The organism is Curtobacterium sp. MCBD17_034 (assembly GCF_003234515.1).
Taxonomy (GTDB): Bacteria; Actinomycetota; Actinomycetes; order Actinomycetales; family Microbacteriaceae; genus Curtobacterium.
Map to the genome: position 1 here is coordinate 628640 of NZ_QKTN01000001.1, position 54892 is coordinate 683531.

The 54892-nt window shown below is 70.8% G+C and carries 59 protein-coding genes (2 of these 59 cut by a window edge); 33 read left to right on the forward strand and 26 right to left on the reverse strand.

What is annotated here, in order from left to right; genetic code table 11:
• Together DEI92_RS03015 and DEI92_RS03020 are read right to left on the reverse strand one after the other, a co-directional pair.
• Positions 1–627: the 5' portion of an aldo/keto reductase gene (locus tag DEI92_RS03015; RefSeq protein WP_111012268.1), read on the reverse strand. The gene continues 321 nt to the left of window position 1, outside the view; only the first 627 of its 948 coding nucleotides appear in the window; the start codon lies at positions 625–627; the stop codon falls past the left edge of the window.
• Positions 628–680: 53 nt separating this feature from the next.
• On the reverse strand, positions 681–1742 hold the full coding sequence (locus DEI92_RS03020) for a sodium:calcium antiporter (protein ID WP_111011658.1): 1062 nt from the start codon (positions 1740–1742) through the stop codon (positions 681–683).
• Positions 1743–1837: 95 nt separating this feature from the next.
• On the opposite strand from DEI92_RS03020, the gene DEI92_RS03025 reads away from it, so the two are divergent.
• The gene (locus DEI92_RS03025; protein ID WP_111012269.1) at positions 1838–2818 is read left to right on the forward strand and encodes a CPBP family intramembrane glutamic endopeptidase; all 981 of its coding nucleotides are present in this window, start codon (positions 1838–1840) and stop codon (positions 2816–2818) included.
• Positions 2819–2873: 55 nt separating this feature from the next.
• On the opposite strand, the gene DEI92_RS03030 is transcribed toward DEI92_RS03025, so the two are convergent.
• Complete coding sequence (locus DEI92_RS03030) at positions 2874–3671, reverse strand: HAD-IIA family hydrolase (RefSeq protein WP_111012270.1); 798 nt, start codon at positions 3669–3671, stop codon at positions 2874–2876.
• Positions 3672–3970: 299 nt separating this feature from the next.
• Here DEI92_RS03030 and DEI92_RS03035 point away from each other — a divergent pair, with 299 nt between their 5' ends.
• Entirely contained in the window at positions 3971–4633 is a 663-nt protein-coding gene (locus DEI92_RS03035; protein WP_111012421.1) for a TrmH family RNA methyltransferase, read from the forward strand.
• Positions 4634–4884: 251 nt separating this feature from the next.
• Positions 4885–5691, forward strand: coding sequence for an NAD(P)-dependent oxidoreductase (locus tag DEI92_RS03040; protein WP_111012271.1), 807 nt, complete (start codon positions 4885–4887; stop codon positions 5689–5691).
• Between the two features lie 45 nt (positions 5692–5736).
• On the opposite strand, the gene DEI92_RS03045 is transcribed toward DEI92_RS03040, so the two are convergent.
• From DEI92_RS03045 to DEI92_RS03055, 3 genes are read right to left on the reverse strand one after another with little or no spacing between them, the layout of a single operon-like run.
• On the reverse strand, positions 5737–7845 hold the full coding sequence (locus DEI92_RS03045) for a YhgE/Pip domain-containing protein (RefSeq protein ID WP_111012272.1): 2109 nt from the start codon (positions 7843–7845) through the stop codon (positions 5737–5739).
• Positions 7842–8591 carry a hypothetical protein gene (locus DEI92_RS16435; protein WP_146250742.1) on the reverse strand — a complete coding sequence of 250 codons (750 nt, stop codon included), beginning with the start codon at positions 8589–8591 and terminating at the stop codon, positions 7842–7844. The genes DEI92_RS03045 and DEI92_RS16435 overlap by 4 nt, the downstream gene beginning before the upstream one ends.
• On the reverse strand, positions 8588–9280 hold the full coding sequence (locus DEI92_RS03055; RefSeq protein ID WP_111012274.1) for a TetR/AcrR family transcriptional regulator: 693 nt from the start codon (positions 9278–9280) through the stop codon (positions 8588–8590). Before DEI92_RS03055 ends, DEI92_RS16435 begins: the two co-directional genes overlap by 4 nt.
• A 300-nt stretch (positions 9281–9580) precedes the next feature.
• Between DEI92_RS03055 and DEI92_RS16440 the strand changes: the two genes are divergently transcribed.
• Together DEI92_RS16440 and DEI92_RS03060 are read left to right on the forward strand one after the other, a co-directional pair.
• A complete protein-coding gene (locus DEI92_RS16440; protein WP_181434603.1) occupies positions 9581–9751 on the forward strand; it encodes a hypothetical protein in 171 nt (56 codons plus the stop codon).
• Positions 9752–9926: 175 nt separating this feature from the next.
• Positions 9927–10268, forward strand: coding sequence for a hypothetical protein (locus tag DEI92_RS03060; RefSeq protein WP_111012275.1), 342 nt, complete (start codon positions 9927–9929; stop codon positions 10266–10268).
• A 159-nt stretch (positions 10269–10427) separates the two neighbouring features.
• Here DEI92_RS03060 and DEI92_RS03065 read toward each other — a convergent pair whose 3' ends face one another.
• Entirely contained in the window at positions 10428–10601 is a 174-nt protein-coding gene (locus DEI92_RS03065; protein WP_111011321.1) for an Rv0909 family putative TA system antitoxin, read from the reverse strand.
• 126 nt (positions 10602–10727) lie between these two features.
• Here DEI92_RS03065 and DEI92_RS03070 point away from each other — a divergent pair, with 126 nt between their 5' ends.
• Positions 10728–11459, forward strand: a complete 732-nt coding sequence (locus tag DEI92_RS03070) for a triose-phosphate isomerase family protein (RefSeq protein WP_220037438.1) — start codon at positions 10728–10730, stop codon at positions 11457–11459.
• Between the two features lie 107 nt (positions 11460–11566).
• On the opposite strand, the gene DEI92_RS03075 is transcribed toward DEI92_RS03070, so the two are convergent.
• The 3 genes from DEI92_RS03075 to DEI92_RS03085 are packed head-to-tail and all read right to left on the reverse strand — an operon-like array spanning position 11567 to position 14867.
• On the reverse strand, positions 11567–12679 hold the full coding sequence (locus DEI92_RS03075; RefSeq protein ID WP_111012276.1) for a Brp/Blh family beta-carotene 15,15'-dioxygenase: 1113 nt from the start codon (positions 12677–12679) through the stop codon (positions 11567–11569).
• Positions 12676–13953 (reverse strand): lycopene cyclase family protein, encoded by a 1278-nt coding sequence (locus DEI92_RS03080; protein WP_181434604.1) that lies wholly within the window; start codon positions 13951–13953, stop codon positions 12676–12678. Before DEI92_RS03080 ends, DEI92_RS03075 begins: the two co-directional genes overlap by 4 nt.
• Positions 13950–14867, reverse strand: coding sequence for a bacteriorhodopsin (locus tag DEI92_RS03085; protein WP_111011317.1), 918 nt, complete (start codon positions 14865–14867; stop codon positions 13950–13952). Before DEI92_RS03085 ends, DEI92_RS03080 begins: the two co-directional genes overlap by 4 nt.
• Positions 14868–15043: 176 nt before the next feature.
• On the opposite strand from DEI92_RS03085, the gene DEI92_RS03090 reads away from it, so the two are divergent.
• A complete protein-coding gene (locus tag DEI92_RS03090) occupies positions 15044–16336 on the forward strand; it encodes an adenylosuccinate synthase (protein ID WP_111011316.1) in 1293 nt (430 codons plus the stop codon).
• Positions 16337–16528: 192 nt separating this feature from the next.
• Here the strand turns inward: DEI92_RS03090 and DEI92_RS03095 are convergent, their stop codons facing one another.
• On the reverse strand, positions 16529–16894 hold the full coding sequence (locus tag DEI92_RS03095) for a hypothetical protein (RefSeq protein ID WP_111012278.1): 366 nt from the start codon (positions 16892–16894) through the stop codon (positions 16529–16531).
• A 297-nt stretch (positions 16895–17191) separates the two neighbouring features.
• On the opposite strand from DEI92_RS03095, the gene DEI92_RS03100 reads away from it, so the two are divergent.
• Positions 17192–17512 (forward strand): hypothetical protein, encoded by a 321-nt coding sequence (locus DEI92_RS03100; protein ID WP_111011314.1) that lies wholly within the window; start codon positions 17192–17194, stop codon positions 17510–17512.
• 153 nt (positions 17513–17665) lie between these two features.
• Here the strand turns inward: DEI92_RS03100 and DEI92_RS03105 are convergent, their stop codons facing one another.
• Positions 17666–18334, reverse strand: a complete 669-nt coding sequence (locus DEI92_RS03105) for a TetR/AcrR family transcriptional regulator (protein WP_181434605.1) — start codon at positions 18332–18334, stop codon at positions 17666–17668.
• 286 nt (positions 18335–18620) lie between these two features.
• Between DEI92_RS03105 and DEI92_RS03110 the strand changes: the two genes are divergently transcribed.
• On the forward strand, positions 18621–18827 hold the full coding sequence (locus tag DEI92_RS03110) for a hypothetical protein (protein ID WP_111011312.1): 207 nt from the start codon (positions 18621–18623) through the stop codon (positions 18825–18827).
• Positions 18828–18896: 69 nt separating this feature from the next.
• A complete protein-coding gene (locus DEI92_RS16445; protein ID WP_111011311.1) occupies positions 18897–19094 on the forward strand; it encodes a hypothetical protein in 198 nt (65 codons plus the stop codon).
• Between the two features lie 34 nt (positions 19095–19128).
• On the opposite strand, the gene DEI92_RS03120 is transcribed toward DEI92_RS16445, so the two are convergent.
• A complete protein-coding gene (locus DEI92_RS03120) occupies positions 19129–19872 on the reverse strand; it encodes a CPBP family intramembrane glutamic endopeptidase (protein WP_181434606.1) in 744 nt (247 codons plus the stop codon).
• 143 nt (positions 19873–20015) lie between these two features.
• On the opposite strand from DEI92_RS03120, the gene DEI92_RS03125 reads away from it, so the two are divergent.
• From DEI92_RS03125 to DEI92_RS03140, 4 genes are read left to right on the forward strand one after another with little or no spacing between them, the layout of a single operon-like run.
• A complete protein-coding gene (locus tag DEI92_RS03125; RefSeq protein ID WP_111012280.1) occupies positions 20016–21449 on the forward strand; it encodes a polysaccharide biosynthesis tyrosine autokinase in 1434 nt (477 codons plus the stop codon).
• Entirely contained in the window at positions 21449–22051 is a 603-nt protein-coding gene (locus tag DEI92_RS03130) for a low molecular weight phosphatase family protein (RefSeq protein ID WP_111012281.1), read from the forward strand. Before DEI92_RS03125 ends, DEI92_RS03130 begins: the two co-directional genes overlap by 1 nt.
• Entirely contained in the window at positions 22048–23040 is a 993-nt protein-coding gene (locus DEI92_RS03135; protein ID WP_146249088.1) for a hypothetical protein, read from the forward strand. Before DEI92_RS03130 ends, DEI92_RS03135 begins: the two co-directional genes overlap by 4 nt.
• 19 nt (positions 23041–23059) lie before the next feature.
• Positions 23060–24526 carry a sugar transferase gene (locus DEI92_RS03140; RefSeq protein WP_258369989.1) on the forward strand — a complete coding sequence of 489 codons (1467 nt, stop codon included), beginning with the start codon at positions 23060–23062 and terminating at the stop codon, positions 24524–24526.
• A 31-nt stretch (positions 24527–24557) separates the two neighbouring features.
• Here the strand turns inward: DEI92_RS03140 and DEI92_RS03145 are convergent, their stop codons facing one another.
• On the reverse strand, positions 24558–25256 hold the full coding sequence (locus DEI92_RS03145; protein WP_181434607.1) for a GDSL-type esterase/lipase family protein: 699 nt from the start codon (positions 25254–25256) through the stop codon (positions 24558–24560).
• A gap of 74 nt (positions 25257–25330) precedes the next feature.
• Between DEI92_RS03145 and DEI92_RS03150 the strand changes: the two genes are divergently transcribed.
• From DEI92_RS03150 to DEI92_RS03170, 6 genes are all read left to right on the forward strand, one after another.
• The gene (locus DEI92_RS03150) at positions 25331–26731 is read left to right on the forward strand and encodes a lipopolysaccharide biosynthesis protein (RefSeq protein ID WP_111012284.1); all 1401 of its coding nucleotides are present in this window, start codon (positions 25331–25333) and stop codon (positions 26729–26731) included.
• Positions 26688–27827 (forward strand): glycosyltransferase family 4 protein, encoded by a 1140-nt coding sequence (locus DEI92_RS03155; RefSeq protein WP_181434608.1) that lies wholly within the window; start codon positions 26688–26690, stop codon positions 27825–27827. Before DEI92_RS03150 ends, DEI92_RS03155 begins: the two co-directional genes overlap by 44 nt.
• A 154-nt stretch (positions 27828–27981) precedes the next feature.
• A complete protein-coding gene (locus DEI92_RS16785; protein WP_258369996.1) occupies positions 27982–29319 on the forward strand; it encodes a hypothetical protein in 1338 nt (445 codons plus the stop codon).
• Positions 29258–30286, forward strand: coding sequence for a glycosyltransferase family 4 protein (locus DEI92_RS03160; RefSeq protein WP_258370052.1), 1029 nt, complete (start codon positions 29258–29260; stop codon positions 30284–30286). The genes DEI92_RS16785 and DEI92_RS03160 overlap by 62 nt, the downstream gene beginning before the upstream one ends.
• Positions 30277–31350 (forward strand): glycosyltransferase, encoded by a 1074-nt coding sequence (locus DEI92_RS03165; protein ID WP_111012424.1) that lies wholly within the window; start codon positions 30277–30279, stop codon positions 31348–31350. The genes DEI92_RS03160 and DEI92_RS03165 overlap by 10 nt, the downstream gene beginning before the upstream one ends.
• Positions 31347–33407: a glycosyltransferase gene (locus tag DEI92_RS03170; protein ID WP_181434610.1), complete on the forward strand. Its 2061-nt coding sequence runs from the start codon at positions 31347–31349 to the stop codon at positions 33405–33407. Before DEI92_RS03165 ends, DEI92_RS03170 begins: the two co-directional genes overlap by 4 nt.
• A 9-nt stretch (positions 33408–33416) precedes the next feature.
• Here the strand turns inward: DEI92_RS03170 and DEI92_RS03175 are convergent, their stop codons facing one another.
• Positions 33417–34517, reverse strand: coding sequence for a glycosyltransferase (locus DEI92_RS03175; RefSeq protein WP_111012288.1), 1101 nt, complete (start codon positions 34515–34517; stop codon positions 33417–33419).
• 95 nt (positions 34518–34612) lie between these two features.
• On the opposite strand from DEI92_RS03175, the gene DEI92_RS03180 reads away from it, so the two are divergent.
• A complete protein-coding gene (locus DEI92_RS03180) occupies positions 34613–36424 on the forward strand; it encodes a DUF4012 domain-containing protein (RefSeq protein ID WP_111012289.1) in 1812 nt (603 codons plus the stop codon).
• Between the two features lie 74 nt (positions 36425–36498).
• Entirely contained in the window at positions 36499–37050 is a 552-nt protein-coding gene (locus DEI92_RS03185) for a sortase (protein WP_111011291.1), read from the forward strand.
• 108 nt (positions 37051–37158) lie between these two features.
• Here DEI92_RS03185 and DEI92_RS03190 read toward each other — a convergent pair whose 3' ends face one another.
• Entirely contained in the window at positions 37159–38055 is an 897-nt protein-coding gene (locus DEI92_RS03190) for a VanZ family protein (RefSeq protein ID WP_111012290.1), read from the reverse strand.
• A gap of 117 nt (positions 38056–38172) precedes the next feature.
• On the opposite strand from DEI92_RS03190, the gene DEI92_RS16450 reads away from it, so the two are divergent.
• Positions 38173–38322 (forward strand): hypothetical protein, encoded by a 150-nt coding sequence (locus DEI92_RS16450; RefSeq protein ID WP_181434611.1) that lies wholly within the window; start codon positions 38173–38175, stop codon positions 38320–38322.
• A gap of 7 nt (positions 38323–38329) precedes the next feature.
• On the opposite strand, the gene DEI92_RS03195 is transcribed toward DEI92_RS16450, so the two are convergent.
• Positions 38330–39061, reverse strand: a complete 732-nt coding sequence (locus DEI92_RS03195; RefSeq protein ID WP_111012291.1) for an SOS response-associated peptidase — start codon at positions 39059–39061, stop codon at positions 38330–38332.
• A 174-nt stretch (positions 39062–39235) separates the two neighbouring features.
• Here DEI92_RS03195 and DEI92_RS03200 point away from each other — a divergent pair, with 174 nt between their 5' ends.
• The gene (locus tag DEI92_RS03200; RefSeq protein WP_181434612.1) at positions 39236–39793 is read left to right on the forward strand and encodes a DUF3040 domain-containing protein; all 558 of its coding nucleotides are present in this window, start codon (positions 39236–39238) and stop codon (positions 39791–39793) included.
• A 69-nt stretch (positions 39794–39862) separates the two neighbouring features.
• Here the strand turns inward: DEI92_RS03200 and DEI92_RS03205 are convergent, their stop codons facing one another.
• The gene (locus DEI92_RS03205; protein ID WP_181434613.1) at positions 39863–40471 is read right to left on the reverse strand and encodes a maleylpyruvate isomerase family mycothiol-dependent enzyme; all 609 of its coding nucleotides are present in this window, start codon (positions 40469–40471) and stop codon (positions 39863–39865) included.
• Positions 40472–40556: 85 nt separating this feature from the next.
• Between DEI92_RS03205 and DEI92_RS03210 the strand changes: the two genes are divergently transcribed.
• Positions 40557–40982, forward strand: a complete 426-nt coding sequence (locus DEI92_RS03210) for an organic hydroperoxide resistance protein (RefSeq protein WP_111011329.1) — start codon at positions 40557–40559, stop codon at positions 40980–40982.
• 329 nt (positions 40983–41311) lie between these two features.
• Positions 41312–43108 (forward strand): IPT/TIG domain-containing protein, encoded by a 1797-nt coding sequence (locus DEI92_RS03215; RefSeq protein WP_181434614.1) that lies wholly within the window; start codon positions 41312–41314, stop codon positions 43106–43108.
• A gap of 72 nt (positions 43109–43180) precedes the next feature.
• On the opposite strand, the gene DEI92_RS03220 is transcribed toward DEI92_RS03215, so the two are convergent.
• Together DEI92_RS03220 and DEI92_RS03225 are read right to left on the reverse strand one after the other, a co-directional pair.
• Positions 43181–43534 carry a hypothetical protein gene (locus tag DEI92_RS03220; protein ID WP_111048133.1) on the reverse strand — a complete coding sequence of 118 codons (354 nt, stop codon included), beginning with the start codon at positions 43532–43534 and terminating at the stop codon, positions 43181–43183.
• Between the two features lie 80 nt (positions 43535–43614).
• Entirely contained in the window at positions 43615–44187 is a 573-nt protein-coding gene (locus DEI92_RS03225) for a GNAT family N-acetyltransferase (protein WP_111012296.1), read from the reverse strand.
• A gap of 143 nt (positions 44188–44330) precedes the next feature.
• Between DEI92_RS03225 and DEI92_RS03230 the strand changes: the two genes are divergently transcribed.
• The gene (locus DEI92_RS03230) at positions 44331–44711 is read left to right on the forward strand and encodes a YchJ family protein (RefSeq protein ID WP_111012297.1); all 381 of its coding nucleotides are present in this window, start codon (positions 44331–44333) and stop codon (positions 44709–44711) included.
• Between the two features lie 92 nt (positions 44712–44803).
• Here the strand turns inward: DEI92_RS03230 and DEI92_RS03235 are convergent, their stop codons facing one another.
• Entirely contained in the window at positions 44804–45514 is a 711-nt protein-coding gene (locus DEI92_RS03235) for an MBL fold metallo-hydrolase (protein WP_111012298.1), read from the reverse strand.
• A gap of 54 nt (positions 45515–45568) precedes the next feature.
• Between DEI92_RS03235 and DEI92_RS03240 the strand changes: the two genes are divergently transcribed.
• Positions 45569–46111, forward strand: a complete 543-nt coding sequence (locus tag DEI92_RS03240) for a TetR/AcrR family transcriptional regulator (RefSeq protein WP_111012425.1) — start codon at positions 45569–45571, stop codon at positions 46109–46111.
• An 86-nt stretch (positions 46112–46197) separates the two neighbouring features.
• Here DEI92_RS03240 and DEI92_RS03245 read toward each other — a convergent pair whose 3' ends face one another.
• Entirely contained in the window at positions 46198–47226 is a 1029-nt protein-coding gene (locus tag DEI92_RS03245; protein WP_111012299.1) for an NAD(P)/FAD-dependent oxidoreductase, read from the reverse strand.
• 83 nt (positions 47227–47309) lie between these two features.
• Between DEI92_RS03245 and DEI92_RS03250 the strand changes: the two genes are divergently transcribed.
• From DEI92_RS03250 to DEI92_RS03260, 3 genes are all read left to right on the forward strand, one after another.
• A complete protein-coding gene (locus DEI92_RS03250; RefSeq protein WP_111012300.1) occupies positions 47310–47894 on the forward strand; it encodes a helix-turn-helix domain-containing protein in 585 nt (194 codons plus the stop codon).
• 211 nt (positions 47895–48105) lie between these two features.
• Positions 48106–48594 (forward strand): FBP domain-containing protein, encoded by a 489-nt coding sequence (locus tag DEI92_RS03255; RefSeq protein ID WP_111012301.1) that lies wholly within the window; start codon positions 48106–48108, stop codon positions 48592–48594.
• A 217-nt stretch (positions 48595–48811) separates the two neighbouring features.
• Positions 48812–49762, forward strand: a complete 951-nt coding sequence (locus tag DEI92_RS03260) for a metal ABC transporter solute-binding protein, Zn/Mn family (protein ID WP_111012302.1) — start codon at positions 48812–48814, stop codon at positions 49760–49762.
• On the opposite strand, the gene DEI92_RS03265 is transcribed toward DEI92_RS03260, so the two are convergent.
• Together DEI92_RS03265 and DEI92_RS03270 are read right to left on the reverse strand one after the other, a co-directional pair.
• The gene (locus DEI92_RS03265; protein WP_111012303.1) at positions 49740–50624 is read right to left on the reverse strand and encodes a shikimate dehydrogenase; all 885 of its coding nucleotides are present in this window, start codon (positions 50622–50624) and stop codon (positions 49740–49742) included. The two genes, DEI92_RS03260 and DEI92_RS03265, sit on opposite strands and share 23 nt — an antisense overlap.
• Positions 50625–50666: 42 nt before the next feature.
• Complete coding sequence (locus tag DEI92_RS03270; protein WP_111012304.1) at positions 50667–51539, reverse strand: helix-turn-helix transcriptional regulator; 873 nt, start codon at positions 51537–51539, stop codon at positions 50667–50669.
• Positions 51540–51640: 101 nt separating this feature from the next.
• Here DEI92_RS03270 and DEI92_RS03275 point away from each other — a divergent pair, with 101 nt between their 5' ends.
• Positions 51641–52336, forward strand: a complete 696-nt coding sequence (locus tag DEI92_RS03275; protein WP_111012305.1) for an SDR family NAD(P)-dependent oxidoreductase — start codon at positions 51641–51643, stop codon at positions 52334–52336.
• Positions 52337–52465: 129 nt separating this feature from the next.
• Here the strand turns inward: DEI92_RS03275 and DEI92_RS03280 are convergent, their stop codons facing one another.
• The gene (locus DEI92_RS03280) at positions 52466–53044 is read right to left on the reverse strand and encodes a TetR/AcrR family transcriptional regulator (RefSeq protein WP_181434615.1); all 579 of its coding nucleotides are present in this window, start codon (positions 53042–53044) and stop codon (positions 52466–52468) included.
• An 85-nt stretch (positions 53045–53129) separates the two neighbouring features.
• Positions 53130–53894 (reverse strand): enoyl-CoA hydratase/isomerase family protein, encoded by a 765-nt coding sequence (locus DEI92_RS03285; RefSeq protein ID WP_111012307.1) that lies wholly within the window; start codon positions 53892–53894, stop codon positions 53130–53132.
• Positions 53895–54027: 133 nt separating this feature from the next.
• Between DEI92_RS03285 and DEI92_RS03290 the strand changes: the two genes are divergently transcribed.
• A protein-coding gene (locus DEI92_RS03290) for an iron-siderophore ABC transporter substrate-binding protein (protein WP_111011269.1) crosses the window boundary here: on the forward strand, positions 54028–54892 show its 5' portion. It continues 149 nt past the right edge of the window; the window shows 865 of its 1014 coding nt (coding positions 1–865); the start codon lies at positions 54028–54030; its stop codon lies beyond the right edge, outside the window.

A 54892-nucleotide genomic window follows, 5' to 3' on the forward strand; every position in this document is an offset into this window, starting at 1 on the left:
CGCGAAGTACGGCACGACGCCCAGGTGGGTCTCGTGCACGAACGGTGCGAGCTCGGCTTCGTACGGCTGCCGCTTGACGAGGTTGTAGTGCGGCTGGATCGCGACCGGCTCGGCGAGGCCGTTCTCCTGTGCGATCCGGATCCACTCGCGGGCGCGGTCGACGGAGTAGTTCGAGATCGCGGTGTAGCGGACGATGCCGTCCTTGACGAGCTGGTCGAACGCACGGACGGTCTCCTCGAGCGGGGTGTCCTGGTCGTCGAAGTGCGCGTAGTAGAGGTCGATGCGGTCGGTGCCGAGGCGCTGCAGCGAGGCACGGGCGGCCGCGGCGACGGTGTCCGCTGCGAGGCCCTGGTACTCCGGGTGCTGCGAGCCCTTCGTCGCGATCACGACGTCGTCGCGCTTGCCCGTCGCCGCGAGCCACGATCCGATGACGGTCTCGGACTCACCACCCGAGTTGCCCGGGGCCCACGCCGAGTAGACGTCGGCGGTGTCGATGAAGTTCCCGCCGCCGTCGACGTACGCGCTGAGGACGTCGTGCGAGGTCTGCTCGTCCGCGGTCCAACCGAAGACGTTGCCGCCGAGGGCGAGGGGGAAGACGTGGAGGTCACTGGTGCCGATGCGGGTCATGCCGCGAGGCTATGCCTCGGGCCTCCGAGTCGCTCCGGGACCGGTACGGATCCTCAGCCGACGGAGATCGCGATGAGTCCGCCCACCCCGATCAGGTACAGCACGAGCACGACGAACGAGTCGATCCCCATGCCGATGATCCGCTTCTGTGGCCGGAACACGAGCCCGACCGCGTAGACGAGGGTGAGCAGCGCGGCGATCGCCGTCAGGTAGATGTCGCTCGCGTTCGCCTGCGGCAGCACCGCCTTGCCGCTGATCACGGTCGCGACGAGGAACAGCACCGGCAGGAACGCGTTCCCGCCGAAGATGTCGCTGATCGCCAGGTTGTCGTCGCCCTGCCTGACGGCCTGGAGGCCCGTGGAGATCTCCGGCAGGCTCGTCGCCAGGGCCAGGACGGTCGCGCCGAACAGCACGCCCGACAGGCCGATCTGCCCCGAGGCCGCATCGCCCGCCTGCTCCACCGCGACACCGGCGACGAGCGTCGCCGCGGCCGACACCGCGAAGATGACCGCGGCCTTCGCGGTGCCCATCGGCGGCGGCTTCGGCTTGGAGCGGCGGTGCCCGGTCGCGTGCGGCGAGCTGTCGGGGGCCGTGCCGTTGTCGTGCCACGGCAGGCTCTTGCTCGCCCGCTGGACGAGGAGCAGGCCGACGACCCAGATCGCGGCGATGAGGACCACGTCCGGGGTCAGCCGGGCGAACAGCAGGTTCGACGGCAGCTGGCTCCCCGCGATGACGACCGCGAGCACGGCGACGACGACGATCGCCTCGAGCACGAGTCCGAGCGACGCCGCGCGGTAGGTGATCGGCTTGACGCCCTTCCCGCGCTTGCCGAACGCGTCGATGATCATGATGACGACGGTCTGCAGCGCGATGCCGCCGAGGATGTTCCCGGCCGCGACCTCGATCGAGCCGGAGAACGCGGCGCTCACCGTGATCGCGATCTCGGGCAGGTTCGTCGCGAGGGCGAGCACGATGAGGCCCCCGAGCGCGCTCCCGAGGTGCAGCCGGTCGTCGAGCACGTCGGTGGTCTTCGACAGCTGGATGCCCGCCACCCAGATGACGGCGGACCCCGCCACGAACACGAGCACGAGCAGCCAGAACGGGAGGGACGCCATGGTCCCATCGAACCCTCCGGGAGCCGACGCGGTTCCGGAGCGGCGATGTACGCTCCCTGCAGGGCGCGCCCGGACGCCCGGAGCGGGGGAGCGGCGTGCGCGAACGGTCGACGGAGCGCAGGCGTCCGCGCGTCCCCCCGTCCCTCCTGGTCGGCATCGCGCCGGTCGTGGTGTTCGCGACGATCGAGGTCATCCGTGCCCGGCCTGGTGACGACTACGAGCGGGTCGGCCTGACGATCCCGAGCGTCGTCACCGCCCTGCTCGTGCCCGAGGCGATCGCCGCCGTCGCGCTCGCCCTCGTCGTGACGGGGCTCGGTTGGTGGCGCATCGGCACGATCGACCTGCGTCGCGGAGCCCCCGGATGGGCGGCCGTCGCGCCGATCGTCATCCTCCTCATCGAGGCCGGGAGGCTCGCCACCGTCGCCTGGAACGGCCGCCCCCTCGCCTACTTCTTGTTGCTCGGACTGGCGACGCTGCTCGTCGGGTTCTTCGAGGAGACCATGGCCCGCGGCGTCCTGCTCGTCGGACTCCGTCGTCGCCTGCCGGAACTCTGGGTGTGGATGGTGTCCTCGGCGGTGTTCGGCTGCCTGCACCTGCTCAACGCCCTCGCCGGACAGGGCCTCGGGACCACGATCGAACAGGTGGTGTTCGCGGCCGCGTTCGGGTCCGTGCTGTACATCGCGCGGCGGCTCACCCGGACCCTGCTCGTGCCGATGCTGTTGCACGCGGTCTGGGACTTCGGCGTGATCGGTGCCGGAGCCGCGGGAACGAGTGTGCCGCTGCCCGTCGTCGGGTTCCTCGGGCTGCTGACCTTCGGGATCCTCGTGTTCGGCGTCGTCGCTGCCGCGTTCGTCGCGCTGCACACCGATCGGCCCCGGCGCCTCGCGCAGCGCTGGAAGCACGTTCCACCACGCTCGGCGTTCGAGGTCACGGCGGCCGTCTCACCGCACGCCGCCGATGGGCCGCCGCCGTCGTCGGGTCCGGTGTCCGAGGGGCCGCCGCCGTCGGGTCCGGCGTCCGAGGGGCCGCCGCCGTCGGGTCCGGCGTCCGACGCCGAGCCCGTGGCCCTGGGCTAGCTGTGACGGCCCTCCCCCGGGGCAGGGACGCGGAGGGAACCAACCCGAGCAGCCCCTACATCTCCACTTCGTACGGGGTCTGCGTCACGAGCTCGTGCACGCCCGACAGGATCTCGTTGGGACGGAACGGGTACCGCTCGACCTCGGACATGTCGCTGATGCCGCTCATCACCAGGATGGTGTGCAGCCCGGCCTCGATGCCCGCCACGATGTCGGTGTCCATCCGGTCGCCGATCATCCCCGTGTTCTCGGAGTGCGCCCCGATGCGGTTCATCGCCGAGCGGAACATCATCGGGTTCGGCTTGCCGACCACGTAGGGCTCCTTGCCCGTGGCCTTCGAGATCATCGCAGCGATCGCCCCGGTGGCGGGCAGGACACCCTCGGCGCTCGGACCGGTGGCGTCCGGGTTCGTGACGATGAACCGGGCGCCGTCGCGGATGAGTCGCACGGCCTTCGTGATGGCCTCAAACGAGTAGTTCCGGGTCTCGCCGACGACGACGTAGTCGGGCGCGGTCTCGGTCATGATGAACCCGGCCTCGTGCAGGGCGGTCGTCATGCCGGCCTCGCCGATCACGAACGCGGAACCGCCGGGCATCTGCGACGCGCAGAAGTCGGCCGTCGCCAGCGCCGAGGTCCAGATGCGGTCCTCCGGCACACTCAGACCGGACCGTCGGAGGCGCGCGCTGAGGTCACGCGGCGTGAAGATCGAGTTGTTCGTCAGCACGAGGAACGGCGTCCCGGTGTCGAGCCACTGCTGCACGAGTTCGGGCGCCCCGGGGAGCGCGTGGTTCTCGTGCACGAGCACGCCGTCCATGTCGGTGAGCCACGCCTCGACCTCGTCGCGCGATCCCATGCGTCCCTCTCGTCGGAGTCCGGTCCCGCCGCCCAGCGGGCCGCTTCACCATACCGTCGCAGCCTCAACCACCCGTCGGGCTCACGGCTGCCTGTGGGCGGAGTGCCAGCCCGGCCACCTGGTGAGGGATCGAGCACGCGGACCCGAGCCGCACCTCCCGGCCGCCCGCTCGATACGGGAACGCGCACGGGGACCGGACCCGTGCCTCCCGGCCGCCGTATCCTCGACTGGTGACCGACGACGCCCCGGCACCCGACGTCCCCGTCCGGCCGGGAGGCCCCGCTGCCGTCCCCGACGCAGTGCCGGCGCCCGTCCTCCCGCCGTCGCACGAGCACACCACCCACGGGGTCGGGCCCCACCCCCGACCGTGGCCCGACGACCCACGGCTCGACCCCGAGCTGCTGCAGCACGGTGACACCCGCAACGTCGTCGACGCCTACCGGTACTGGCGGATGGAGGCGATCGTCGCCGACCTCGACACCCGTCGGCACGGGTTCGACGTGGCGATCGAGAACTGGCAGCACGACCTCAACATCGGGTCGATCGTGCGGAGTGCGAACGCGTTCCTCGCCGGCACGGTGCACATCATCGGACGGCGGCGCTGGAACCGACGCGGGGCGATGGTGACCGACCGGTACCAGCACGTGGTGCACCATCCCGACGTGGCGACGTTCCTCGCGGCGATGCGGGACGAGGGGCGACCGGTCGTCGCGATCGACAACCTGCCCGGCGCCGAGTCGATCGAGACCGCGGCCGTGCCCGAGCGGTGCGTGTTCCTGTTCGGGCAGGAGGGGCCGGGGCTCTCGCCCGAGGCCCTCGCCGGCGCGGACCGGTCCCTCGAGATCACGCAGTTCGGGTCGACCCGGAGCATCAACGCCTCGGCCGCGGCGGCGATCGTCATGCACGCGTGGATCGTGCAGCACGGGGTGTTGCCCGGCAGCGAGCGTCGACCGGCGGGCTGACCCGCGGCGCGGGGTTGCACCGCGCGAATGCACGTCGCACCGCTGAATGCCCCGGTTCAATGTCCCGTACCCGGTTCAACGCCCGTACCCGGTTCAACGTCCCGTACCCGGTTCAACGCCCCGTCCGCGGTTCGACACCGGGGGAGGGTGCAGCGGCGGCGGCGGCGTCGGCGTCGGCGACAGCGCACCCGGCGACGACCGGCGCGTGCTCGCCTGGGCCGTGGTGGGCCTCCCGGCCGTAGTGTCGACGCATGGCGACGCTGCTCATCACCGGGGCCGCGGGACGCATCGGGTCGGCGCTGCGCCCGAGGCTCCTGGCGGCCGGACACTCCCTCGTGCTGTTCGACGCGCGCGAGCCCGACCCACCGGTGGGCGACGGGGAGCGCTTCGTGCCGGGGGAACTCGACGACCGCGCCGCGCTCGAGACCGCGATGATCGGCGTCGACACGGTCGTGCACCTCGCGGGCATCCCGACCGAGGCCACCTGGGACGACATCGTCGCGACGAACATGACCGGGACCAAGGACGTGCTCGAGGTCGCCGCGGCGAACGGGGTGCTCCGCGTGCTGCTCGCGAGCTCGATCCACGCCGTCGGGTTCGTCGCCGAGGAGCACGACGCCCCGAGCAGTGTCCCCGGCGACCGGCTGCCCCGCCCGGACTCGTACTACGGGGTGTCGAAGGCCGTGATGGAACTCCTCGGGAGCCTGTTCGTCGACCGTTTCGAGATGTCGATCGTCTCGGCCCGGATCGCGGCGTTCGCGCCCGAGCGTCCGCACTCCCGACGGGCGCGGTGGGTGTGGACGTCTGCGGACGACCTCGCGCGCCTCGTCGAGGTCACCGTCGGGTTGACCGAGCCGGGGCACCACGTGGTGTGGGCGACCTCCCGGAACAGCGGCTCGCAGGTCGACCTGACGGCGGGGGAGCGGATCGGGTTCCGCCCGCTCGACGACGCGGCCGCGGTGCTGTCGGACGAGGAGTTCGCCGCGATGCCCGACGAGGAGATGCGGTGGCTCGGGGGCAGCATGGCGACGCAGCCCCTGGGCGAGCCGACCACCTGACCCGAGGCCCCCTGACCCGAGGCCCCCGTCGCTCGGAGCCCCGGCCTACCCGATCAGGCTCGGCCGCAGGTCCCGCAGCGTCCGGAACCGACTCTGCCGCCCGGCCACGAGCGCGGTGACCACCAGTGCCCCGAGCAGCCAGCAGGCGAGCACGCCCGAGTCCGACCACGCAGCGGACACCGAGCCGCCGTACATGAGCTGCCGGATCGCGTCGACCGAGTAGCTCATCGGCAGGGCGAAGTGCAGTGCGGCGAGCGGCGCGGGCAGCGTCTGCCACGGGAAGGTCCCGCCCGCGGTGACGAGTTGGATGAGCATGAGCACGAGCCCGAGGAACTGCCCGACGGACCCGAGCAGCACGTTGAGCATCATGATGATCGCGGCGAAGGTGACCGACGCGAGGACCATCACGGCGATCGTGCCCGCGACGTGCTCCACGCCGAACCCCAGCGCGAACCGCACGATCGCGAACAGCGCGAGCATCTGCACGAGGCCGAGCAGCGCCGGGGTGAGCCAGGCGCCGAGCGTGATCGGCAGGGGCTTCCGGACGGCGGTGATCGCGCGGCGGGAGATCGGCCGCAGGATCAGGAACAGCGCGTACATGCCGATCCACGCCGCGAGCGAGATGAAGAACGGGGCGAGCCCCGCGCCGTACGTCCCGGCGTTGGCGATGTCCTGGTCGGCGACGCGCACCGGGTCCGAGATGACCGACGCCTGCGCGTCCCGGGTCGAGGCGTTCGATGCGGGGATGTCGTTCCGACCGGACTTGAGCGACGTGTGCAGCTCGACTGCTCCGGCGTGCAGGGTGTCGAGCCCGGACGCCAGGGACGTCGCGCCGGCATCGGCCGTGGCTGCCCCGGCGGCGAGGGACGACGCGCCCGAGGACAGGGTCGTGGCGCCCTTCGCCAGGGCCGATGCCCCGGAGGACACGGCCGCGGCGCCGCTGGAGACCTGGGCGGCACCGGAGGACAGCGTGCCGGCGCCGTCGTCGAGCCGGGCGATGCCGTTCGTCAGCGTGGGGGTCGCGGTGGCGAGCGAGGCCGCGCCGGACGACACCTGGGCGGACCCGGAGGCGAGCTGGTCGAGCTGGGTGCGGAGCGTGGCGCTCTGCTGCTGCAGGCCGGTGATCTGCTGCTGGAGCGTGGAGTTCTGCAGCGCGGCGGCGATCGCGGCCTGCTGCGCGGGTGTCAGGGCGGCGTCGGCGGGCAGGGCGGCCTGGATCTGCGTCAGCAGGGTGGTGGGCGACAGCGCGGCCACGCCGTTCAACACGGGGTCGAACGTGGCGGCGAGCTGCTGGTTGCCGGCGGCGACCCGTGCGGCACCGGTCGCGAGCTGCTGCGTCGACGACGGCAGCGAGGCCGTCTGGGACCGGAGCTGGTCGAGCCCGGCGTCCAAGGACACGGCGCCCGACGCGACCGAGGCCGAGCCGGAGGCCACCTGCGACGCGCCCGAGGCGAGCGCGGCGGTCTGCGCCGGCAGGTCGGCGGTGCCCGACGCGAGCTGCGACGCCCCGGAGGAGAGCTTCCCCGTCCCCGCCGCGAGCTGCTGGGCGCCCGACTCGGCCGTCCCGAGACCGGACGCCAGTGACCCGCTGCCCCGGACGGCCGGCAGCAGGTTCGTCCGGATGTCCGCGAGCCCGACGAGCAGGGTCTTGGCGGCCCGCTTGCCGACCTGCTCGGAGACCGAGGTGCGCATGGTCTTGCCGGCCTGCTCCGCGATCGTCGACGCGAGGTAGGAGTTGGCGTCGCTCGTCGTCATGACGAGCTCGGCGCGCTGCGGGTCGCTGTCCGAGGCGCTCGCGAGGTCCTGGGAGAACGCCGCGGGGATCGTGACCACGAAGTCGTAGCGGCCGGACTTGATGCCGGAGGTGGCGGCCGACGCCGACGTGACGGTCCAGTCGAACGAGGCGTCGCGGACGGTCTGCTTCGCCACCTGCTCGCCGTAGTCGACGTGGTGGCCGTCGACGGTCGCCCCGGTGTCGTTGACGACGAGCGCGGCGGGGACGTGGTCGAGCTTGGCGTACGGGTTCTGGTTCGCCCACAGGTACAGCCCGCCGTACAGCAGCGGCACGATCATGAGCGCGATGAACGCGACGCGGGCGAGGGGGGTCGCGGTGAGGCGGCCGAGTTCGGCGCGGACGAGTGCGGGTGTGGTCACGAGCGGGTGCTCCCCTGGGTGGACGCTGCGGGTGCGGGTGCGGGTGCGGGTGCGGGTGCGGGTGCGGGTGCGGGTGCGGCTGGCGATGCGGCCGGGAGGGACGGTGCGCGTCCGTCGTGCGCCGTGCCTCCCGCTCGTGGCTGGCTCCGCTGCATGATGGCGGTGATGGTCTCGACGGCCGCCGCCGAGGCGATGACGAGGACGGCGATGCCGCGGTCGGCGACGTTCTGGAGGACCGCGAACCAGTCCGCCACGGACCCGCCGTGGCGCTCGGGGGTGGTCACGACGAGCCCCTCGACGCCGTCGCGCAGCAGTGCGAGCTCGACGAGCAGGCGGATGCGCGGCGCGGTCGGGACGCGTTCGATCGGGGTGTCGGCCCACTCGGTCAGGTCGAGTTCGTCGAGCACGGTCGTGACAGCGTCGCGGCCGGTGTGGCGTCCGGCGAAGGCGAGTTCCTCGCGGACGATGCGGCGCACGGTCATGACGGCGAAGGGCTCGGCGACGGTCGGTGTGTCGACGAGGGCGACCGTCCGGCGGACGCGGGCCGGGTCCTCGACACCGTCGACGAGCAGGCGGCCGGCGTCGGGCTGCATCCGGCCGCCGGCGACGAGTGACGCCACGACGGGGGTCTGCTCGGTCTCGACGGCGACGAGCCCGGGGCGACCGGGTTCGGCGACGGCGGACACCGGGGGCAGTGGGGCGCCGGGCCCGCTGCCGATCGCGAGGGCGTCGAGTTCGAGGATCATGCGGGCGGCTCCGGGGTGACGGGTCTGGATGCGGGTGCGGGTGCGGGTGCGGCTGCGGCTGCGACGGTGGGTGTCCGCGGCGGGACGGTCTCGAGGACATGGAGGGAGGACCTCCAGTCCAGCCCTGCCATGCCGAGTGCGGACACGACGACCATGCGGTGCCCGTCGGCGGGACTCGTGCCGGCGCGTGTGGCCTCGTCGAGCACGGCGATGCAGGCGCCCTCGACCAGGCGCGCGAGCGACTCGACGGGCACGTCGTCGCGGAAGAGCCCGGCCCGGACGCCGTCGGCGCAGGCGTCGAGCACGGCGGCGCGGAGCGGGGCGAACACCGACGCGATGCGGTCGACCGAGGGCCCGTGCAGGGCGATCCGGGCCAGGGAGCGGACGTCGGCCACCTCGGCCCAGAGCGCGGCGGCGATGGTCGCGATGCGGACGTGGGGCAGGAGCGGTGCGAGCTCGGCCGCCGCGGGCATCGTGCCGAGGATCCGGCGCGCGCCGCCCGTGACGACCTCGTCGACCAGGTCCTCACGGGTGGGGAAGTGTCCGTAGACCGCGCGGCGCGACAGGCCCGCCGCCGCGGCGATGGTCTCGATCGAACCGTCGGGGTCGGCCTGGAGGACCGTGCGGGCGGCGTCGACGAGTGCGGCCCGGTTCTCGGCTGCGTCGCGTCGCGGACTCCTCGAGGGCATGGGATCAGCCTACGAACGTGCACAGCCCTGTGCAACATCGAGGTGGTGGATCGCGATCGGCTGGGCGGCCCGGCTCGGAGTTCGTTCTGCGGCCCTCCGGAGGCGATGGCCCGCGTCTAGGGGATGCTCCGACACAAAGGATGCGCAAGGTGGACAAGTAGTTAGGCGGCCTAGTGTTTCGATGCCATGCTCGACCCATGACGAACCGGCGCAATCCCGAGGGGTCCCACGCGGTCGACGCGTTCCCCCCGACGCAACCCATCGACATGCGCCAACTCTTCCTCGACCAGGAGGCCATCAATGCTCGACCGTGAGACCCTCGCCAGCCTGCGCCAGAACCCCATCGAGTGGCGCCGCCGTGGCCTGACGCCGCCGGACGCCCTCGCCGCCATGGTCGAGGCCCGCGTCTCGGGCACGTCGAAGCTGCGCCGTCCGCTCGACCCGAGCTACGCGGACTTCTTCCAGGCCTGAGCGCCCCGCGGGTCCGTCCCGCGCTCGGCCCACGACGGCACCCCTCCTGACCGGAGCGGGTGCCGTCGTCGTCCCGGGACCCGGCCGGGACGCGCGTTCGTCTCGTTCCCTGGACAGGACGTGAACGCGCTCCGGGACCCGGTGTTTCACTGGTCGGCAGGATGCAGGAGGAGCGATGAAGTACATCCACTACGACAGCACCGCGGTCATGACGGGGAGCGAGATCGCCGACGCCGTGATCGAGTACGCCGCGGCCCTCGGCGCGGCCGGTGGTACGGACACCGTGCACGTCCCGACCTTCGACGACCACGGATCGGTCGCGTACGCGACGCTGCTCATCGGACCCGCCAGCGAGATCGTCGTCGACGACGCCCCGGACGACGAGCTCGAGCCCGAGGACCCCGCGTTCGTCGAGCGGCTCCGTGAGGGTGCCCGGAAGCTCTCGGGCGCGACGCCGGTCCACGCCGACGGCACACCGGACTTCCGCGCTGGCGTCCCGCGCCCCGAGGGCGACTGAGCCAGCGGCCGCAGGTCCGGACGGCGACGGAGCCACCGGCCCCGAGCCTCCCTGGCGGGGCGGCGCCCGTCCCCTGACGAGTCGGCACCCGGTCTCCCTGACGACGACGGCACCCGGTCCACAGGGAACGGGTGCCGTCGTCGTGTCGGTGGAGCGGGGTCAGTTGCCGATCTTGTCGTCGGCGGCCTGCTCGCCCTTCTCGATCTGGTCGGAGTGTCCACCGCCCGTGGCCTTGTCGGCCGCGCCGGCCGCCTTGTCGAGGCCGGCGTCGGACGCCTTCTCGCCCTTGTCGCTGTCCGCGAAGTCCTTCGCCTTGTCGCCGAGGTCTGCCATGTCGTGCTCCTTCCGAGTGCTCCAGCCCGCCCGGGATCCACTGCCCCGGACGTTGTGTGCCCACGTTCCTCCCGGCTGCGGGGAGCGTTCCCAGCGTCTCGGCCGGTCATCGCGTTCACTGGGCTCGTGACCATCCACATCGGCATCAGCACCAAGCTCTACCTGTCGTACAGCCAGTCCCTCGACTGGCTCGGCCGCGTCACCGAGCTCGCTCGGGAGCACCCCGGCGTGGTCGACGGCCGCGTGGCGCTGTTCGTCGCGCCCTCGACGCCGCTGCTCGAGTCCGCCGTCCGGCTCGCTGCGGGCACCCGGGTCCGCGTCGCCGCGCAGGACGTCAGCCGCTACGCCGAGGGCGCCCACACCGGCGAGACCGGCGCCCCCCTGCTCGCCGGACTCGGGGTCACGATGGCGGAGGTCGGGCACGCCGAGCGTCGCGCCGACGGCGAGACCGACGCGGTGGTCGCCGCCAAGGTCGCCGTCGCCCAGGAGGCCGGGCTCACCCCGCTCCTCTGCGTCGGCGAGACGACGCGGTGCGACCCGCGGGAGGCCGCCGCGTGGTGCCTCGAGCAGGTCCGCGCCGCCACGACCGGACCGCTCATGATCGCGTACGAGCCGGTCTGGGCGATCGGTGCCGCGGAACCGGCCCCAGCGTCCCACGTCACGGCGACCGTCGACGCCCTGCGCGACGGACTGCCGGGAGCGCTCGCGGGCACGCCGATCGTCTACGGGGGGAGTGCGGGCCCGGGGTTGCTCGGACGGCTCCACCCGAGCGTGGACGGCCTGTTCCTCGGGCGCTTCGCCCACGATCCGGAGAACGTCCGCCGGGTCCTCGACGAGGCCGCGGCCCTCACCGCCTGACCCCCCGTTCACGCTGCCCGGGATCGCAGAACGCGCCGTCAACGGGGGCGGTGGGAAGCGGAGTGTGCTGCCACCTCGGCACCGTGGGGCGAGTCACGAGGCGCGCATCAGCCCTCGACGCGCCGCGCCTCCCGACCGTGCCGGCGCACGCCCCACACGCCCTGTCGCCGGTCCATCCAGGCCACGACCGCGACGTGCGGGACGGTGAGCGCCGCGATCAACGCGAGGTACACGCCGAGCGGTGAACCCTCACCGCGGCGGAGCAGGGCGAGTGCCACGAGCATGGCCGTCGCGATCGCCGTGACCGGCCAGGCGTCGCGCGCGAACCGCAGGAACGGCCGGACCGGACGCCCGGCGCGCAGGTCCGACGCCGACGCCGGGTCGAGCAGCTCGAGCCGGACGATGTGCCGGAGCGCGTGCCACAGGCAGAAGTACAGACCGACAGCCAGGACCGCCGGTACGACGGCGAAGAACGCGACGAGGAACAGGGTCGCGCCCAGGTCCCGTCCGAACGCGCGACGCTGCGCCGGATGGGCCCGGGCTGAGCACGCCTCCACCAGGACGGTCAGGAGGACCGTGGCGGCGAACGCCACACCGACGGCCACGCGGACGGTGGGTTGGAACACCGCGGCGACGTCGCCCGGGGGCACGTGCCGCACCACGCCCGCGGTGTCGAGCAGGACCTGTCGGTACACCGCCGGCTGCGTGACGAACGGCACGAGCATCGGGATCCCACCGCGGACGACGACGGTCCCGACCGCGAGCGGCACGGATGCCGGCCGCGTCTCGACGGACTGTCGCACCCACAGGTCGCCCTGTCCCCAGTGGAACCACGTCAGCGCGATGAAGCCGGCGAAGCCGACGAGTGGTGCCGCCCACCAGAGCACTGCGGTCGCGCTACCGAGGACCAGGTACGCCACGACGACCACGAACACCGACAGCGGCGCCCGCGCTGTCGCTCGCATGCGCACCGGCACGAGGTGGTCGAGCGCGCCGTGCGGCAGGCCGAACACGACGAGGCTGAGCGCGAACGGCACGAGCTGCACCGCCGGGGGGATCTGCACCTCGGCGGCGCGGAGGGCGACGCAGGCGACCAGCACGGCCCCGAGGACCACCGAGGCGGGCCGGAGCACCCGTCCCCGCACGGCACCGCGCAGGGCTCCGTCCAGTGGCAGGTCGGCTGGCGCGGTCGTGACCTCCGGGAGGCCCGCGCTGCTCATCCGGGCGCCGAGCGGTCCGCCAGCCGTCCCGCTCGCCGATCCCGTGCCGTGGCGAGCAGCGCCCGCACGACCACCCGGACCGCCGCCAGCAGGAACGGGACCGTCGGCAGCGCCAGGACCATCCGCAGGTCGTCGCGGACCGTCGAGCGCTCGGTGAGGAACCGGACCAGGGCGTCCCCCGGGACCCGGTCGAACATCCGGAGGAAGACACCCGGGACCGCGTCGGGGCGGTCCTGGAGGAACCGCAGGAACACGGCGTCGAGCACCCACGTCCGCATCGGTCCGCGGGGCGGGGTCCGATGCCCCGCGGCGAGCCCGGCGGCCGCGCGCTGGATCCGCAGGAACGCGTACCCGGTGCTCGGTCGCACCGCTCCTCCACGGACGCCGACGATGTCCGGCGGCACATCACGCCCAGCGAGCCGCATCGGGATCACGCCGTGCTCGCCGCCCATGCGGTCGAGCTCGTCGGGGCCGAGTCCGTGGCGCTCCCGGAGGTACGTCGTGATCCCCGCCTCGAGGACCGCGCGAGGCACCGCCGCCTCCGTCAGGTAGGTGTCCTCGACGAGCGCCTCGGTCGTCGACGTGGGCAGGACGTACACGAAGTGGATCCCGCGGGACTGGTCGACGTCGAAGTCCATCAGCGTGACCACCCCGGGGTCGAACACGGGACGGTGCGCGCGGACCCGGACGCCGAGGAAGCGCTGCGCGAACGCACCGCCGCCGTCCTCCGGCCTGGTGTCGACCGGCCCGCGGGCGTCCACCACGCGCCGGGCCGGAACGTCGCCCGATGGCGTCCGAACCGTGCTGCCGTCAGGACCGGCGTCAACCCCGGTGACGGCGGTGCCGAGCCGGAGCCGGACGTCGGCCAGCCCCGCCAGCCGATGCAGGGCCTCCCGGTAGTAGTCGGACGCACGGATCGAGACGTACGGGGTCGCGGCGGCCGTCGTCGTCACGGTGCGCCCACCCGCACAGACGGCCCAGGACGACCAGCGCGCCGTGATGCAGTCGTCGAACGGTGTCGGTTCCACGTGCCAGAACGACCACGTGTGGTCGTCCGTGTAGGCCGTGCGGGCGTCGAGCAACACGACGGACCCGGCCGACCTGCCCTCGGGGAGGGCGATCGCGGTGGCGAGCCCCGCGCACCCCGCGCCGAGCACTGCGTAGTCGACCGGGACGGGTCTGCGCGCGGACCCGGGCTCCGGCGCTGGCGTCGTGCCCGTGCCCGCGCGGCGCGTCGTGCCCGGGCGGGCGTCATGCGCGAGCGCGCCGCTCACCGGGGGCGCTTGACCCGCGGCGCTCCCTGCGCCGAGGCGCGGACCGACTCCGACAGCGGCGGCAGGACCGCGTCCGAGACCTTGACCGACGACCACCACACCGACTCGGGGTGCGTGTCCTCGTGGTCGCGGACGTCGGCTGCCGTGCGGAGCTTCGCGACCTTGTGGATCATGGCGCCGAAGCCCACCTTGGCCGCGATGTCGGCGGCGGAGAGCAGCACCTGCATCCAGGTGGTGACGGCGCCACCGTGGCCCCAGCCCTGCAGGCCGAACACGATGGGGTACACGAACCAGGTGACGAGCAGCAGGATGCACGCGTTCGTGTAGGTGCCGATCGCCTCCCCGTCGGCGAACTGCCGGCGACTCCCCACCATGACGTAGATGATCACGATGTACAGGACCACCATGAACACGCCGGAGATCGACCCCCACAGCGCGAGGCCGCCCAGGGACTCCCCGTCGTCGATGACCACGCCGCCGATGTACCCGGTCGCGATCATGAGGAACGCGGCACCGATGCCGACGAACCGGACGCGTCGAGCCGCCGGCCCCGCGAGCATCGCGACGCCGATGAGCTCGATCATGAGCATCGGGACGGTGACCGTCCAGTCCATGTACCGCGGGGTCCAGCTCAGCATCGCGTCGCTGTTCGGCAGCCACCGGCTGCCGTGCTGGTCGTAGCCGAGGTCGAACTTGATGACGAGCAGCACGTACGACAGGAACGCGACCGCGGTGATCCCCATGCTCGCGTAGACCGAGGTGCGGTAGCGCGGCGAGACCTCGTTGCGCGACGTCCACGACTTGATGAAGTAGGCGATCATGGCCAGGCCCGCCACCGCCAGCGCGTAGAGGATCACGGAGTGTTCGGCCTCGGTCAGGGGCACCTTCCAAGGGGCGATGGTGTCGTCGTGCATGCTGCACCTCTCGTCGTGGCCACCGGGGCGGCCGCCGCGCGCTGCGGACCGCCCTGACGATGCTCGGAGGCGACTGCCCGACGCCCCAGGTAACGGGGGAAACGAGGCCGATAGACTCGGGTGGACCACCGGCCGCTCGGTCGGGCCCGGTCCTCCGCAGACGTGAGGAGAACCACATGCCCGCAGTCGTGATCATCGGAGCCCAGTGGGGGGACGAGGGCAAGGGGAAGGCCACCGACCTCCTCGGCAGCCGCATCGACTACGTCGTCAAGTTCAACGGCGGCAACAACGCCGGGCACACGGTCGTGGTCGACGGACAGAAGTACGCCCTGCATCTGCTGCCGTCGGGCATCCTCACGCCGGGCGTCACGCCGGTCATCGGCAACGGCGTCGTCGTCGACCTCGAGGTCCTGTTCCAGGAGCTCGACGCGCTCCGGGCCCGCGGGGTCGACGTCTCGAAGCTGCGGGTGTCGGCGAACGCCCACGTCATCACGCACTACCACCGGACCATCGACAAGGTGACCGAGCGGTTCCTCGGCAAGCGGCAGATCGGCACGACCGGCCGGGGCATCGGGCCGACCTACGCCGACAAGATCAACCGCGTCGGCATCCGGATCCAGGACATCTTCGACGAGAACATCCTGCGGCAGAAGGTCGAGGCCGCGCTCGAGCAGAAGAACCACCTGCTGGTCAAGGTCTACAACCGCCGGGCGATCGAGGCGGAGGAGGTCGTCGAGTCGCTCCTGTCGTTCGCCGACCGGCTCCGCCCGATGGTGACCGACACGGCGCTCGAGATCCACCGGGCGCTCGAGCGCGGCGACACCGTCCTCTTCGAGGCCGGCCAGGCCACCATGCTCGATGTCGACCACGGCACGTACCCGTTCGTCACGTCGTCCTCGGCCACGGCGGGCGGCGCCGCCACGGGTTCCGGCATCGGTCCCGGCCGCATCGAACGCGTCATCGGCATCGTCAAGGCGTACACGACCCGGGTCGGCGCCGGCCCGTTCCCGACCGAGCTGTTCGACGAGTCGGGGGAGTTCCTCCGTGCGAACGGGTTCGAGTTCGGCACGACGACCGGACGGCCGCGCCGCTGCGGCTGGTACGACGCCCCGATCGCCCGGTACTCGGCCCGGATCAACGGTGTGACGGACTTCGTGCTCACGAAGCTCGACGTCCTGACGGGCCTCGAGACGATCCCGGTCTGTGTCGCGTACGAGGTCGACGGCGAGCGCATGGACGAGGTCCCGGTGTCGCAGTCGGACTTCCACCACGCCGTGCCCGTGTACCAGGAGTTCCCCGGCTGGTCCGAGGACATCTCGGGCGCGCGGAGCTTCGACGACCTGCCGAAGAACGCGCAGGACTACGTGCTCGCGGTCGAGGCGATGTCGGGCGCCCGCATCTCCGCGATCGGGGTCGGCCCCGGCCGTGACGCGATCGTCGTGCGCCACGACCTCCTCGGCGCCGAGTAGCCGACGCCGCGGCGCCCCCTCCGGCCGAGGCCGGTGGCGCCCCTTCTCTCCCGCGAGATCGCAGTCGTTGCCGGTATGACCCGGGTCGAAGCGGCAACGACTGCGATCTCGCGGTTCGGGGGAGCGGCCGGACGCCGGTGGTCCCAGGCCGACGTGCGGCCGGACGCCGGTGGCCGGCCGGCCGCCCGGGCGTCAGCGGTAGCCGGCGGCGGCCGCGAACGCCGGCCAGCGCGCGGGCGCGGCACCGGGGTGCGCGCGGTCCTGCGCGTCGACCTCGGCCGCGAGCGTTCGGATCGCCGCCACGTGCTCCGGCAGGATCAGGCCCCACGGGGCCGGGAGGCCCGGCTCGAGCAACGCGGACAGGCCCGCATCCTCGGCGCGGTGCAGATCGCGGAGGACGGTGGCGAGGTGGATGTCACGGACGAGGCGGGCGGCACGGAGGTCCTCCAGGACGGCGTCGCACTCGGCTGCGGGGCGCGCGGTCCGGATCGCGCCGACGAGGCGTTCGAGCAGCGCGCGCTCGTTCCACAGCGCGGCTGACAGGTCTCCGGCGTGCACTCGTCCTCCTGACGGTCGGGGGTGGGAGTCATTCGACCAGGTGTTCCCATCGATCACCAGGGGCCGGGGTGTCAGGAGTCGCAGGTGCCAGGGCCGCCTCGGTGTGACGCGTGTGTACCCCTGTACCCCAACGCGGGGGATAGCGGGAGTCATGCGTGACCCATGAATCCGGGCCTCGCCTTGCCTGCTGCTCCGAGGATCCCGGGAGATCACGGGCTCGACTGGCGCGCTCGGACCCGTGGTTCGTACGGTGGAGGAGTACCGCAGACGTACCCCGAAGGAAAGCGAGGCCGCGACATGAGCATGACCATCTCCCACTCCGACGTCACCCTGGACACGGACACCGTGGACACCATCGCGATCCTCGAGGCGGAAGCCGCAGCCGCCGGCCAGGTGACCCGCGCGCAGATCACGTGGACCGAGGCGGACAAGGGCCTCTGGGTCGCGAGCTACGGCGGCTACTACGGCGGCACGGTCGACAAGCAGGGCGCGCACTACTTCGCGTCGGACACCTTCGGCCAGTACATCGGCGACTACGCCTCGCTCGAGGACGCCCAGGCCAAGCTCTCGGAGCACCTGCACCTCATGCTCCCGAACGTCATCCGCCCGATCCGCTGAGGTCGAGCGCTCCACGATCGACGGCCTCACGCCCTCGCTGCTCCGGCAGCGGGGGCGTTCGTCGTTCCGGGCGGTCGCGCGGTCGGCGGTCGCGCGGACGGGTGCGGTCGTGCGACCGCCCGTCCGCGGTCGGGCCGCAGTCGGATCGGCGCGTCAGGCGGGGGGCGCGGCGTCCACCGCGCCGACCTGCTCGAGCACGGCGTCGACGTCCGTCACGCCGACCCCGGCCAGGAGGTCCGCCCACAGCGCCCGGAGTGCCGCTTCGGTGTCGATGGCCTGGAGTCCGCGGCTCTCGGCGTCGAACACACCGAAGCTCGCGTTGAGCAGCCGTCGCGCGAGTTCCTCGGCGGGGCGGTCGGACGGGATCCGCCCGGCGTCGATGTCGATCTGGAACTGTTCAGCCACGTACGCCCGCCACGGCACCGTCGAGCGCGGCAGGGTGATCCCGTTCGCACGCTGGTCGGCCAGGAGGCGCACTGCGGCGAGTGCGCTCGGATGCTCGCGCGCGTCGAGCGCCGCCGTCATGAGGAGGCGCAGCAACCGGCCGAGTCCGGGCGGCGTCGCCTGCTCGACCTCCGCCCGCATCGAGGCCCACGTCTCCTGCTGCTGCCGGACGATCGCCTCGGCGATCTGCTGCTTCGACGCGAACTGGTGGTGCCCCACGGCTGACTTCGGCTTGCCCATGGCCGCTGCGATGCTCGCGATGCTCGTGCCGGCGTAGCCCCGGGTCGCGAACTCCGTCGCGGCGGCGCGCAGGATCGCGGCACGGGTGTTCGCCTTCTGCTCCTGACGGTGGTTGGTCGTCGATCGCTGGTCGTGCATCGCATCACCGTATCCGGATCGGGGAGCAGGGCGGCGAGCAGAGCGGCGAGGACCCTGCGGCACCGCCCGGCCGCCACCGGCCGGTTCGCCAGACGAACGACTTGTGGAACGTGTCCGAACCAGGCAACATGTGTCGCACCTCGCTCCGCGCCGGTTTCGGGTCTGCGCGCGGGGTAGAGGACACCCGTCCGGGGCGGTGGTCGAGGAGCGCTTCCCGGTTCCTCGTTGGAGTACCACGGTGTCGCCGCTCCGGACGAGGTGGTCGGGGACCAGGGGGAATCGATCCATGCCGGACGAGACACAGCCGACGAGCGATGGCGGGCAGCCGCGGCCCCACGTCGAGACGTTCCACCAGCTCCACGACGGCACGCCGATCCTGCTCGCCTGCTTCTGCGAGCGCGGCGAGGACCACGTGACGGTGCCGGCGGGTGATGGGCTGGTCCCGCAGCCGCACTGGCGGGCGCCGCGTCGCCCCGTCCGCACTAGCCCCTGAGGCCCTCTCACGTTATTTTTCGGCTACCCGAAATCCCGAATCCGCTTGGTTCCTACCCGAAAGGCCACCATGCAACCCGTCTACAACCGCGCCCAGAATCGCTACTCCCGTACGCAGATCCGGCACATGCAGCACACCGCGCAGCGCGACCGCTACGGCCGCTTCCGCGCGACCTGGCACCAGTGGGCCACGCTCGGCGTCGTCACGGCGTCGTCGGTCTCACTCGTGTGGCTGGCGTACGAGCACGTGCACCCGGTCATCCACTGATCGAGCGCCCATGCTCACCGCATCGCGGTCGTGCTCACCGAGGCCAGGTGAGCGCGACCGCGATCGCGTTGAACAGGACGTGCGCCAGGATCGCGCCGCCGAGTCGCTTCGTGACGGCGACGAACGTCCCGAGCAGCAGCCCGAGGACGAACGTGCTCACGAAGGTGACGAACGCCCCCTCGACCGTGGTGTTCGCCACGAGGACGTGCATCGCGGCGAACAGCACCGCGGCAGCCACGACGCCCAGGACGGTCGCGAGCCGGAGGTTGCTCCGTCGGTCGTCCTCGCCGCCGATCCGATCGGCGAGCAGTGGCTGCAGTGTGCCGCGGAAGAACAGCTCCTCGATCAAGGGCGACAGGATGCACGGACCGAGCACCGTGAGCGTGAGCACCGCGACCTGGACCCCGCCGCCGAGCACCGGCTGCGGGCTGAGTCCCGTGCTGTCGAACATCGCCAGGTTGAGGAACCCGTCCACGGCCCGCGCCAGGCAGGCGATCGCGATGGCCGGGAAGACGTCGAACACGCTGATCCGGAGGCCCAGGCGATCGACGACCGAGGTCGCGCCGCGGTCGTGCAGGTACCAGAGCACCCCCAGAACGAGGGGCACCCACGACGCCAGGTCCGACAGCAGCAGTTGCACGGGAGCGCTCGGCACCGCTCCCCGCTGCACCGCGCTGCTCACGATCCGTTCGAGCACGACCACGATGACCAGGGCGATCCCGAGGGGCAGGAGACTCCGGCGACGCGGCGGAGCGATCGTCGGTTCTTCGGCGCTCATGCACTCACCGTAGGGGTCAGGTCCAGCCCGATGTGCATGACGAACCCGATCCCTCCTCATCGGTATGGCACTATTTCCTCACCGGTGGCTGTCACACGACGCATCAGGAGCATCGGTGACGTCAGTTCGGGGAAGGCTGGAGCGTGGAGCTTCGCGACTACATCACGGTGCTACGCAAGGGCTGGATGATGATCCTCATCCTCGCGCTCGTGGGGGTGGCAGCAGCGGCCGGGTTCTCGATCGCCAAGACGCCGCAGTACGCCGCGTCGGCGCAGGTGTTCGTCTCCACCGAGACGAGCGGCAGCGCGTCCGACCTGGCGCAGGGCAACACGTTCACGCAGCAGCGCGTCGTCACCTACTCGAACCTCGTGAGCACGCCGATCGTGCTCCTGCCGGTCATCGCCAAGCTCCACCTGCACATGACGGCCGAGCAGCTCGCCGGCCTCGTCAGCGCCGACGCCCCGACGAGCACCACGCTCATCACGATCAACGTGACCGACGTCGACCCGGTGCGGGCGGCGGACATCGCGAACGCGACCTCGTCGAGCCTGACGAACGTCGTGCAGAACATCGAGGCGACGGACGCGAACGGTCAGAGCACGGTCAAGCTCACCCGCGTCAAGGAGGCCCAGGTCCCCTCGAAGCCGGTCAGCCCGAACGTGCCGGTCAACATCGTCCTCGGCCTGCTCGTCGGCCTGGCGCTCGGCGTCGGCGTGGCCGTGCTCCGCGAGACGCTCGACAACCGCGTCCGCACCGAGACCGACATCGAGCGCATCAGCACCAAGCCGATCATCGGCGGCATCGCCTTCGACAACAAGGCGGCGACGCGTCCGCTCATCGTGCAGGCCGACCCGCGCAGCCCGCGCGCCGAGTCGTTCCGCACCCTGCGCACGAACCTGCAGTTCCTCGACCTCGACGGCCCGGCGCGCACGTTCGTCATGACGTCGTCGGTCGAGTCCGAGGGCAAGAGCACCACCGTCGCGAACCTCGCGATCGCGCTCGACACCGCCGGGTACAAGGTCATCCTCATCGACGCCGACCTGCGCCGGCCGAAGGTCGCGCAGTACATGGACGTCGAGGGCGCTGCGGGTCTGACCGACGTGCTCATCGGCCGCGCCGACCTCGACGACGTCGCCCAGCCCTGGGGTCGCGGTGCGATGCGCGTCATGCCCGCCGGGCCGATCCCGCCGAACCCGTCGGAGCTCCTCGGCTCGCGGAACATGCAGCTGCTCATCGAGCGCCTCGAGCAGGAGTACGACTACATCCTGTTCGACGCGCCCCCGCTCCTCCCGGTCACCGACGCGGCCATCCTGTCGAAGAAGGCGAGCGGCGCGATCGTCGCCGTCGCCTCGGGCAAGACCCACAAGGCGCAGCTCGCCGGCGCCGCGTCGACGCTCGAGAACGTCGGGGCACCGATCGCCGGGTTCGTCCTGACGATGATGCCGACCAAGGGTCCGGGTGCCTACGGTTACGGCCGGTACGGCTACGCGTACGGCTACGGGCTGGACAACGAGGACGAGGCCGAGATCCCCCGCAAGCCCAGCGCCGGCGTCGGTCCGCTGCGGAAAGCGGACTGATGACGACGGGGGAGGCAACCGCCCGTCCGTTCACGATCCTCACCGTCTGCACCGGCAACATCTGCCGGTCTCCGCTGGCGGCGCAGCTGCTCCGCGCGCAGCTCGCCGACCTGCCCGGCATCGTCGTCGCCAGCGCCGGGACCATGGCCGACGACGGCGCGCCGATGGACGTCACCGCCGCCGTGCAGTCGGAACGGCTGGGAGGCGACCCCAACGACCACCGGTCCCGGTACCTCACGGAGCGCATCGTCGCCGACGCCGACCTGATCCTGACCGCGGAACGGGCGCACCGCGCTGCCGTGGTGTCGCTGTTGCCGCGGGCGTCGCGGCGGACGTTCACGATCCTCCAGTTCGCGCGGGTGCTGCGCGGGCTCGAGCCCGCGGACCTGGAGGCCGTGACCGACCTGGCCTCGCTCGTCACGACCGTCGCGGCCGCGCGCGGCATGGTGCCGCCGCCGGCCGACCCGGCTGACGACGACGTCGAGGACCCGTACCGGCGGTCGCCCGAGGTCCACGAGCGCGTGGCCGACGTGCTCGCCGGGGCGGTCGGGACCATCACGACCGCGATCCACTCGACGACAGCAGGGGGCAGTCGGGGATGAGCTCGAACGGGGGGAAAGGGCGTCTGGGCTTCGCAGTGTCGCGACAGGCGCTGGTCTGGGTGGCCGCCGTGGTCGTGGTGCTCGTCGTGGTCGACGTGCTCCTGGTGACCGTGGCGCTCGGGCGGACCGCCCCCGGGGACAACGGCCAGGCAGCACCGATCCCGACGTTCAGCAGTGTCCCGGCTGCGACCGCGACCCCCACCGCTCGTCCCTCGGCCTCGGCCAGCGCGACCGCCGACCCGACCCCGTCGGCCACCGGGACCCCGACCGCTGCGGCTGACGGTCAGCGGCGGTTCCTCGTCGCCGTCAGCGCCTCCGAGCTCTGGCGCGCGACGTCCGGGTCGTGCACCGGCGGTGACGCCGTCGTCGAGCGGTCGACCGACGGCGGAGCGACCTGGAAGGCGGGATCGACCGCGCAGTACGACGTCCACACCGTCGCCGGGCTCGACGCCGGCGGCGTCAAGACGAGCATCGTCGCCGGCACCGGCGCCAGCTGTGCCGAGACCGCGCTGTCGTCGTACACCGACGGCGAGTACTGGGCCGCGGACGATGCGGCTCTGGTCTCCGACTACGTGACGACCGACTCGCGCATCCACATGTCGTCGGGCACGTCCGCCTCGCCGTGCGCGTCGCCGACCCAGGTCCTGACGAACGGCACCACCGCCGCCGTCGTCTGCCCCGGGGTGCTGGCGGTCCGGCAGACCGCCGCCGACGACTGGGTGCAGGTGCCGGTCTCCGGACTCGTCGCGGCCACCGCCACCGACAGCGGGTTCACGCTCGCACGCACCGGCCGCTCGACGTGCCACGGCGTCGAGGTCGACACGCTCACCACGGCGGCCGCCGCCGCGGGGTCGAAGCCGACCCACGCCGGGTGCGCTCCCGCGACGACCACGAGTGGCGCCGTGGCGATCGCCCAGACCGACAGCAGGGTGTCCGTCTGGAGCGGGTCGCAGGTGCTGACGTCGACCGATGGGGGCGCGACGTGGTGACCGGGAGGCGGCGGCGACCATGACCGCGGAACGCGAGACGGCCCTCCAGACCGACGCATCGACGTTGGGCTGGAGTCGTGCGTTCGCGCGCCGTCTGGTGATCACGGACGTCCTCATCCTGGCGTGGGTGGTGTTCGGCGTGCAGATCGCCTGGCTCGGCCTGCGCTCCAACCTCGTGTCGAACGAGAACGACCTGAAGCTCAGCTACACCGGGATCTCGGTGTTCGTGATCGTGGTGTGGACGCTCGCACTCGGCGTCTACGACACCCGGGGCGACCGCGTGATCGGCGTCGGCAGCACCGAGTACCGCCTGGTCGCGGACTCGAGCATCCGCGTCTTCGGCCTGTTCGCGATCGCCGCGTTCCTGCTGCACCTCGAGCTCGCCCGCGGCTACGTGCTCATCGCGTTCCCCATCGGCATCCTGGTGCTGCTGTTCTCGCGGTGGATGTGGCGGCAGTGGCTCATCCTGCAGCGCAAGCAGGGGCGGTACTCCGCCCGCGTGCTGCTCGTGGGCTCACCCGCCAGCGTGCGCCACATCGCCGCGCAGCTCGAGCGCCAACCGGCCGCCGGCTACCGCGTGCTCGGCGCGGCCGTCTCCACCGGACTCGTCGGCGTCCTGCCGGGTACCGACCTGCACTCCTACGGCGGTTTCGACGACCTGCAGCACGCGCTCGACGCGACGCACGCGGACACCGTCGTGATCACCAGCGCGGACGACCTACCGCCCGAGCGCGTGCGCGAGCTGAGCTGGTCGCTCGAGCCCGGCCAGCAGCACCTGGTCGTCGCGCCGAGCCTGACCGACATCGGTGGTCCCCGCATCCACACGCGGCCCGTGCAGGGCCTGCCCCTGATCCACGTCGAGACCCCGACGTACTCGGGCCGCAAGCTCTACACCAAGCGGGTGTTCGACCTGGCGATCGCCGCCGTGCTCGTCATCGTGCTGTCGCCCGTGTTCCTGCTGCTCGCGATCGCCGTGAAGGTCACCTCGCCGGGCCCGGTGCTGTTCCTGCAGGAGCGCGTCGGCCTCAACGGCTCGACGTTCCGGATGATCAAGTTCCGGTCGATGGTCGTCGACGCCGAGAGCCGGATCCAGGAGGTCAGCCAGCTCGACCGCGCCGAGGGCAACGACGTGCTGTTCAAGATGCGCAACGACCCCCGGGTGACCCGCGTCGGCTCGTTCATGCGGCGGTACAGCCTGGACGAGCTCCCGCAGCTGTTCAACGTGTTGCTCGGCGACATGGCGCTCGTCGGCCCGCGTCCGCCGCTGCAGCGTGAGGTCGAGCAGTACGACCGACACGTGCACCGCCGATTCCTCGTCAAGCCGGGCCTGACCGGACTGTGGCAGGTCAGCGGGCGGTCCGATCTGTCGTGGGAGAACTCGGTGCGGCTGGATCTGTACTACGTGGAGAACTGGTCGATCACCGGGGACCTGGTGATCCTGTGGCGGACGTTGCGGGCAGTGGTGGCGAGTCACGGTGCCTACTAATCGGGCTCTCGACGTCCGGACGTGGGAGCGATCAGCCCTGCGTTCCCCGGATCGCCGCGAGGACGATGTCTGCTATCGCTTCATGTCCGTCGTCGTTCGGGTGGAAGTGGTCGGCGAGGAAGTCGCCCCACTCTCGCAATCGGCCGCGCAGGACCACGTGCTCGGCATCGAGCGCCTGCATCGCCCCCTCGTATCGCTGCGATTCCGCTGGGCTTCCCGCGAAGTACCGTCCGTCGAGACTGGGCTGACCGAGCGTCAACACCCGTGTGCCGCGGGCTTGCAGGTCTTCGACGATCTGCTGCAGGTCATCGGAGAACGAGTCGAGACTCTGGAGCTGGTCGCCTCCGCCGACATGGATGAGTGCATTCCGAACTCGCCAGCGAACGCCGCTCTCGACCATCTGGATCCGCCGCTTGTTCGGGTGGGACGAGAAGTAGGGACGAGGATCCATCCAACCGGTGCGACGCCAACGCGGCGGGACCAGCGCGAGCGCGCGCGGTCGCGGCCGGACAATGCTCTCGGTGATGCCGTGCGCGACGAGAGCGATGGTCGGGCGCTCGGTCAACCCTCGCGTCAACTGCAGGGATTCGGATACTTGCCGAGCAGTACGAGAGAGATCGATCAAGCGATGACCGAGCTCCGCGGCGACGATCTGTCCGTACGTCCGGCGGCGAACGCCGAGACCGTTGGCGATGGAATCGCCCAGCAGGAGAAGCGTCTGTGCGACCACAGGGTGATGGTATCGGCACCTCCAGCGAGAACCACGGTGTCCGGTAGGATCCGGGGTGGCGTCGAGCACGCGGCATGGCACAGGGGCCCCTGTCGTACTCGAACGACACGGTGTCTGTCACGCACGAGTTCGTCATCCTGGCGCACCGGAGATGCATCCTTCAGGAGGTGCTGGTGAGCGCCCGACGCGAACGCAGCACGACTTCCGGCAGCCCGATGGGCGCATCGCGGCTGTACTCCATCGTCCGGGACGCGCGTCAGCTGGAGTTGAAGGCCCTGGCCCAGAGCCCGGTTGTCTGGACGACTGGCATCACCTATCTCGGGATGGGTCTCAGCGTGCTGTCCGCGCCAGCACTCGCTCACGCCCTCGGTGCGACGGGTCGGGGTGAGCTCGCGGCCACCTTCGTCGTCGTTCAGCTCCTTGCGTGGATGGCGTTCCTGGGGGTGCCTCGGGGAGCCGCCGTCGAGGAGAAGGCGCAGCTCGTCACGCCGCGGCGCTCCTACCTCGTGATGACCGTGCTCGGTGTGGCCGCGACCGCTATGGGTTACTTCTCGGCTCCCGTGCTGTACGGGGACACTCCCGTTGTCGAGGTCTACGTCCGTATCGCCTCGCTGACGCTGCTCGCAACGGGGTTCGCGCAGTTCGGGGGAGAGCGGCTCCTGCTCGAGCAGCGGATGTGGAGCTGGAACGCGATCCGTGCAGCGACGCTCGTTCTGCCGTCGTTGCTGATCGTCGTGCTCTACGTCATCGGTCATCTCACGCTCGCGAATGCGTTCCTCGCGACCCTCTCCGGCCAAGCGATCGCCACGCTGCTCGGTGCGGCTTTCGCGTTTCCCACCCGGCGTCGGGCGGGCGTCTCCCGTCGGCTGCCCTGGAAGTTCTCCACCCATTACTGGCTGGCCTCGGCCTTCGACAGTCTCGGTGCCCGATTCGACCAGCTGGCCCTCGGTGCTTTCGTCGCTCCCGCCCACCTCGGCATCTACGCTGTCGCCGTCACCTGCTCATCCGCGTCAGGAGCGTTGACGCAGGCATTGAACAACGCCGGATTCGCGACCTTCTTCGGCGAAGAAGGGCGAGGCAACCTCCGGACCAGGGCCTTGATGGGCTTCGCCAGCTCGGTCGCGTCCGGCGTGCTCATCGTCGCCGTGACGGTTCTCTTCTGGCGCGCGTTGTTCGGGGCGGGTTACGAGGAGTTGCCCGCGGTCACGGCAATCCTGGTCGTGTTCCAACTGCTGAACGACCAGTGGCAGCTCCGGGTTTTCTTCGACTCGGCGGCTCAGAACGGCGTCCGTCTCGTCGTGGCCTCGGCGATCGCATTCGTGGTCATGCTCGCGGGGATTCTCATCCTCCATGGGACGGGGCATCTCGACGAATTGAGCATGGCCTGCGTGATGGCAGTGATGGCGGGGGTGAGGTTGAGTGCACGTTCAAGTGGAATCGGAAGAGCCGCGGCGGCTGGTCGTGGTCGCGCATGACCTCGGTCCCTGGGGAGGGCAGGAACGCGCGCTGGAGGAGTTCGCGCTGAAAGCGGTCGACCAGGGCTACGACGTGCAGGTCGTGGCGTTCCGGGCCTCGGCGGAGGTCTCGGAAGCTGCCACCGTTCACCGTGTTCCTCGCATTCCCGGCCCCTTCGTCCTCCGCTTCCTCTGGTTCTGGGCGTTGTCGACCGCCCGGATACGGACGGCCGCATCTGTGGGGCCCGCCGTGGTACTCGCATGCGGTGCGATCACACCGGCGTCGGTGGATGGCGTGTGGATGCACTTCTGGCACGCCGAGCACCTTCGATCAGTGGGTTGGTTCTGCTCCTGGCCGGGCAGCGCCCTGCGATTCGGGTCGCAATCGATCGCTCGTGCTGCGGCATGGCTCGCGGAGCTCTACGTCCTGCATCTCGGAAGTAGGACGGCGGTTCTCGTGGCGGTGAGTCACTCGGAGGCGCGAGCCTTGAGCAAGCGCTATCGACACCGTGATGTCGAGGTCCTTCCGAACCCCGTCCGGACGACGGTGGCGGGATCCCGGGTACGTCAGAACGATCAGGACGAGCGGGTCGTCGTGTTCCTCGGCGGTGAGTGGGGGCGAAAGGGGTTGGCGTTCGCAGCTCGGTGCCTCGGTGCCTCGAGTCGTCAGATCGGTGCTCCGGTAGCACTGAAGGTATTCGGGGCAGGGAGCCGACGAGAGATCGCCCGCTTGCGGCGGATCGCTGGGCTCCGCGTCGAGCACGCTGCTTGGACGAGTGACCCGGTGTCTGAACTCCTTGCTGCAGACGCGTTCATCCTCGCGAGTCGCTACGAGACGTTCAGCATGGCAGGACACGAGGCTCTCGCAGCTGGGCTTCCCGTGATCACGACTGAGGTGCACGGCTTGGCAGACGCAGTTCGCGAGACCGGTTGCGGCGTGGTGGCGGACCGTTCCGTCGAGGCCTTCACGAGGGCGTTGACTGCGGTCCTCTCTGCTGACCGCGGCGATTCATCTGAACGGGCTCGCCGTTACATCGAGGACCACTTCTCATCGGCTGCGGTTGATCGGGCGCGGGACGAACTCCTCGAGAAGCTCTGGAGTAGACGCATTGTTTGAGATGAGACGAGTAGCACCCCTGGCGGTCACCACGGTGCTGGTCATCGGAACGACCTCGGCCTTCGCCTTCCCGTCCCTGGGTGCAGGCCCCGCACTCGTTGTGCTGGCTCTGCTACTCGTCGCCTTGGCGGTGCGGAACCCAACGACCGGTGCCGTGTCGGCGATCGTCATCGGAGTCTCCAGCGGATTCTGGCGGCGCCTCATCGAATGGTGGGATCCGAAGAGCCTCCTGACCGATCAGATCGTGCTGCTGCCCACACTGCTGATCGTCGCAGCGATCGCGGGATCGCGGGAAGTTCGGGTGGCGCGGAGCCCGCTCGCGCTCAAGTTGATGCTCTGCGCCGGCGTGCTGGGCGCAATCAACCCCTTGGGAGCCGGCCTCGCTAGCAATTTCCTGACCGGCGCCTTGCTCCTGTCCTTCGTCGCGGCGTTCCTCCTCGGGAGGACCCGGAGTGTGAACCTCACGACAGTGATCAGATCAGTGCTCCTCATCGCGACGCTCAACTCGGTCTACATGCTGGCGCAGGTCCTGTGGGGACTCCGACCGTGGGACGAGCGTTGGGTGCGATACGACGGATACGCGTCCCTGTACGTGGGCGTGAACGAAGTCCGGCCGCTCGGGCTGGCGAGTAGCGCGGCGGAGAGCGCTCTCCTCGCGGCGTTGGGATTCGTCCTCGCCGCGTCCTGCCTCATCCTGGGCTTGACTCGGTGGCGTGGCCTCGTCGCGGTGGTGGCAGCAGTGTGTCTCGTCGCCACGGTTGCCAGCGGTACCCGTACCTTCCTGATCCTCGCCCTCGTGTCCGTTGCTTTCGCCGTGGCGGTTCGTGGCAGGTACTTCCTCGTACGCCTACTGGTCGCCTTGTCGGTCGTCGCTGTGGGGGCAGTCACGTTCTCACGCGATCTGGTCGGAGTCGCCGGGGGCGGCGCGGCTCACTCGCTCGCTCTCATCAGCGGTAGCGATCAAGTCAGTGACACCACTGCGCCCGTGCACGTTCAGCTCCTCGTGTCCGGCCTCATGAACGGGTTGCGTTCGATCATTGGGACGGGCTTCGGTCAGCTGGGGCAGCTCACCGGCAACTCCGCGAATGCCGAGGTGGACATCGCGAACATCTCGTTGGCCGCCGGAATACTCGGCGTCGTAGCGCTCATCGCCGTCTACGGCCGCGCGCTCGTGGCAGCCGTCACGGCGATGCGGGGGCGCGACCGACTCAGACTCCTCTTGGCGCTGTGCTTGGTCGCATCGATCGGGCAATGGCTGACCGTGGGGTTCTACGGGATGACCGCGTGCTTGTGGCTGTTCATGGGGGCGCTCACCGACCAAGGGATGAAGGCAGGGAATGACGGCACCGACTTGGTTGATCGTGGGCAAGGACATCTCGAGCGAGACGAGCGGGGGCCTAAACTCCTACGTCCGCGGCCTCTCCGAGGCGGTGCGCGGGAGTGGCCGCGGCCTGCGATTGCTCCTCGTCGCGCGCGGCCCCATCAAGCCTGAGACGGACACCAGCCTCATCCGTGGTGGCGCTGCAGTTCGGATCTGGCGGTTCTTCCTAGCCGGCTATCGAAGCGGGCCGGTGGATGTCCTGAACGTCCATTTCGCGATGTACGCGGCCCCATTCCTCGTCGGCCATGCTGCGTCACGAGCGCTGCGGAGGCGACCGAGGACCAAGGTCGTGTTCAACTACCACGGACCCTGGGCGCTGGAGGCGGAGGTCGCGGGGAGCAGGAGCAGGCTCAAGCTGAGCCTCATGCGCACGATGGAACGGGCCTGTGGTCGGATGGCCGACCAGATCGTGGTCCTGAGCAACGAGTTCGCGCGCGGCGCGGTGGAGCACCTCCGTGTGGTGCCCGAGAAGGTGCATCGTGTCGCGCCCGGCCTCGACGAGCGATTCGCTGGGCGGGCGACCGCGCATGCGGAGCGCCCGGAGGTCCATTTGGTGTGCGTCCGTCGATTGACGCGTCGCATGGGGCACCTGCGACTCCTGGAGGCGCTCGAGCAAGTCGACTTCCTCGCGGACGGCCGCCCGGTCGTCCTGCACGTCGTCGGTGGTGGTGAGCAGGAGGGCGCGATTGAGCACTGGGTCACGGAGCATGAGCGCCAGGCGAATGTCGTGCTGCACGGCCGGGTTCCAGACGACGAGCTGCTCGCTGTCGTCGATGCGTCCGACGTGGCCGTGGTCCCGACAGAATCCCTGGAAGGTTTCGGTTTGGTCGTGATCGAGGCGATGGCTCGGGGATTGCCCGTCATCTCGACCGGTCAGGGGGGCCTGAGGGAAGCGATGGGCCCGTGGGCGAGGGCGCCGTATCTGTTCGATCTCGGCGATCCCGTCCAGCTCAGCGCGGCGATACGTGCCGCTGCTGCGGCTGACCCAGCAGAGCGGTCAGCCCTCCGGGAATACGCGCTGGGATTTTCGTGGTCCCATGTCGTGCGCGAGATCGAGGAGATCGCGGGATGTCGGTGAAGGGGGTGCTCTACTGCCACAGCTCAGCAGACGGTGGAGCCGAACTCGCCGCGCCGCTCTTGGCGAAGTCACTGGATCTGGCGCTCTGGGTACGAGGCGACGGTGCGCTACCGGAGCGCGCGTCCCGGCTCGGCATCAGCGTCCGACGTTTCCGAAGCACGGCGGATTCTCGCCAGCGATCCCTCCTTCAGAGCCTCGTGGCTGTGCTCCAGCTCGCGTACGTGCAGATCGAGGTGTTCAGGGTCCTGCGGCGGGAACGACCCGAGGTCGTCTTGTCGAACAGCGTGCAGGGCATGTTGCATCTCGCGGTCCCGTGCAAGCTCGCGCGCGTGCCGTTGGTGTGTTACGTCCGTGACCTCGGAGCGGGAGGCAATCGCCCTGCCTCGCTCACACGTGTGCTCCGTATGCTCATGCGCTACTTCGCCGTTGACCGCGTGTTCAACAGCGAGCTGACTCGTCGGAGTTGGCGAGTGGCGGGCATCGTGGTACCCACCGCGGTCGAGGACCGTTTCTACTCGGTGGATCGTGCTCCCGCCGATGCGCCTGAAGTGCTCATGCTGGGTCGCATCGCTCGGTGGAAAGGACAGGACCTCGCGATCGAGGCGGTGAACGAGGTGACAGCTGCCGTGCCCGGCGTGCGGATGGTGATCGCCGGCGATGCCGAGTTCGGCGATGAGTTTCCCCTCCCGCGGGCGGAGTTCCCTCTCGAGATGCGGGGACACGTCGTCGAGGTCGAGGCTCTCTTTCGAAGCGCATGGGTCCTCGTCCATGCAAGTCGTACTCCAGAGCCGTTCGGTCAGGTACTCGCGCAGGCTGCGGCGGCTGGAGTACCCATCGTCTGCAGCGACGAAGGCGGGCAGTTCGACTGGCTCATCCCCGATGATTCTTGCGTGGCCGTCGATGTCCGCGATACTCGTGCCTTCGGGGCTGCGATCGCCTCGACACTGCTCGATGCCGATCGCGCGTCGGTGATGGCTCGTCAAGCTCGTGTCGCGAGTGGGCGTTTCCGTGCCCCTGCCGTGTACGAGCCGATCAAAACGCTGCTGGAAGGGCTGCGCTCGTGAGTCGTATCTCCCTCATCATTCCCTCGGTCGGTCGACCGGAATCGCTCCGGCGGGCCTTGGCGGCCGCGCAACGGCTTCAGCCTCCGGCGCACGAGGTCATCGTGGTCGCCAGAAAGGACGACGAGAAGACACTCGCCGTCGCGAGCCAGTTCGATGCGTCGGTCGTCACGGTGGAACGGCCCGGGCTCGCGTGGGCGATGCGAGCTGGTGCCATCGCGGCGAGTGGCGAGGTGGTTGCGTTCACAGACGACGATGCAGAAGTCCACCCGGACTGGAGCGCGCGGCTCCTTCGCCATTTCGAGGACGGCAGCGTCGGCGGGGTGGGCGGACGTGACCTGATCGACGCTGACCTGGAGGGTGTGCAGGAAGCAACAGCAACGTCAGCCATGACCGCACGCATCGGTCGATCCGGTCGCGTCGTCGGTGATCATCACCTTGCCGTCGGGGCGGCGCGAGAGGTCGATCACTTGAAGGGAGTGAATTGTAGTTTCCGGCGTGAACCGTTCCTCCGGGTCGACATCGTGGACGCGCTCGCCGGAAGCGGCGCCCAGGCAAGGAACGACTTCCTGTACAGCCTGGGCGTTGCGGCGCAGGGTTACCGGCTGGTTCTCGACCCCGAGGTTCTCGTCGATCATCATCCGGCCCCACGGCTCTCCGGCGACGATCGGGCGGCCAGCGTCGAGAAGGTGTTCGAGGCGGCGTTCAACGAACGCTTGGGGTTCCGCTTCTTCCGCCGAGAGGGTTCACTCCGCAACGCTTTGTTCCTGGCAGTGATCGGATACCCGCACGCGCCCGGACTGGCTCGCTTGGCTCGTGGAGCGCGGCTGCGGCTCGTGACCTCCACCCTGCATGGGATAGCGGCTGCCAACCGCATTCGCTCGCCCCAGAGGAACGAGGGCATGGTGAACTCGCCGTCACTTGCCATCGTGCCCAGCTGCGAGACGTTCGAGGACCACTTCTCGGCGCTTGGCGTCACGGCTGGCGACCTGGCGAACGGACGGTACCGAGGAACCTGGATCACGCAGTACGCGGAGCTCCTCCGGTCGCGCGGCACCGACGTCACGCTCGTCGTCCCGGGTGCAACACCCGCGAGACTGAAGGGCTCCCTCATGGATGTCTGGGTCGTGCCGGTGCTTCCGCTCCGTCGAGTCATCCCTCCGAGGCTCCGTCGTTGGAAGCTCCGGGAGCTCTTGAGCTATCTGCAAGGACGGCGACTCGCCCGCGACGTCCAGGGGTTTGATCGCGTGTACGCACAGGAGTACGCCTATCCGCGCTTCGGCGGCTTGATGTCCGAGCTGCCGGACGACAAGCTCATCGGCGCGCACCACGGCACTCCCGTGGCAGCCGCGCCTCGATGGCTGGTGCAGCGCATCGCACGAGGGTCGAACCTCCTCACCACATTGACGAAACAGGAGCGAGAGTCGGTCCGTTCGGTCCGAAGCGGTTCGACCGTGGACCGGGTCGTGTGGGCGCCGAATTGGGTATCGGACACCTTCATCAACTCGGAAGAAGAGCGCGTTGCGGGTAGCGCGATCTGGGTGGGACGCTTCGACGAGCGCGTCAAGGGTCTCGACACGTTGTTGCGTGCCTGGGAGGACTCCGCGACGAGCGGTTGGACGCTCACGATGGTCGGAACCGGGCCGGATCACGACCGCATACGCAATCGCGTGGAAGCGTCCGCGAACTTGCGCGATCGCGTGACGCTCACGGGCCGAATCGATGACCCATCGCAACTCGCTGGCCTGGTCGCGCGCGCCGAGGTCTTCGTCAACGCGTCAGTCAAGGAGGGATTGCCCATCGCCGTACTCGAAGCGATGGGAGCTGGCACGAAGCTCGTGCTGTCGGACTTGCCGTACGTTCGTTCCGAGCTGGCCGAAGCGTCCGTGGAGGCATTTCCGCCCGGCGATGTGACCGGCCTCCTCGAAGCTCTCGCCCGCGCGTTCGACCGACCTCTGAACGACGACGCCAACCGAGCTCTGATCCGCCACCAGTTCTCCATTACGAGCGCCGGAACGCGAGTAGTCGACCTGCTCCAAGGTCGCGAGTACCAAGGATGAGCGTCGTTTTCACACGAGTCGTGCCGAGCTTTCCTTCTTCAGGTCGATCGTCTCTTCGATGATCTCCTGCAGCCTGCGGAGGAAGTTCTCGACGGAAAAGCGATCGGCGTGCCGTCGAACCGCCGATGCGTCCCAGTGCACTGGGAATTCCTGAACCGCACTCTTGATGGAGGCCGTGTCCTGGTTTTCGATGAACAGACCGGAGACGCCCTCCGCGGTCGAGTCCAGGAAGCCCCCGGCCCTGAGGACGAGTACCGGTGTTCCGAAGGCGTTGGCCTCGAGCGGCGTCAGGCCGAAGTCCTCGTGTGAGACCGAGATCAGGGCGCGTCCGTTCGCGTACAACCAACGGAGGGTTGCATCGCTGACCCGACCCACAGCTCGGACATTCGGTGGTAGCGGCTGCTCGACAGTACCGACGACCACCAACCGTTCCTCGGGGAGCTCGGAGAAAGCGTCGATCAGCCGAGAGGTGCCCTTGTATCCCCGGTCGCGGCTGACGGTGAGGAAGTAACCCGGTTCCAACCCGTCGACGGGCGTCACCGGACCTGTGATGTCGATGCTCACTGGCGGGAACAGGATTTGCGGTTCCAATCCGTAAGCTTCGCGTACTCGCTGAGCCACGCTCGTCGAATTGACCACGTAGGCGTCCGCGCGTGACGCCTGCCGGCGATCCCACCGCCGGAGCGGAGCCGCGATCAGTCCTAACACCACACGAGCGAGTGCGCCGTGGCCCTCGAGGTAGTCCTCCGCCTGGTACAACCAACGGGCAGGGTTGTGGCAATAGACGATCTTGGCTGTCCCCGGTCGAACCGGCAGCGCGTGCGCCCAGCCCGCAGAACTGCAGACCACGGCCTCGGCGGCGACGGGAGTCATCCTCGACCACAGGACCGCCAGCAGTGGAAGCGCTCGCCGCGGATCACTGCGGAAGAACGCAATCCGGCTCAGCAACGTGTCCTGTACACCGACTTCCCGGAATTCCTCGAACGTCGTCGTCGGATCGTAGACGGAGGTGATGATGGGAGTCGAGGAGAGTCCGCTCGCAATTGTCAGAGCGACTCTCTCAGCGCCACCCCGCTGGGTGAGGTAATCGTGAGCGACGCGGATGCGCATCGTCGAATGCTATCGGGGGCGGTGCAGAGACGAGGCCGCCTTGCCGGACCGATCGACAACGCGAGTGCCCTTCCGCATCTGCGTAGGATGAGCGCATGTCCGACCCCCGCGAGGCGCACGTCGCGTCAAGCGCGGAGCCGTCGCGGTCGAGACGTCCACTTCGTATCGCAGTCACGGCTCTGGTGGCGATCGTCGTTCTCTCCTTCGTCTGGGTCGGCGTTCGCGGATTCCTTGCCGAACGCGACCTGAGGACGTCGATGTCGCTCGTATCGGAGATCAAAGCAGACGTCGCGAGTGGCAAAGGGGAGCAGGCGAAGAGCGCAGCCGAACAGCTGGAGCAGCGCGCTGCCAGCGCAAGCCGACTCACCAGCGATCCCATTTGGCGCACATATGAGCATGCGCCGTTCCTCGGTAGCAATCTCCGCGCAATACGCCAGATCGCGGCGATCACTGACGCTGTGGCGACAGGAGCTGTTCGGCCAGCGGTTTCCGTGCTGTCCGGGTTCAACGCAGCGTCACTGGCCCCCAAGTCCGGGAAGGTGGACCTGAGCCCGCTCGTCAAAGCGCAGGAGCCGATCACGAAAGCCGCCGGGTCGCTCAGAGGCGCGCTTCGCAGCGCCGATGCGATCGACGCCGGCCGGACGATCAGCCCAGTGGAGTCTGCGGTGGATCAACTGCGAACGGCACTGCAGTCAGCATCCGAAGAAGCTGCGGCTGCAGATCATGTCGTTCGGCTCGCGCCCGACATGCTCGGCGCCGCCGGACCGAAGCGATATCTGCTGCTGTTCGAGAACAACGCGGAGCTGCGGTCGGGCGGCGGAATCCCGGGCGCGGTGGCACTGCTGCACACTGACGACGGGGCGATCTCCTTGGAGCGGCAAGCGTCCTCTTCCGACTTCCCGAAGGCCGCGTCGCCGGTGCTACCGCTCCCAGTGGATGCGCAGGGGCTGTACGGCGCCATCACCGGCGAGTACATCCAGGACGTGACGCTGACACCGCGCTTCTCGACCTCGGCGAAGCTGGTCAGAGCGATGTGGAAGCAGAAGTACGGTGAAGACGTAGACGGGGTCTTGTCCCTCGACCCGGTGACGCTCGGGTACATCCTCAAGGCGACCGGGCCTGTCACGCTCCCGACCGGTGACACCCTTAGTTCGTCGAACGCGGTCCCGCTGTTGCTCAGCCAGGTGTACGCGCGCTACCCGGACAACGCCGAACAGGATGAGTTCTTCGCCGCGGCCGCTGTCGGGGTGTTCGAGAAGATCGCAACCGGCGCATTCGACCCGTCGGCACTGGTCGCCGCACTCACCCGAGGAGCCGACGAGGGGCGAGTCAAACTCTGGAGCGAGGATGCGCATCAGGAGCAGATCGTCAAGCAGACGCCTGTCTCCGGTGCTCTGCCGGCGAGCGACGACTCCACTGCTCGCTTCGGCGTCTACCTCAACGACGCCACCGGCGCGAAGATGGACTACTACCTCACGAAGCAGATCGCCGTGGGGAGCAAGGTCTGCCGCGCCGATGGTCGCCCGACCTGGACCGTGCAGGTCACCCTGAAGAACACGGCGCCAGCGGACGCCGCCACGAGCCTTCCCCGGTATGTGACCGGTGGTGGGGACTTCGGCGTGTCGCCGGGCAACGTCGGAACGAACGTCGCGATCTACGCCCCCAGAACGGGGGTGTTCCTGAGCGCGTCACAGGACGGCAAGGCGGCCAGCCCCCAGACTGCGCTCGACGGCAGGTACCCGGTCGTGCAGATCCCAACTCTGCTCTCACCAGGGCAAAGCACCACGCTGACGGTGCAGTTCCTCGGGCCGAAGGCGGCAGCGGGCCACACGGTCGCGGCGGAATCGACCCCGGGCGTTCACCAAACTGTTACGCGACCCGTGGACGTCACCTGTGAAAGCCGATAGTTTGATGGAACTTCGCTAATCGAGCGTCCTGCGAGAGGTCAGGCCGCCGTCGCGTTCGAACTAGGGGATCACTCATGAAGAAGACAATCGCGGCGCTGGTGCTCGCCGGCGCAGCCGTCATGGCCGCTCCGATGGCCGCCAACGCCGAGGGCTACGTGCCCGCCAGCAACGTCAGTGTGTCGGGCTCTGTCGTCGCCGGTGGTACGACCATCATCAACTTCGCGCCGGGCTCCTTCGCCGACTCGGAGAACGTCACCATCTCCGTCACGGGTGCCGGTGCCGTCACGATCGGCGCGCTGCCGACGCAGACCGTCACCGCGGTCCGCCAGGCGTCCGCGACTGGTTCGCTCAACGCGCCGATCACGCTGCCCCGCGGTGCCTCGGGCACCTACGAGGTCACCGCGACCGGCGTGACGTCCGGCAACATCGCGACCACGGCCCTCACCGTCGTTCCGGCGGCCGCCACGGGCACGGGCGCCACGGTCACCGCGACCAGCACCGGCCTCGCCTTCACGGGTTCGACCGTCCCGACCCTCCTGGTCTGGAGCGCCGGTGGCGCGGTCGTCCTCGGTGGCGCGCTCGTCGGCGTCACGGCGGCCACGCGTCGTCAGCGCAAGAACGTCTGACACCCAGCACCACACCGAAGCCCCCGAGCCTGCTGGCTCGGGGGCTTCGTCGTTCCGGGACGGCGGACCGACGCCGTCGAACGCAGGCGGAGGCGCGCGCCCGGTGCTTCAGCCGAGCTGCCGCGCGCCCGCCCGCCGCCGCAGCCGTGCCAGGACGACGATGCCCACCAGGGTCCCGAGCAACGCCCCGGCCGTGTTCGACAGGACGTCGTCGACGGAGCCGGTCCGCTCGGGCAGGAGCACCGACTGCACGACCTCGATGAACGCACTCGCCACGAACCCGATGGCCACCGGCAGCCACCAGCGCCGCACGCCGATGAGCAGGGCGACGAGGATCCCGAGCGGCACGAAGTACACGATGTTCGCCGTGAACTCGACGGCGGCGTAGCCGATCCACTGCGGTGTCTCGTGCCGGTGTAACCAGTCGAGCACCCGGAACAGGAACCCGTCACTGCCGGCGTCGACGGGGGAGCCGTGGAACGCGATGAGCATGACGGCCACGACGTACAGGACCATCAGGGCGAGGGCGATCCATCGGCTCCGACCCGTGGGCCCCTCGGTCTCGTGGCCGCGCAGGGCGGCGAGCGACCGCGCCGCCAGGTCCACGAGGACCCCGAACGCCAGGCCGACGACGCAGCCCAGCGCCACGGAGATCGCGTGGGTGCCGGACAGCAACCGGAACGCGGCACCCAGCAGCACGACGAGCAGGACGACCACGGCGGCCAGGGCCCACGCGGCGCGGGCACCCAGGCGGGGCAGGAGCACCCGGGCGGCGATCGGCAGCGGCGCCACGACGAGCGACACGGCCATCGCGGCGACGAACCCGCGGTCGAGCTGGAGCGTCCCGTGCCCGACCGACTGCACGGCGAGCAGGACGCGGACCGCGTCTGCTTCGAGCCGCTGCCGGGCGGCACCGCCGATGAGCACGAACGCGCCACTGGCGAGCGCGTACACGACCAGGAGCACGGCGGCGGCCCCCACCACGAACGGGCGTCGTGCTGTCATGCCGAGCAACGCTACCGGGCGGTCGACGGCCCATCCTGGAGGCGCCCCCACCGCGGCCTGAACGGTTCCGTCTCCCCGGACCGGCGTGCGCACATGCATCGCGCCTAGGGTTCGCGCATGTCCGCCAGACCGCGCTCACGACCCAGCTCACCCATCCGCCCGCGCGGCTCGAACGGCCGCGCCAAGTTCCGCTGGTGGCAGTGGACGCTCGTCGCCGCGCTCGCGGTGGTGGTCGTGGTGCTCGTGGTGGTGGCGCTCACCCGGTGATGGTGGGCTACGCGACCGGCTCGATGAGCTGCGGCCCGGCGTTCCGCACGCTGTTCACCGCGCGGGAGACCTCGTACTGCACCAGGTCGTGCGCGACCTCGTGCGATTCGCGGTCGAGCAGCGCCAGGAGCTGGTCGGGCGACAGGGTGTCGTCGAGCCAGGCGTCGTAGCTGTCCGGGGTCAGGAACGCGGGCATGCGGTCGTGGACCTCGCCGGGGGCGACGTGGGCGTCGCGGGTGATGATCGCCATCGACAGGCGCCACTTGTCCGGGTCGCCCTCGGGCTTGGTCGGGTCCGGCCAGGCGCTCACGACGCCGGCCATCGCCAGGGCGCCGTCGGGCTGGTGGATGTAGTGGGGCTCCTTGCCGGTCTCGGTCAGGACCCACTCGTAGTACCCCTGCGCCGGGACGATGCAGCGGTTGCCCGCGAACGCCCTGCGGAACATGCCCGAGGTCGCGACGGTCTCGATCCGGGCGTTGATCGGCTGGGGCCGCTGCTTCCGGAAGTCCTTGGCCCACGACGGCACGAACCCCCAGTGCACGTCGGGCATCGCCCGCTCGCCGCGGAACTGCCGGACCGCCTGCACGTCGTCCGTCGGGGCGATGTTGTAGTTCTCGACGAGCCCGGTGCTGACGACGCCCGTGTCCTCGTCGACGTGCTCGGTGCGGGACGCGAGCTCACCCACGAGCTCGGGCAACAGGTCAGCGGTGGTGTCGGAGACGACGAATCGGCCACACATGCGACCAGTGTGCCCGAGCGCAGCCAGTGTGCTCGAGTCTGGGCGCGCTCACCGGACAAGGGCAGCGCGCTACCAGATCGGTGTCATATGCTCGCGCATCCGGCACGTTCCTGATGTGCTGGTACCGGCGCGGACCCCGACGTGCCGTCCACGATCCCGAGAGGTACCCGCCTCGTGACCAACGAACACCCCGACGTCCGTCGTCCCTCCGCGCACCACCTCGACGAGGCGGAGCAGGCGGCCGAGGCCGAGCGCGCCATCGCCATCCGCGAGGAATCCGAGCGCGCCGAGGCCGGCCACGCCGGCGAGGCCGCGCTCGTCGTCCCCGTGCCCGAGGAGGACGACGACGACCTCGACGCCGAACTCGCCCCGAGCGGTCCGTCGATCGCCGGGCTCCTCGCCTCTCCCACCCCTCGGACCGCGCAGGCATCCGCCGTGTCGGTGGCGCGGCCGGGCGACGGCGGTGTCCTCCACGATCCCGACCTGCTCGCCGCACCGAATCGCGCCAACGCCCGTCGTGCGACGCGCCGGAACGTGCTCATCGCCTCCATCGGGTTCGTCGTGCTCGGGCTGGTGCTGCTCGTCATCGCGGCGCCGACGCACGCACCGATCTCCGTGCCGATCGTGCTCATCGTCGCCGGACTGCTCGGTGCGGCCCTGTCGCTCGTGCTCCGCCGCGACAGCCGGGAGGACCGGGAGCCGTCCCACGGATCGGCCGAGGGCCGGCGCTGACGCTGAGTCGCCGGGTCGGGCCTCCCGGTCGTGTCCCCGCGGCACCCGGAGCGCGCCGTTCCGGCGCGGTCAGACCACCGAGAACCCGTCCGGGAGCGACCCGCGCCCGGTCAGGGCCAGGAGGACCGCCTCGCCGTCGCCGCGCGCGTTGCCGGCCGACACGGCCAGGACCGCGCACGACTCCACCGCGTCCGGCGGGGGCGCGCACGGCACCTCGATCGCGCGTGCGAGGTCGATCGTGTGCACCACGAGCTCGAACACCCGCGTACGCAGGTACTCCTCGAGCGGGATCCCCATCCCGCCGATCGACACGGCACGGTCCGGGGGAGCCGCCTCGATCGCGGCCTTCGCGCGGGCCAGGGCGTCCGTGATCCGCAGGAGCTGCTCGTCCCCGAGCCAGATCCCCGCAGCGATCCCGCGCTGCGTCACGGCGTTCGAGTCCGTGAACTGCTCGTAGACGGTGGCGTAGTACAGCGCCGCGGTCGGGATCGTCACCTCGGCCGGGGGCTCGAGGTGCAGGTACTGCTCGACCGTCAGGAGCGCGCGCGTGGTGTGCCCGACCAGGCTCCGCACGGTCCACTCGCCCAGTGCCGGTCGCTCCCACGCGTCGTGGGGGACCTGCGCGACGACGGCCACGAAGGCATCGGCGGAGGAACTGAACTGGGCAACGCTGCTCATCATCACATCGTGGCCGCTCCTTGCGGTGTGCGTCCACCGGATACACGTCAGCGACCGTCCAGTCCCGTGGTGTGAGGTGGGGTGCATGACCCTTGACATCACGTACACCGCGATCGCCCACGCCACGGGCGGCGGTCGCGACGGACACGTCCGGAGCGAGGACGACCGCCTCGACTTCGACACCCGCCCGCCCACGGAGATGGGTGGCAACGGCGAGGGCACCAACCCCGAGCAGCTGTTCGCCGCCGGGTACTCGGCCTGCTTCCTCGGCGCCTACCACCTGGTCGGCAAGCGGCTCGGCGTCGACACCACCGACGCCTCCGTGTCGGCCAGCGTGAGCATCGGCGACAACGGCGAGGGCGGGTTCGGCCTGGCCGTCGAGCTCGACATCTACGCCCCGAACGTGCCGGCGGACCGTCGGCAGGAGGTCGCCGAGGCCGCGCACCAGGTGTGCCCGTACTCGAACGCGACGCGCGGCAACGTCGAGGTCACGCTCTCGCTCGTCGACTGATCGTCGGCGAGCAGCGCCGAACGCCCGGTCCCCGATGCGGGGGCCGGGCGTTCCACGTGCCGGGACGTCGTACTCCTGATCGTGAGTGGTTGTCAAACCCCAGTGTTGGAGCGAACGTACCCGCCACCCCCGGGCCTAGCGTGCGCAGGAGAACAGCTCGTGAAGGGGGCGCCATGCGACGGAGCGTGGGAATGCGGTTGTCCGCGGTCGGCTTGTCCGCGGGACTGGTGGTTGGGGGTGCCCTCGTCGTCGCAGGACCGGCGTCAGCGGCACCGGGGGATGCGTCGGCGGTCGGCATCAGTGCCGTCGCGGACGCGGATGTCGCAGGCGTGGCCGCGCTGGACGTCAACGCGGCCGTCGGTGACGTCGCGGTCACGGGATCAGGTGACCGCGCCTTCACCGATGCGGACGGTTCGACGTTGGCCGACGTGGCGGCCGCGGACATCACCGTCGGGGCGGTGACGACCTCGGCGAGCAGCAACGCGACGCGGTCCACCGCGTCCTCGCGGATCGCGGGTGCGAACGTGGCGCTGTTCGGGCAGAGCGTGCTCACCGCGGACGCGGCGACCGCGACGGCGACGTGCCCGGTGGGCGGGACCCCGACGAGCGCCGCGGACCTGGTCGGCCTGACCCTGCTCGGCCGTGCGGTGACACTGAACGCCGCCACGCCGACCGCGACGGTGAGCGCGGACCTCACCGGCGCGCTCGCCGGTGCGACCCTGACGGTCCAGGCGAGCCGCGTCCAGACGACCACCGGGACCACCGCGACGGGCACGGCCGTTCGCGCGGTCGCGACGCTGAACGGCACCGTCGCCGGTGTTCCGCTGGTCAACGAGACCGTCGCGACGGTCGTCCTCGCGAACGCGACCTGCGAGACGCCCACCGCGCCGATCCCGGTCACCGCGACCAGGATCACGCCCACGACCGGGCCGACCACCGGAGGCCAGACGGTCACCATCACCGGCACCGGGTTCACGCCCGACACCACCGTGACCTTCGGCGGGACCCGGGCGACGAACGTCCAGGTCGCCGCCGACGGGAACTCCCTGACCGCCGTCACGCCGGTCGGCGCCGCGGGCCCGACCACCGTGGTCGTCAGCGACCCGAACGGGACCGCCCGGCTCGGCTACACGTACGTCGCGCCGACCGTGACCGGGATCACGCCGGACCAGGGCCCCGCTGCGGGCGGGACGTCCGTCACGATCAGGGGAACGGGCCTCCAGAACGCGACCGGCGTCACGTTCGGCGGAACGGCCGGCACCGTCCGCTCCGTCTCCGCGGACGGCACGCAGATCGTCGTCACGACGCCGCCTGGTGCCGGCCTCGCCGACGTCGTCGTCGGGTTCCCCGGTGGCACGACGGTCGCCGCGCCGGACCAGTTCCTCTACGTCACCGCCGGTGCGCCGACGATCACCGGTGTGACCCCCGCGTCCGGTCCGACCGCCGGCGGCCAGACCGTGGTCGTCTCGGGTACCGGGCTCGGTGACGTCACCGGCGTCACGTTCGGTGGCGTCCCGGCGACGATCGTGGGCACGCCGACCGACACCAGCGTCACCGTCACCACGCCCGCCGGTGCCGCCGGCCCGGTCGACGTCGTCCTGACCGACCCGGCCGGTGCAGCCCGTGACGATGACGGCTACACCTACCGCGCCGCACCCACCGTCACGGGCACCGACCCCGGGCAGGGATCGACGACGGGAGGCGCGACGGTCACCGTGAGCGGAACCGGCTTCGTGCCCGGCGGGACCAGCGTCACGATCTGCGGGACGACCATCCCCGCTGCGGACGTGACGGTGAACGCTGCCGGCACCCGGCTGGTGTTCACGACGCCGGCCTGCGACCCGGGAGCCACGACGATCACCGTCACGACGACCGGTGGCACGAGCGGCGCCACGGGCTTCCGCTATGTGGCTGCGGCGGCCACCGGGACCGGCGCGACCGGTGCAGGCACCGGCGCTGCGCTGCTGACCGGCGACCGTGGCGGTGACGGCACCGGGGCGAACGCCCTCGCCTACACCGGCTCGGACGCCCGACCCGCTGCGATCACGGGCATCGGCCTGCTCGGGCTCGGCGGGATCGTCGCGCTCATCGGGTACCGACGCCGCCGCCACCTGCGTCTCCACTGACGCGGCGACCGGCGACCTGGAGGCCGTCGTGGGTGATGCTGATCACCCGCGGCGGCCTCCGTCGTCCGTGGGCTACTGCGCTGCCGCGTGCCGCTGCAGGTGCTCCGACGTCTTGAGCGTCAGGTAGGAGCACAGGTGGCCGATCGCGCTCACCTCGGCCGCCAGGGTCAGCACCTGCTCGGCCGAGACCCGGGCGTCGTTCTCACGGCGCTCGAACGTCACCGTCCACTCCGGCGAGCCACCGATCTCGCGCTGCAGGTAGACCTCGGTGCCACTGGTCTCCAGGTGCATGACGATGAGCGCGGTGTCGATGGTCGCCTGGTCCCACGACATGTCGACCGCCTGCGGGCTCGAAAGCAGGTGCGACGACCCCGCCCGGAACTCCGAGATCCAACCCTCGAGCTCGTCCATCGTCAGTCGGGGCACGGCGCCTCCTCGGGGCGGGATCGTGCGGCGGTCTCATCCGTCGCGTGAGCCATTGTCCCTGATCGGACGGGCTGCTCGTGTCAGCCGATCCGGTCCACGTCCTCGGTGTCGACCTCATCGCGGTCGCTCAGCGGCTTCCGCATCACGACGAAGTGCACGTCCGGCACGAGCGGCGTCGCGCCCCAGGCCTCGGCTGGGAACGGCCGGGTCGCGCCGGTCGGCACGAACCCGAGGCGTCGGTACCAGGCGATGAGTGCCGACTGCTGCGCGACGACCGTGATCTCGAGCGCGGCGGCGTCGAACGTCGTGCGGGCGTGCTCGGCGGCGGCCTCCATCATCCGGCGCCCCAGGCCCCTGCCCTGGATCGTCGGCTCGACCGCGAAGGTGCCGAAGTACGCGAGGCCCGGGCCATGCCGCTGGACCTGGCAGGTCGCGATGATCCGGCCCTCGTCGACGCCGACGAACACGACCGAGTCGGGCGCAGCGATGAGCGCGCGGATCTGCTCCGTGTCGGTACGGCGACCGCCGATGACGTCGACCTCACTCGTCCAGCCCTCGCGGCTCGCCTCGCCGCGGTAGGCACGTTCGACGAGGTCCGCGACGGTCGCGGCGTCCTCGAGCGTGGCGCGGCGGATCGTCAGGGGAGTGCTCATGGACCAACCGTAAACGCGGTCGCGGGGTGCGGCGGTCCTCCCGGGCCGGTGGTGGGGTCGATGCGGACGTCACGCGTGCGGCGGGGAGGGGGCGGGCCTCCCGAGCCGGTGGCGAGGCGGCGTCGCGGTCCTACGCTGAGGACATGTCAGCGGAACGATGCCCCTGCCTGAGCGGCAATCCGTACGCGGAGTGCTGCGGCCCCCTGCACGCGGGAGCGGCCGCGCCCACGGCCGAGCGGCTCATGCGCTCGCGGTTCACGGCGTTCGCGCTCACCATGCCGGAGTACCTGTTGACGTCGTGGCACCCGCGGACGCGGCCGGCGAGCCTCGAGCTCGACCCGATGATGCGGTGGACGCGACTCGACGTCCTCGGGACCAGCTCGGGAGGCCCGTTCGACACGAGCGGGACCGTCGAGTTCCGCGCGTGGTGGCGGACGCCCTCGGAGCGGGGCGAGCTGCACGAGGACAGCGCGTTCGTGCGCGAGGCCGGGCGCTGGTTCTACGTGGACGGCGTGACGAGCTGACGCTGGTCCCTCCCGGTGGCCGGCCCCTCCCGGTGGCGGGCCCCTCCCGGTGGCCGGGCCCCTCCCGGTCGGCGGTCCCTCCCGGCAGGGGGTCAGTCGGCGTGCTCGACGGCCTGGACCGCCGCGGCGACGCCGCCGCTCCACGGGGCGCCGTGACCGGGGAGCACCCAGTGGGCGTTCGTGTCGACCAGGGCGCGGAGCGACCGGACCGCCTGCTCGGGCTCGTCGGTGAACGGCGCGGGCGCGGGACCCGTGCGGCCGGTGAGGACATGCCGGGTCGTCAGGCCGTCGCCGACGAACACGGCGTCGACGGCCGGGACGAACACGGCGATGCTGCCCGGCGAGTGCCCCGGGGTGCTGATGATCCGCGGGGCGCCGGGGAGGTCGAGGGTCTCGCCGCCGTGCACCTCGACCACCTCGGTGAGCCAGTTCGTCCGGAGCCCGCCCTTGCGCATCGAGTAGCCCACGAATCCGAGCAGGGGGCCGAGGCGCATCGACTGCTTGCCGGCCTTCGGCTTGTCGCCGCCCTTGGCGCGCGCAGCATCGGCGGCGTGGACGTACACGGGAACGCCGCGCTCACGGCGCAGGCGTTCGGCGAACCCGACGTGGTCGGAGTCGCCGTGGGTCAGGACGACGCCGCGCACGTCGTCGAGCGAGCGACCCATCGAGGCGAGTTCGGCGACCAGGTCGTGCCACGACCCGGGGAGGCCGGCGTCGATGACGGTGATGCCCTCGGGCGCCACGACGAGGTACGCGGCGACGATGTCGTTGCCGATGCGGTGGAGGTTCGGTGCCAGTTCCATGATGGCTACTGTAGTTAGCCATGATGGCTACCGTCAATAGCTATGCTGATGAGCATGCCCACCCCGGAACGCACCTCCCTCGACGCGATCGTGACCGCCGCCCGTGACCTGCTCGAGCACGACGGGCTGGCCGGTCTCACCATGCAGTCCGTCGCGCTGCGGGTCGGGGTGCGGGCGCCCTCCTTGTACAAGCGGGTGTCGAGCCGCGACCACCTGATCCAGCTCGTGGCCGAGGCGACCCTGTCGGACCTCGCGGGGCGGATGGAGTCCGCGACCACTGCCGCCGAGGTCGCCGACGTGTTCCGGGCGTTCGGGCACGAGCGGCCCGCTGCGTTCCAGCTCGTCATGACGCCGGGCGCGGGTGTCTCCGCTGCCCGGCCGGAGTTCGGCGCTGCGGCCAGTGTCGCCGTGGTGCGGTTCGGCGGCGAGCTCGCCGGCGAGGAGCACGCGCTCGAGGCGGCGCGGACCCTCACGGCCTGGGTGGTGGGGTTCGTCGGCATGGAACTCAACGGGCGCTTCGAGCTCGGCGGGGACGTCGAGGCGGCGTGGGCGTTCGGGCGGGAGCGCATCGTCGCGGCACTGGGGATGGGGCGCTGACGCAGGTCGGGTGCGCATGCGGACGACAACGGGGCATGCGGCCGCGTGTGCACTCGTCGTCCGCATGCGCAGCCCTGGCGTCAGGCTCAGTCCCGCGCCGGCTCGAACCCGTGGCGGCGATCGCCGAGCACCCGCTCGGTGACCTCGCGCTCGACCTCGGGCGAGAACGGTTCCCGCCGCGCTCGCACCGCCGCGGCCGTCTGCTCCTCGATGAGGTCCATGTTGACGGCCGCGCCGGCCATCACGCCCGCGGCGGCAGAGCTCATGACCTGCGCGCCGATGTCCGTCACGTTCCCGGCCGCCCACACGCCGGGCAGTGCAGTCCGACCGGTCGGGTCGGCGGGGACGTGTCGGCCCATGCCGCTCGGATGCTCGGCGACCTCGCCGCCGAGGTGCTCGAACACCTCCGCTCGGGCGACCACCCGCGTCTGCACGGCCACCGCGTCGAGGGGGAACACATGCCCGTCGTCGAGTTCGACGCCCGTCAACCGGTCGTCGTCGACGAGCACCCGAGCGACCGGACCCTCGACGACGCGGATGCCCCGAGCCGCCAACCGCTCCCACTCCTCGTCCGAGGGCTCGGGCATCGTGTGCCGGAAGAGCGTCACGTCGTCGCTGAGCTGCCGGAAGAGCAGCACCTGGTGGACGGCCATCGCGCCGGAGCCGAGCACGCCGATCCGCTGGCCCCGGACCTCCCAACCGTGGCAGTAGGGGCAGTGCACGACGTCGCGCCCCCAACGCTCGCGCAGTCCGGGCACGTCGGGGAGCTCGTCGACCGCGCCCGACGCCAGGACGAGACGGCGGCCGCGGAGTCGGCTGCCGTCCTCGAGGCTGACGGCGATGCGGTCGCCCTGACGTGCAGCGGTGGTCGCTCGTCCGACGGTGATGCGGACGCCGTAGCGCTCGGCGTCCGCGCGGGCCAGGCGCAGGAGGTCGGCCGGTGCGGTCCCCTCGCGGCCGAGGACGTTGTGGGCGGCCCCCGCCCGTGCGTTCCGGGGCTCGCCCGCGTCGACGACCACCACCGATCGCATCGAGCGCGCCAGTGCCGTCGCGGCGCTCAGGCCGGCCGCACCGCCGCCGATGACGACGACGTCGTGGTCAGTGTGTGTGGGCATGTCGTTCCTCCTCGTTCGACCGTCAGCTTGTGCGGTGCTCGCCGAAGTGGCAATCGTTCTTGCGGGAATGGCAAAGTGGGTCCATGGACGAGACGTGGGAACGCACCCTCGACGCGGTCGGTGGCCGGCTTCGGAAGCTCCGGACCAACCGCGGACTGACGCTCGCGCAGGTGTCCGCCGCCACCGGGGTGTCCGTGAGCACGCTGTCGCGGCTCGAGTCGGGCGGGCGACGTCCCACACTCGAGCTGCTCCTCCCGCTCGCCCGCGAGTACCAGGTGCCGCTCGACGAGCTCGTCGGAGCGCCGCCGAGTGGCGACCCGCGCATCCACATCCGACCGTTCCGCGCCCACGGCCACACGATCCTGCCGCTCGGACGCGGGGCCGTCGGGATCACCGCGTTCAAGCACGTCATGCCGGGACGGGTCGCGCCGGCCGTGCCCGAGCCCATGACCCATCCCGGGCACGAGTGGCTGTACGTCCTGACCGGCCGACTCCGCCTCGTGCTCGGCGACCAGGACATGGTGCTCGGTCCCGGTGAAGCGGCCGAGTTCGACACCCGCACCCCGCACTGGTCCGGTGCTGCGGGGCCGGAAGCGGTCGAGTTCCTCAGCCTGTCCGGGAAGAGCGGGGAGCGCGCGCACGTCCTGCCCACGTCCGGCGCGCGGTAGCGTAGGAGCGTGCGCAACTCGTCATGGCAGGAGGTCGCCGGCGGTCCATCCGCCGACGTCAGGTGACGGCCGCCCCGGCCCCCGCTTCCGCGGATGCCGGCTGGTGGCGCAGTGGGTCGATCCCGGTCGTCGTGACCGTCGTCCGCTGTGCCCTCCTCCCCATGACACCTGCCCGGCGCCTGCGCGCCCGGGCTGAGAGAACGGCACACCCATGCTCCCCATCACCGAGAAGGCCATCCGCGCCGCGTTCGTGAACGCCTCGCGCAAAGAGGTCTCCGACATCACCCTGCCCAGCGGGTTCGACGCCCTCGACTGGGACGAGCTCGACTACCTCGGCTGGCGCGACCCGAAGATCGGACGCCGGGCGTACGCGATCATCCCCGACGGTGACGCCCTCGTCGGCATCCTGTTCCGCCAGGCCGATGGCGGCACCCGCACCCGGCCGCAGTGCGCCTGGTGCCAGGACGTCCGCCTGCCGAACGACGTGCTGTTCTACAGCGCGCGCCGGAGTGGGGCCTCGGGGCGGAACGGCAACACCGTCGGCACGCTCGTCTGCGCCGACTTCCAGTGTTCGGCCAACGTGCGGAACCCACCGCCGCCGGCGTACCTCGGGTTCGACGTCGAGGCGGCCCGGCAGGAGCGCATCGTCAGCCTCCGGCAGCGGGCGGCCGCGTTCGCGCGGGACGTGCGGGGGGCGTGAACCGTCCGGGGGGCGTGAACGGTCCGCGGAGCGGGGGCCGTCCGCGCGGCGTGAGCCGCGGGGGAGGCGCGGGCCGCTGGGGAGGCGCGGGTCGCGCCTCCCCAGTGCATCGGAATTGACAATCATTATCGATAGTGAATAGCGTCGCGGTGCGGGCGCAGCGTGGTCGCCGCCGCCCGTCCCTGTCGAGCGGCCTCGGAACGGACCTCCACCCCTCATGCGTCAACGCGCCCTCATCGCCCTCGCCGCCGTCGCCGGCGCCGCCGCTCTCGGTCTCACCGGATGCTCGAGTTCCGGAGGGGCGGGTGGAACGTCCGGATCCGGGTCGTCCGCCTCCGGTGGCTCCGGGTCCTCCGGCCGGATCGACGTCGTGGCGTCGACCAACGTGTACGGCGGCCTCGTGTCGACGATCGGCGGCTCCCACGTCCACGTGACGAGCATCCTGTCCGACCCCTCGCAGGACCCGCACTCGTTCGAGGCCTCGCCCCGCACCCAGCTCGCCGTGTCCCATGCAGACCTGCTCATCGAGAACGGCGGCGGGTACGACTCGTACATGGAGACCCTGCGTGACTCGACGAAGTCCAAGGCCGACCTCATCGACGTCGTCAAGCTGTCCGGGCTCCAGAAGGCCGGCGACGACGACTTCAACGAGCACGTGTTCTACAGCTACCCGACCATGGTCCGGTTCGTCAGTCGCGTGGCGACCGAGCTCGGCCAGGAGCAGCCCACGCACAAGGGGTCGTTCCGGGCCAACGCGGCACGAGTCACCAAGCAGCTCCAGGGCCTCGAAGCGCAGACGGCAGCGCTCAAGCAGCAGGACGCCGGCGACCGCGTGGCCTACACCGAGCCGGTGCCGGGTTACCTGTTCGACGCGATCGGGCTGCGCAACGTCACCCCGCAGGACTTCTCGGAGGCGATCGAGGAAGGCGACGACGTGCCACCCGCGGCGCTCAACGACACGCTCCAGCTGTTCACTGGCAAGGACCCCGTCAAGCTCCTCGCCTACAACGACCAGACCTCGAGCCCCGAGACCGAGCAGGTCAAGTCCGCGGCGCGCAGCAACCACGTGCCGGTCGTCGGCGTCACCGAGACCCTGCCGTCCGGCAAGGGCTACATCGCCTGGCAGCAGAGCAACATCGACGCCGTCAAGAAGGCGCTTGCGGGCTGATCGCCGACAGCCCGACCGAGGCCCGCATGGCATCGCGGACGCGGGCCTCGTCGGGCAGCAGCAGGTCGGCGTCCCCGCTCGTGAAGAACCGGATCTGACCGATGGCCTGCTCGACGAGCATGTCGAGCCCGTTGAGCACCCGGCCGCCCGCTGCCGACCAGCGCTCGGCGACCACCGACGGCCACGGGTCGTACGCGACGTCGAACAGGACGGCGTCGTCGCCCGACGGGTGCAGTTGCAGGGTGTCGGCGGCGCCGCCCGGCAGCGTCGAGATGACGAGCCCCGACGCGGGAGCATCGGGCAGGTCTGCCAGCGGGTGCACCTCGAGCGTCACACCGAGCCGCGTCGCGAGCAGCACGAGTTCGCTCGCCTTCGTCGTGTCGCGCAGGTACACGCGCACGAACGACGCCCCGAGACGGAGCGACGCGAACAAGGCGCTCGCCGCGGTGGCTCCGCCGCCCAGGATCGTCGCGGCACCCGGCACGTGCCCCAGGGCCTCGACCGGGCGGACGATGCCGTCGACGTCGGTGTTCGCCCCCGAGAGCACGGCGCGGCCGGCCTCGGTCCGGAGGAGCAGGGTGTTCGCGACGCCGAGCTCGTCGACGAGCGGTGTCGTGCGATCGAGCAGGGGCAGGACCTCGCGCTTGAGCGGCATCGTCAGGCTCAGGCCGCGCCACGAGCTGTCCAGGTCACCGACGAACGCCTCGAGCTCGCCGGAGCCGACCTCGTGCCGCTCGTACGTCAGATCGAGACCGAGGGCCTGGTACGCCGCGGCGTGCAACGTCGGCGAGAGCGAGTGGTCGATCGGCTGACCGAGGACGGCGAGGCGGGTGCGGTCGGGATCGGGGAGAGCAGCGGGCACAGCGGATCACCCTACCGACCGGCACCGTGACCGCTGGGCGACTCAGCTGGGCAGGAGCGGCGAATCCGCGGGGTCGAGCGGTGCCGCCCCGGTCGCCCCGAGTGCCCGGATCAGGTCGAACCGCGAGGCGTCCTCGGTGCCCGGCTCGGCCGTGTTCGTGACGATGTGCAGGTCCTCGCCTGACACGTTGAGCACGTCGCAGTCGAGCAGCACCGGCCCGACCGTCGGGTGCAGGATCGTCTTCCGCTCCGTCCGGTGTCGGGCGGCGCCGACCTGCGCCCACAGCTCGGCGAACCGGGGACTCCCGGCGACGAGCTCGTCGATCAGCGCCTGCAGCTGCCGGTCCTGCGGGTAGCGCACCGTCGTCGTCCGCAGGTCCGACGTGATCGCCTGCTCGAACCGCTCGGTCTCGCCCTCCTCGCGCAGCAGCCGGGTCGGCGAGCCGAGGAAGTGCCGCCGGACGACGTTCCGCTCCGGCCCGCTCGCCGGAGGAGCGCCGTGCAGCGCGTCCCATGCCGCGTTGGTCGTCAGGATCGTCCAGTCCGCGCTGCACACCGCGATGGCGGCGTCCGGCATCCGCGTGATCAGCCGTTGCACGCTCGGTGGCACGAACGTCGGGACCACCGTCGGTAACGGAGCGGCGAGCCCGGCCGCCACGTACAACTGGTCGCGCTCGCCCTCGGACACCTGCAGCGCGCGGGCGATCGCGGCGACGACCTGCGCCGACGGCCGGTCCGCCCGCCCCTGCTCCAACCGCACGACGTAGTCGACCGACACCCCGGCCAGGGCCGCCAGTTCCTCACGCCGCAACCCAGCCGCCCGCCGCCCGGCACCGGCCGGGAGGCCCGCCGCGGCCGGGTGCAACCGGTCGCGCCACGCGCGCAGCAGGGTCGCGAAGTCGCCTCGTTCGGTCATGCATCGATGGTCCCACCGACCGCGGTCCCCTGGGTGGTACCGCCGGTCACACTGTTGACGGTTCCCTGGTAGCCCCCGCTGTGGAGGAGCACGGTGGAACCATGACAACGACACTCATCACCGGCGGCAACAAGGGACTCGGGTACACGGCGGCGCAGCGACTCCGCGACCTCGGGCACACCGTCGTCATCGGATCCCGGGACCCCGAGCGCGGTGCATCGGCAGCAGCGGAGCTCGGCGTGGACTGGATCACCATCGACGTCGCCTCCGACGAGTCGGTCGCGACGGCCGCCACCGAGTTCACCGAGCGGTTCGGCACCCTCGACGTGCTCGTCAACAACGCGGGCATCGCCGGAGGCCGTGCACCGCTCGACGAGGTGGACGGGCCCGCGATCGCCCAGGTACTCGACACGAACACGGTCGGCCCCGTCCGGGTCGTCCACGCGTTCCTCCCGCTGCTCCGTCGTTCCACGGCGCCCGTCGTCGTGAACGTCTCGAGCGGCCTCGGCTCGTTCGCCGTCCGCGCCGACGACTCCCGGATCGAGGCGCAGATCCCGACCCTCTCGTACAGTGCGAGCAAGGCCGCGCTCAACATGCTCACGACGATCTACGCCAAGTGGATCCCGGAGGTGCGCTTCAACGTGGTCGACCCCGGCTACACCGCCACCGACCTCAACGGCAACTCCGGCCACCAGACCGTGGAGGAAGGCACCGACGCGATCGTCGCCATGGCCACGATCGGCGCCGACGGCCCGACCGGCACGTTCGTCGATCGCAGCGGCGCCGTCGCCTGGTGATCGGGCCATCGGCCATGGCCGGGAGGCGGGGCGTGCGTCCGACGTGCGTCGCGCCTCCCGGCCGCGTCCTGGAGGGACGGTGTGCGTCCGACGTGCGCCGTGCCACCCGACGGGGCCGCGGACGCGTCGCTAGCGCTGGGCGATGAGGACGGCGGCCGCGTCGCGGGCCTCGGCGGCCCACGGCAGCTGCGGCTCCGTGTGTGCGCCCACCATGGCACCGTCGTAGAGCATCGCGAGCCGGATCGCCGTCGCGGCGGGGTCGGCGGTGCCGGCCCGGCTGGCGAGGTCGGTGAAGAGCGCCCGGATCCAGGTGCGGTGCTCGACGTTCACGACGTGCGCGGGCGAGTCCGTCGTGCTCTCGGCCTCGGCGTTGATGAACGGGCAGCCGTTGAAGTCGTCCGTCGTGAACCACGTGCCGAGCAGGTCGAAGACCATGAGGATCTGCTCTGCCGCGTCGACGTCGGCCGCGGCGAGCTCCGTCGTGAGATGGTCGCGCCAAGCGAGGCTCCGGCCCTCGACGTACGCGCCGACCAGGTCGTCCTTCGTGCGGAAGTACGTGTACATGGTGGCCTTCGACACGTTCGCGGCATCGGCGATCGTGTCGACGCCGGTCGCGTGGATGCCGTCGGCGTAGAAGAGCCGGTCGGCGGTCTGCACGACGCGGTCGAGCGCAGGGCGCTTGCGGGTGCGGGGTGTCGTGGTCGCCACGTCGGGCCTCCTTGAACTGATCTGTTCAGTCTACGACGCGGGCGGGGGCGCCGATCGAGACGGCGGCACCCCCGCGCTTTCCACGTCAGGCCTGCTGCTGGTACGCCAGATCGGCGGCGGTGAGGCCCTCGAGCGCCATCCCGAACGGGACGTCCTGGGTCAGCCGGCGTCGCAGGGCGAGGTTGAGCGTCTGCTTCTGCAGCGAACGGTAGAGCGCGGGCTTGGCGGCGAGCTTCCGTGCGATCTCGATGCCGCGCTCGAGGGCGTGCTCGTGCGCGACGACCTCGTTGACGACACCCCACTGCAACGCGGCCTGCGCGTCGATGGTCTCGCCGGTCCAGAGCAGCCACTTGGCGCGCTGGGTGCCGGCGATCTCCTCCCACACCACGTGCAGGCCGTCGCCGGCGGTGATGCCGAACGCGGGGTGTGGGAAGTCGCCGTAGGTCGCCCGCTCCGACGCGATGTGCACATCGGCGAGCAGCAGGTACTCCGAGTGGATCGTGGCGGTGCCGTTCGCGACGCCGACGACCGGCATCGGCAGGTCGAGGAGGCGCTCGAGGACCTTGCGGCCCTCGACGCGGGTCTTCTCCCAGGCGGCCGGCTTGAAGATCTCGCCGAGGCTCGGGCCGTCGATGTCCTTCATGAAGTGCTCGCCGGTGCCGGTGATGACCAGGGCCCGGTTGTCGGCATCGAGCGCGATGTCCTCGAGAGCCCGGGGGAGGTCCTCGTGGGTCCGGCCGGTGAAGGTGAGAGGTCCGCCGTCCGTGTGGAAGCGGAGGACGAGCACGCCGTCCTCGTCGCGCTCGAAGGCCAGGTTGTCGTACTGGTCGAAGTAGGTGGGCGTGGTCATGGTGGCTCCTCGGGCTCGGTTGGCAACTGAACAGGTCTGTTCAGTCGCGTTGCCTCAACCATACAGATCAGTTCAGTTACGTCAAGCCGGACTCCCGGGAGGCGTGGGGCCGGCTTAGGGTAGCCTCACCTTCGTGACTGCCAGCCGTCGGCCCGCGCGCCGCCTCCGTTCCCTCGTCGCCGCCATCGCGACCGCCGTCGTGGCCACCCTCGTCCTCGCCGGGTGCAGCAGCGGCACCGCCTCGAACAGCGCCTCGCAGACGGCGACGAGCGGCTCCTCCTACCCGGTGTCGGTGCAGACCGCGTTCGGCACGACGACGATCCCGTCCGCGCCGAAGCGCGTGGTCGCGCTCGGGTGGGGTGACGCCGAGACGGCCCTCGCCCTCGGTGTCCAGCCCGTCGGCGCGAGCGACTGGCTCGCGTTCGGCGGCGAGGGCGTCGGCCCCTGGCTCAAGGGCGCGTACACCACGTCGCCGAAGATCATCGGCACCCTGGAGCCGAGCTACGAGCAGATCGTCGCGCTCAAGCCCGACCTGATCCTCGACACGAAGAGCTCGGGCGACAAGGACCGCTACCAGAAGCTCTCCGCCATCGCCCCGACCGTCGCCATCCCGAAGGGCGGCGCGAACTACCTGACGAGTACCGACCAGCAGGTGACCATGATCGCGAAGGCCCTCGGCAAGGTGCAGCAGGGCAAGGACCTGCTCGACCAGGTGGACTCCGCGTTCGCCAGCGCGCGGAAGGCCCACCCCGAGTTCAAGGGCAAGACTGCCGTCATCGGCGCGTACACATCGAGCGGGTACGGCGCCTACGCCTCGGGCGACTCCCGCGTCGCGTTCATGAAGCAGCTCGGGTTCACCCAGCCGAAGGCGGTCGACAAGGCCGCGGGCAGCGCGTTCTCCGCGACGCTGTCGAACGAGAACCTCGACCTGCTCGACGCCGACCTCACCGTGATCCTGCCGATCTACACGACGGCGGCCCAGGCGTCCTCGAGTCCGT

Coding starts and splice junctions, on each gene's coding strand:
- DEI92_RS03020 (WP_111011658.1), bottom strand. CDS start 1,742: ATGGCGTCCCTCCCGTTCTGGCTGCTCGTGCTCGTGTTCGTGGCGGGG.
- DEI92_RS03030 (WP_111012270.1), bottom strand. CDS start 3,671: ATGGGATCGCGCGACGAGGTCGAGGCGTGGCTCACCGACATGGACGGC.
- DEI92_RS03040 (WP_111012271.1), top strand. CDS start 4,885: ATGGCGACGCTGCTCATCACCGGGGCCGCGGGACGCATCGGGTCGGCG.
- DEI92_RS16435 (WP_146250742.1), bottom strand. CDS start 8,591: ATGATCCTCGAACTCGACGCCCTCGCGATCGGCAGCGGGCCCGGCGCC.
- DEI92_RS03055 (WP_111012274.1), bottom strand. CDS start 9,280: ATGCCCTCGAGGAGTCCGCGACGCGACGCAGCCGAGAACCGGGCCGCA.
- DEI92_RS16440 (WP_181434603.1), top strand. CDS start 9,581: ATGCTCGACCGTGAGACCCTCGCCAGCCTGCGCCAGAACCCCATCGAG.
- DEI92_RS03060 (WP_111012275.1), top strand. CDS start 9,927: ATGAAGTACATCCACTACGACAGCACCGCGGTCATGACGGGGAGCGAG.
- DEI92_RS03065 (WP_111011321.1), bottom strand. CDS start 10,601: ATGGCAGACCTCGGCGACAAGGCGAAGGACTTCGCGGACAGCGACAAG.
- DEI92_RS03075 (WP_111012276.1), bottom strand. CDS start 12,679: ATGAGCAGCGCGGGCCTCCCGGAGGTCACGACCGCGCCAGCCGACCTG.
- DEI92_RS03085 (WP_111011317.1), bottom strand. CDS start 14,867: ATGCACGACGACACCATCGCCCCTTGGAAGGTGCCCCTGACCGAGGCC.
- DEI92_RS03090 (WP_111011316.1), top strand. CDS start 15,044: ATGCCCGCAGTCGTGATCATCGGAGCCCAGTGGGGGGACGAGGGCAAG.
- DEI92_RS03100 (WP_111011314.1), top strand. CDS start 17,192: ATGAGCATGACCATCTCCCACTCCGACGTCACCCTGGACACGGACACC.
- DEI92_RS03105 (WP_181434605.1), bottom strand. CDS start 18,334: ATGCACGACCAGCGATCGACGACCAACCACCGTCAGGAGCAGAAGGCG.
- DEI92_RS03110 (WP_111011312.1), top strand. CDS start 18,621: ATGCCGGACGAGACACAGCCGACGAGCGATGGCGGGCAGCCGCGGCCC.
- DEI92_RS16445 (WP_111011311.1), top strand. CDS start 18,897: ATGCAACCCGTCTACAACCGCGCCCAGAATCGCTACTCCCGTACGCAG.
- DEI92_RS03120 (WP_181434606.1), bottom strand. CDS start 19,872: ATGAGCGCCGAAGAACCGACGATCGCTCCGCCGCGTCGCCGGAGTCTC.
- DEI92_RS03130 (WP_111012281.1), top strand. CDS start 21,449: ATGACGACGGGGGAGGCAACCGCCCGTCCGTTCACGATCCTCACCGTC.
- DEI92_RS03135 (WP_146249088.1), top strand. CDS start 22,048: ATGAGCTCGAACGGGGGGAAAGGGCGTCTGGGCTTCGCAGTGTCGCGA.
- DEI92_RS03140 (WP_258369989.1), top strand. CDS start 23,060: ATGACCGCGGAACGCGAGACGGCCCTCCAGACCGACGCATCGACGTTG.
- DEI92_RS03150 (WP_111012284.1), top strand. CDS start 25,331: ATGGCACAGGGGCCCCTGTCGTACTCGAACGACACGGTGTCTGTCACG.
- DEI92_RS03165 (WP_111012424.1), top strand. CDS start 30,277: ATGTCGGTGAAGGGGGTGCTCTACTGCCACAGCTCAGCAGACGGTGGA.
- DEI92_RS03175 (WP_111012288.1), bottom strand. CDS start 34,517: ATGCGCATCCGCGTCGCTCACGATTACCTCACCCAGCGGGGTGGCGCT.
- DEI92_RS03180 (WP_111012289.1), top strand. CDS start 34,613: ATGTCCGACCCCCGCGAGGCGCACGTCGCGTCAAGCGCGGAGCCGTCG.
- DEI92_RS03185 (WP_111011291.1), top strand. CDS start 36,499: ATGAAGAAGACAATCGCGGCGCTGGTGCTCGCCGGCGCAGCCGTCATG.
- DEI92_RS03190 (WP_111012290.1), bottom strand. CDS start 38,055: ATGACAGCACGACGCCCGTTCGTGGTGGGGGCCGCCGCCGTGCTCCTG.
- DEI92_RS16450 (WP_181434611.1), top strand. CDS start 38,173: ATGTCCGCCAGACCGCGCTCACGACCCAGCTCACCCATCCGCCCGCGC.
- DEI92_RS03195 (WP_111012291.1), bottom strand. CDS start 39,061: ATGTGTGGCCGATTCGTCGTCTCCGACACCACCGCTGACCTGTTGCCC.
- DEI92_RS03205 (WP_181434613.1), bottom strand. CDS start 40,471: ATGAGCAGCGTTGCCCAGTTCAGTTCCTCCGCCGATGCCTTCGTGGCC.
- DEI92_RS03210 (WP_111011329.1), top strand. CDS start 40,557: ATGACCCTTGACATCACGTACACCGCGATCGCCCACGCCACGGGCGGC.
- DEI92_RS03225 (WP_111012296.1), bottom strand. CDS start 44,187: ATGAGCACTCCCCTGACGATCCGCCGCGCCACGCTCGAGGACGCCGCG.
- DEI92_RS03230 (WP_111012297.1), top strand. CDS start 44,331: ATGTCAGCGGAACGATGCCCCTGCCTGAGCGGCAATCCGTACGCGGAG.
- DEI92_RS03235 (WP_111012298.1), bottom strand. CDS start 45,514: ATGGAACTGGCACCGAACCTCCACCGCATCGGCAACGACATCGTCGCC.
- DEI92_RS03240 (WP_111012425.1), top strand. CDS start 45,569: ATGCCCACCCCGGAACGCACCTCCCTCGACGCGATCGTGACCGCCGCC.
- DEI92_RS03245 (WP_111012299.1), bottom strand. CDS start 47,226: ATGCCCACACACACTGACCACGACGTCGTCGTCATCGGCGGCGGTGCG.
- DEI92_RS03250 (WP_111012300.1), top strand. CDS start 47,310: ATGGACGAGACGTGGGAACGCACCCTCGACGCGGTCGGTGGCCGGCTT.
- DEI92_RS03255 (WP_111012301.1), top strand. CDS start 48,106: ATGCTCCCCATCACCGAGAAGGCCATCCGCGCCGCGTTCGTGAACGCC.
- DEI92_RS03260 (WP_111012302.1), top strand. CDS start 48,812: ATGCGTCAACGCGCCCTCATCGCCCTCGCCGCCGTCGCCGGCGCCGCC.
- DEI92_RS03270 (WP_111012304.1), bottom strand. CDS start 51,539: ATGACCGAACGAGGCGACTTCGCGACCCTGCTGCGCGCGTGGCGCGAC.
- DEI92_RS03275 (WP_111012305.1), top strand. CDS start 51,641: ATGACAACGACACTCATCACCGGCGGCAACAAGGGACTCGGGTACACG.
- DEI92_RS03285 (WP_111012307.1), bottom strand. CDS start 53,894: ATGACCACGCCCACCTACTTCGACCAGTACGACAACCTGGCCTTCGAG.